General features: G+C 71.2%; 53 protein-coding genes and 1 pseudogene (1 of these 54 cut by a window edge). 29 read left to right on the plus strand and 25 right to left on the minus strand.

The features are described 5' to 3' along the window. Positions 1–33: 33 nt before the first annotated feature. Positions 34–948: a chorismate transformation FkbO/Hyg5 family protein gene (locus tag F0415_RS08155; RefSeq protein ID WP_149860720.1), complete on the minus strand. Its 915-nt coding sequence runs from the start codon at positions 946–948 to the stop codon at positions 34–36. Between the two features lie 66 nt (positions 949–1,014). Here F0415_RS08155 and hemF point away from each other — a divergent pair, with 66 nt between their 5' ends. Continuing rightward, positions 1,015–1,926: an oxygen-dependent coproporphyrinogen oxidase gene (gene hemF, locus F0415_RS08160; protein WP_149860721.1), complete on the plus strand. Its 912-nt coding sequence runs from the start codon at positions 1,015–1,017 to the stop codon at positions 1,924–1,926. A gap of 184 nt (positions 1,927–2,110) precedes the next feature. On the opposite strand, the gene F0415_RS08165 is transcribed toward hemF, so the two are convergent. After that, positions 2,111–2,347, minus strand: a complete 237-nt coding sequence (locus F0415_RS08165; protein WP_149860722.1) for a hypothetical protein — start codon at positions 2,345–2,347, stop codon at positions 2,111–2,113. A gap of 2 nt (positions 2,348–2,349) precedes the next feature. Beyond that, a complete protein-coding gene (locus F0415_RS08170) occupies positions 2,350–2,703 on the minus strand; it encodes a hypothetical protein (RefSeq protein WP_149860723.1) in 354 nt (117 codons plus the stop codon). Between the two features lie 258 nt (positions 2,704–2,961). On the opposite strand from F0415_RS08170, the pseudogene F0415_RS08175 reads away from it, so the two are divergent. Continuing rightward, positions 2,962–3,123, plus strand: a pseudogene (locus F0415_RS08175) (transposase); the annotation flags it as partial. 493 nt (positions 3,124–3,616) lie between these two features. Here the strand turns inward: F0415_RS08175 and polA are convergent. Continuing rightward, positions 3,617–6,358 (minus strand): DNA polymerase I, encoded by a 2,742-nt coding sequence (polA, locus tag F0415_RS08180; protein WP_149860724.1) that lies wholly within the window; start codon positions 6,356–6,358, stop codon positions 3,617–3,619. Between the two features lie 108 nt (positions 6,359–6,466). Between polA and F0415_RS08185 the strand changes: the two genes are divergently transcribed. Genes F0415_RS08185 through F0415_RS08200 form a run of 4 tightly spaced genes read left to right on the plus strand, consistent with a single transcriptional unit; the run spans position 6,467 to position 9,120 of the window. Further along, positions 6,467–6,790 carry a DUF2782 domain-containing protein gene (locus F0415_RS08185; protein WP_149860725.1) on the plus strand — a complete coding sequence of 108 codons (324 nt, stop codon included), beginning with the start codon at positions 6,467–6,469 and terminating at the stop codon, positions 6,788–6,790. Continuing rightward, on the plus strand, positions 6,781–7,308 hold the full coding sequence (locus F0415_RS08190; protein WP_210244173.1) for a TRAP transporter small permease subunit: 528 nt from the start codon (positions 6,781–6,783) through the stop codon (positions 7,306–7,308). The genes F0415_RS08185 and F0415_RS08190 overlap by 10 nt, the downstream gene beginning before the upstream one ends. Continuing rightward, positions 7,305–8,687 carry a TRAP transporter large permease gene (locus F0415_RS08195; RefSeq protein ID WP_149860726.1) on the plus strand — a complete coding sequence of 461 codons (1,383 nt, stop codon included), beginning with the start codon at positions 7,305–7,307 and terminating at the stop codon, positions 8,685–8,687. Before F0415_RS08190 ends, F0415_RS08195 begins: the two co-directional genes overlap by 4 nt. Next, the gene (locus F0415_RS08200) at positions 8,680–9,120 is read left to right on the plus strand and encodes a GNAT family N-acetyltransferase (RefSeq protein ID WP_149860727.1); all 441 of its coding nucleotides are present in this window, start codon (positions 8,680–8,682) and stop codon (positions 9,118–9,120) included. The genes F0415_RS08195 and F0415_RS08200 overlap by 8 nt, the downstream gene beginning before the upstream one ends. A gap of 55 nt (positions 9,121–9,175) precedes the next feature. On the opposite strand, the gene F0415_RS08205 is transcribed toward F0415_RS08200, so the two are convergent. The 6 genes from F0415_RS08205 to F0415_RS08230 all read right to left on the minus strand — a co-directional run bounded on the left by F0415_RS08205 (position 9,176) and on the right by F0415_RS08230 (position 15,367). Further along, the gene (locus F0415_RS08205; protein WP_149860728.1) at positions 9,176–10,273 is read right to left on the minus strand and encodes a TRAP transporter substrate-binding protein; all 1,098 of its coding nucleotides are present in this window, start codon (positions 10,271–10,273) and stop codon (positions 9,176–9,178) included. A 74-nt stretch (positions 10,274–10,347) separates the two neighbouring features. After that, the gene (gene uvrD, locus F0415_RS08210) at positions 10,348–12,528 is read right to left on the minus strand and encodes a DNA helicase II (RefSeq protein WP_149860729.1); all 2,181 of its coding nucleotides are present in this window, start codon (positions 12,526–12,528) and stop codon (positions 10,348–10,350) included. A gap of 28 nt (positions 12,529–12,556) precedes the next feature. Then, positions 12,557–13,195, minus strand: a complete 639-nt coding sequence (locus tag F0415_RS08215; protein WP_149860730.1) for a TIGR00645 family protein — start codon at positions 13,193–13,195, stop codon at positions 12,557–12,559. Positions 13,196–13,211: 16 nt separating this feature from the next. After that, positions 13,212–13,430: a DUF3185 domain-containing protein gene (locus F0415_RS08220; RefSeq protein WP_149860731.1), complete on the minus strand. Its 219-nt coding sequence runs from the start codon at positions 13,428–13,430 to the stop codon at positions 13,212–13,214. 94 nt (positions 13,431–13,524) lie between these two features. Then, positions 13,525–14,568: a saccharopine dehydrogenase family protein gene (locus F0415_RS08225; protein ID WP_149860732.1), complete on the minus strand. Its 1,044-nt coding sequence runs from the start codon at positions 14,566–14,568 to the stop codon at positions 13,525–13,527. Position 14,569: 1 nt separating this feature from the next. Next, a complete protein-coding gene (locus F0415_RS08230) occupies positions 14,570–15,367 on the minus strand; it encodes an SDR family NAD(P)-dependent oxidoreductase (RefSeq protein ID WP_149860733.1) in 798 nt (265 codons plus the stop codon). Between the two features lie 86 nt (positions 15,368–15,453). Here F0415_RS08230 and F0415_RS08235 point away from each other — a divergent pair, with 86 nt between their 5' ends. After that, positions 15,454–16,215: a glucose 1-dehydrogenase gene (locus F0415_RS08235; RefSeq protein WP_149860734.1), complete on the plus strand. Its 762-nt coding sequence runs from the start codon at positions 15,454–15,456 to the stop codon at positions 16,213–16,215. 13 nt (positions 16,216–16,228) lie between these two features. Then, a complete protein-coding gene (locus F0415_RS08240; protein WP_149860735.1) occupies positions 16,229–18,532 on the plus strand; it encodes a S9 family peptidase in 2,304 nt (767 codons plus the stop codon). A 94-nt stretch (positions 18,533–18,626) separates the two neighbouring features. Here the strand turns inward: F0415_RS08240 and xth are convergent, their stop codons facing one another. Next, positions 18,627–19,409 carry an exodeoxyribonuclease III gene (gene xth / locus F0415_RS08245; RefSeq protein ID WP_149860736.1) on the minus strand — a complete coding sequence of 261 codons (783 nt, stop codon included), beginning with the start codon at positions 19,407–19,409 and terminating at the stop codon, positions 18,627–18,629. Positions 19,410–19,525: 116 nt separating this feature from the next. On the opposite strand from xth, the gene F0415_RS08250 reads away from it, so the two are divergent. Then, positions 19,526–20,056 (plus strand): cytochrome b, encoded by a 531-nt coding sequence (locus tag F0415_RS08250; RefSeq protein ID WP_149860737.1) that lies wholly within the window; start codon positions 19,526–19,528, stop codon positions 20,054–20,056. A gap of 66 nt (positions 20,057–20,122) precedes the next feature. Here the strand turns inward: F0415_RS08250 and F0415_RS08255 are convergent, their stop codons facing one another. After that, a complete protein-coding gene (locus F0415_RS08255) occupies positions 20,123–22,165 on the minus strand; it encodes a M3 family metallopeptidase (protein WP_149860738.1) in 2,043 nt (680 codons plus the stop codon). Positions 22,166–22,254: 89 nt separating this feature from the next. Beyond that, positions 22,255–23,673, minus strand: a complete 1,419-nt coding sequence (locus F0415_RS08260; protein WP_149860739.1) for a coniferyl aldehyde dehydrogenase — start codon at positions 23,671–23,673, stop codon at positions 22,255–22,257. 185 nt (positions 23,674–23,858) lie between these two features. Between F0415_RS08260 and F0415_RS08265 the strand changes: the two genes are divergently transcribed. Both F0415_RS08265 and F0415_RS08270 read left to right on the plus strand, forming a co-directional pair. Next, the gene (locus tag F0415_RS08265; protein ID WP_149860740.1) at positions 23,859–24,386 is read left to right on the plus strand and encodes a gamma carbonic anhydrase family protein; all 528 of its coding nucleotides are present in this window, start codon (positions 23,859–23,861) and stop codon (positions 24,384–24,386) included. After that, on the plus strand, positions 24,383–24,766 hold the full coding sequence (locus tag F0415_RS08270; RefSeq protein WP_149860741.1) for a hypothetical protein: 384 nt from the start codon (positions 24,383–24,385) through the stop codon (positions 24,764–24,766). Before F0415_RS08265 ends, F0415_RS08270 begins: the two co-directional genes overlap by 4 nt. A 5-nt stretch (positions 24,767–24,771) precedes the next feature. Here the strand turns inward: F0415_RS08270 and aroE are convergent, their stop codons facing one another. Both aroE and hemB read right to left on the minus strand, forming a co-directional pair. After that, entirely contained in the window at positions 24,772–25,614 is an 843-nt protein-coding gene (aroE, locus tag F0415_RS08275) for a shikimate dehydrogenase (RefSeq protein ID WP_149860742.1), read from the minus strand. Between the two features lies 1 nt (position 25,615). Further along, positions 25,616–26,605 carry a porphobilinogen synthase gene (gene hemB / locus F0415_RS08280; RefSeq protein WP_149860743.1) on the minus strand — a complete coding sequence of 330 codons (990 nt, stop codon included), beginning with the start codon at positions 26,603–26,605 and terminating at the stop codon, positions 25,616–25,618. Between the two features lie 64 nt (positions 26,606–26,669). Between hemB and F0415_RS08285 the strand changes: the two genes are divergently transcribed. Genes F0415_RS08285 through F0415_RS08295 form a run of 3 tightly spaced genes read left to right on the plus strand, consistent with a single transcriptional unit; the run spans position 26,670 to position 31,690 of the window. Continuing rightward, entirely contained in the window at positions 26,670–27,503 is an 834-nt protein-coding gene (locus tag F0415_RS08285) for an ABC transporter permease (RefSeq protein ID WP_149860744.1), read from the plus strand. Next, the gene (locus tag F0415_RS08290) at positions 27,500–29,035 is read left to right on the plus strand and encodes an ATP-binding cassette domain-containing protein (RefSeq protein ID WP_149860745.1); all 1,536 of its coding nucleotides are present in this window, start codon (positions 27,500–27,502) and stop codon (positions 29,033–29,035) included. The genes F0415_RS08285 and F0415_RS08290 overlap by 4 nt, the downstream gene beginning before the upstream one ends. 42 nt (positions 29,036–29,077) lie before the next feature. Further along, positions 29,078–31,690: a bifunctional diguanylate cyclase/phosphodiesterase gene (locus F0415_RS08295; protein WP_149860746.1), complete on the plus strand. Its 2,613-nt coding sequence runs from the start codon at positions 29,078–29,080 to the stop codon at positions 31,688–31,690. Here F0415_RS08295 and F0415_RS08300 read toward each other — a convergent pair. Then, positions 31,669–32,661 carry an NAD-dependent epimerase/dehydratase family protein gene (locus F0415_RS08300; protein WP_149860747.1) on the minus strand — a complete coding sequence of 331 codons (993 nt, stop codon included), beginning with the start codon at positions 32,659–32,661 and terminating at the stop codon, positions 31,669–31,671. The two genes, F0415_RS08295 and F0415_RS08300, sit on opposite strands and share 22 nt — an antisense overlap. Positions 32,662–32,779: 118 nt before the next feature. Between F0415_RS08300 and F0415_RS08305 the strand changes: the two genes are divergently transcribed. From F0415_RS08305 to rpmG, 9 genes are all read left to right on the plus strand, one after another. Further along, a complete protein-coding gene (locus F0415_RS08305) occupies positions 32,780–33,232 on the plus strand; it encodes an SPFH domain-containing protein (protein ID WP_149860748.1) in 453 nt (150 codons plus the stop codon). A gap of 188 nt (positions 33,233–33,420) precedes the next feature. Next, on the plus strand, positions 33,421–34,068 hold the full coding sequence (rsmG, locus tag F0415_RS08310; protein ID WP_149860749.1) for a 16S rRNA (guanine(527)-N(7))-methyltransferase RsmG: 648 nt from the start codon (positions 33,421–33,423) through the stop codon (positions 34,066–34,068). 26 nt (positions 34,069–34,094) lie between these two features. Beyond that, entirely contained in the window at positions 34,095–34,880 is a 786-nt protein-coding gene (locus F0415_RS08315; RefSeq protein WP_149860750.1) for a ParA family protein, read from the plus strand. Then, positions 34,877–35,785, plus strand: a complete 909-nt coding sequence (locus F0415_RS08320) for a ParB/RepB/Spo0J family partition protein (protein WP_149860751.1) — start codon at positions 34,877–34,879, stop codon at positions 35,783–35,785. Before F0415_RS08315 ends, F0415_RS08320 begins: the two co-directional genes overlap by 4 nt. A gap of 1 nt (position 35,786) precedes the next feature. Beyond that, positions 35,787–36,767 carry an NAD-dependent epimerase/dehydratase family protein gene (locus F0415_RS08325; RefSeq protein WP_149860752.1) on the plus strand — a complete coding sequence of 327 codons (981 nt, stop codon included), beginning with the start codon at positions 35,787–35,789 and terminating at the stop codon, positions 36,765–36,767. A gap of 41 nt (positions 36,768–36,808) precedes the next feature. Further along, entirely contained in the window at positions 36,809–37,588 is a 780-nt protein-coding gene (locus F0415_RS08330; RefSeq protein WP_149860753.1) for a glycosyltransferase family 2 protein, read from the plus strand. 4 nt (positions 37,589–37,592) lie between these two features. Then, positions 37,593–37,934, plus strand: coding sequence for a lipid-A-disaccharide synthase N-terminal domain-containing protein (locus F0415_RS08335; RefSeq protein WP_149860754.1), 342 nt, complete (start codon positions 37,593–37,595; stop codon positions 37,932–37,934). A gap of 361 nt (positions 37,935–38,295) precedes the next feature. Next, positions 38,296–38,532, plus strand: coding sequence for a 50S ribosomal protein L28 (gene rpmB, locus F0415_RS08340; RefSeq protein ID WP_149860755.1), 237 nt, complete (start codon positions 38,296–38,298; stop codon positions 38,530–38,532). Between the two features lie 13 nt (positions 38,533–38,545). Next, entirely contained in the window at positions 38,546–38,710 is a 165-nt protein-coding gene (rpmG, locus tag F0415_RS08345) for a 50S ribosomal protein L33 (protein ID WP_149860756.1), read from the plus strand. A 58-nt stretch (positions 38,711–38,768) separates the two neighbouring features. On the opposite strand, the gene crcB is transcribed toward rpmG, so the two are convergent. The 4 genes from crcB to F0415_RS08365 are packed head-to-tail and all read right to left on the minus strand — an operon-like array spanning position 38,769 to position 41,496. Then, on the minus strand, positions 38,769–39,161 hold the full coding sequence (gene crcB, locus F0415_RS08350; RefSeq protein WP_149860757.1) for a fluoride efflux transporter CrcB: 393 nt from the start codon (positions 39,159–39,161) through the stop codon (positions 38,769–38,771). Positions 39,162–39,173: 12 nt separating this feature from the next. Beyond that, positions 39,174–40,496, minus strand: coding sequence for a sensor histidine kinase (locus F0415_RS08355; RefSeq protein WP_149860758.1), 1,323 nt, complete (start codon positions 40,494–40,496; stop codon positions 39,174–39,176). Continuing rightward, positions 40,493–41,155 carry a response regulator transcription factor gene (locus F0415_RS08360; protein ID WP_149860759.1) on the minus strand — a complete coding sequence of 221 codons (663 nt, stop codon included), beginning with the start codon at positions 41,153–41,155 and terminating at the stop codon, positions 40,493–40,495. The genes F0415_RS08355 and F0415_RS08360 overlap by 4 nt, the downstream gene beginning before the upstream one ends. After that, entirely contained in the window at positions 41,155–41,496 is a 342-nt protein-coding gene (locus F0415_RS08365; protein WP_149860760.1) for a PepSY domain-containing protein, read from the minus strand. Before F0415_RS08365 ends, F0415_RS08360 begins: the two co-directional genes overlap by 1 nt. 122 nt (positions 41,497–41,618) lie before the next feature. Between F0415_RS08365 and F0415_RS08370 the strand changes: the two genes are divergently transcribed. Continuing rightward, on the plus strand, positions 41,619–42,053 hold the full coding sequence (locus F0415_RS08370; protein ID WP_149860761.1) for a PepSY domain-containing protein: 435 nt from the start codon (positions 41,619–41,621) through the stop codon (positions 42,051–42,053). Between the two features lie 20 nt (positions 42,054–42,073). Further along, positions 42,074–42,964, plus strand: coding sequence for an SdiA-regulated domain-containing protein (locus F0415_RS08375; RefSeq protein ID WP_188310338.1), 891 nt, complete (start codon positions 42,074–42,076; stop codon positions 42,962–42,964). Between the two features lie 6 nt (positions 42,965–42,970). On the opposite strand, the gene F0415_RS08380 is transcribed toward F0415_RS08375, so the two are convergent. After that, on the minus strand, positions 42,971–43,483 hold the full coding sequence (locus tag F0415_RS08380) for a hypothetical protein (RefSeq protein WP_149860763.1): 513 nt from the start codon (positions 43,481–43,483) through the stop codon (positions 42,971–42,973). A gap of 208 nt (positions 43,484–43,691) precedes the next feature. Between F0415_RS08380 and F0415_RS08385 the strand changes: the two genes are divergently transcribed. Then, the gene (locus F0415_RS08385; protein WP_149860764.1) at positions 43,692–44,570 is read left to right on the plus strand and encodes a helix-turn-helix transcriptional regulator; all 879 of its coding nucleotides are present in this window, start codon (positions 43,692–43,694) and stop codon (positions 44,568–44,570) included. 116 nt (positions 44,571–44,686) lie between these two features. Then, positions 44,687–46,162 (plus strand): MocR-like pyridoxine biosynthesis transcription factor PdxR, encoded by a 1,476-nt coding sequence (gene pdxR, locus F0415_RS08390; protein ID WP_149860765.1) that lies wholly within the window; start codon positions 44,687–44,689, stop codon positions 46,160–46,162. 3 nt (positions 46,163–46,165) lie between these two features. Here the strand turns inward: pdxR and F0415_RS08395 are convergent, their stop codons facing one another. Both F0415_RS08395 and F0415_RS08400 read right to left on the minus strand, forming a co-directional pair. Further along, positions 46,166–46,765 carry an exonuclease domain-containing protein gene (locus F0415_RS08395; protein ID WP_149860766.1) on the minus strand — a complete coding sequence of 200 codons (600 nt, stop codon included), beginning with the start codon at positions 46,763–46,765 and terminating at the stop codon, positions 46,166–46,168. A gap of 2 nt (positions 46,766–46,767) precedes the next feature. Beyond that, positions 46,768–48,594: a DUF294 nucleotidyltransferase-like domain-containing protein gene (locus tag F0415_RS08400; protein WP_188310339.1), complete on the minus strand. Its 1,827-nt coding sequence runs from the start codon at positions 48,592–48,594 to the stop codon at positions 46,768–46,770. 193 nt (positions 48,595–48,787) lie between these two features. Here F0415_RS08400 and F0415_RS08405 point away from each other — a divergent pair, with 193 nt between their 5' ends. Both F0415_RS08405 and F0415_RS08410 read left to right on the plus strand, forming a co-directional pair. After that, positions 48,788–49,795 carry a hypothetical protein gene (locus F0415_RS08405; RefSeq protein WP_149860768.1) on the plus strand — a complete coding sequence of 336 codons (1,008 nt, stop codon included), beginning with the start codon at positions 48,788–48,790 and terminating at the stop codon, positions 49,793–49,795. 101 nt (positions 49,796–49,896) lie between these two features. Continuing rightward, entirely contained in the window at positions 49,897–53,364 is a 3,468-nt protein-coding gene (locus F0415_RS08410; protein WP_149860769.1) for a hybrid sensor histidine kinase/response regulator, read from the plus strand. A 486-nt stretch (positions 53,365–53,850) separates the two neighbouring features. Here the strand turns inward: F0415_RS08410 and F0415_RS08415 are convergent, their stop codons facing one another. Both F0415_RS08415 and F0415_RS08420 read right to left on the minus strand, forming a co-directional pair. Further along, entirely contained in the window at positions 53,851–54,330 is a 480-nt protein-coding gene (locus F0415_RS08415; protein ID WP_149860770.1) for an SRPBCC family protein, read from the minus strand. After that, positions 54,311–54,605: the 3' portion of an ArsR/SmtB family transcription factor gene (locus tag F0415_RS08420; RefSeq protein WP_149860771.1), read on the minus strand. Its footprint extends 89 nt past the window's final position; the window shows 295 of its 384 coding nt (coding positions 90–384); the start codon falls outside the window, past its right edge; it ends in the stop codon at positions 54,311–54,313. Before F0415_RS08420 ends, F0415_RS08415 begins: the two co-directional genes overlap by 20 nt.

Genomic DNA, 54,605 nt, shown 5'->3' on the forward strand with positions numbered 1-54,605 from the left:
TCGCTGCGGATCTGCGCGGATGAGCCCCTTCCTTCAGGACGCAGCGAACACACCCTCCAGTTCGACGTCGAGTTCGCGGCGGCAGACGTCGCCGCGCAGGTAGGCGATGCGGGCGGCGGGTATGCCGCTGGCGGCCATGACGGCCTGGGCGGTAGCCAGGTCGCGCGGGTGGCGAAGGTAGACGCGCAGGGCCTCGCAGTCCGGCAGGCCGAACCGGCGGCCGGTGTGACGCTCGCCCTCGGCCAGCAGGGCGGCCAGGTTTTCCAGGCTCTCGCGCAGCTGGGCGGCGAAGTCGCCGGCGTGCCGGGAAAGGTGGCCGACGATGCTGGCCGTGCCGGAGGCCAGAAGGCGCGGCTGCACGGTGTCGGCGTCCAGCACCGCTCCGCGGGAGAAGCCGGGCGGCACCGGGCCGTGCTCCCGCGGGTACCGCCAGGCCGGGGTCTGGCGCGGATTCTCCAGAGCGATGGCCGGGGCTTTCGAGCACAGCGCCAGCAGTTGCAAGCGGCCCGGCACGGCGTCGGCGCCGATGGCGGTGGCGGCCGGCGGCGGGTCGTTGAACATGCCGTCCACCGCCCGGGCCCGGCCGACGCAGAAGCGACGGTAACGTTCCCGGTCGCCCTCTCCCTCGTTGATGGCGGCGAAGTAGTTCCAGATTCGCAGCAGGTAGGGATGCGGCGACGGCCGCACCGCGGCCAGCAGACGGCGGTAGGCCGCATCCGCGGCCGCTTCGATGTCTCCGCCGGATTCCTGCTGTTCGATCGTCACCAGGCGATAGTGGTCGTCGTCGCCGACGTCCCAGGTCTCGGTTCCGGGCCCGGCCAGCAGCGGGCAGGCGACGTCCAGCAGCGAGTCCGCCCGGTCGCGGAAACGGAAGGCGATCAGCGGCGGCGCGCCGGCCTGCGGTTCGGTGAGCACGCGCAGGCGCGGCGGGAGGGGTGGCGGACTCATGGGCGCGCGGATTATAGCGGCCGGCCCGGCGGCTATCATGGCGACTGTTCCGCACCGGGGTCCGCCATGAGCGATTTCGCCGCCGTCCATGCCTTCCTGCGCGAGTTGCAAGACCGCCTCTGCGCCGCCCTCGAAAGCGCCGACGGCGACGGCCGCTTCCTGCAGGAGGATTGGACCCGGCCGGAGGGCGGCGGCGGCCGTACCCGGGTACTGAAGGAGGGCGCGGTGTTCGAGCAGGCCGGAGTGAACTTTTCCGATGTGGCCGGCGCCACCCTGCCCCCTTCGGCCACCGCCCACCGGCCAGAGCTGGCCGGCGCCCCCTGGCGGGCCGCAGGCGTGTCCCTGGTGATCCATCCGCGCAACCCTTACGTGCCGACCTCGCACGCCAACGTCCGCTTTTTCGAGGCCCGGCCGGAGGGCCGCCCGCCGCTGTGGTGGTTCGGCGGGGGCTTCGACCTGACGCCGTTTTATCCCTTCGACGAGGACGTGCTGCACTGGCACCGGGTGGCGCGCGATCTGTGCGCGCCGTTCGGACCGGACCGCTACCGCGAACACAAGGCCTGGTGCGACCGCTACTTCTTCCTCAAGCACCGCAACGAGGCGCGCGGCATCGGCGGCCTGTTCTACGACGACCTGCACGCCGACGGCTTCGAGCGCTGCTTCGCCTACACGCGGGCGGTCGGCCACGGTTTTCTCGACGCCTACCTGCCGATCGTCGAGCGGCGCAAGGCCCTGCCCTTCGGCGAGCGCGAGCGCGAGTTCCAGCTGTACCGGCGCGGCCGCTACGTCGAGTTCAACCTGGTCTGGGACCGCGGCACGCTGTTCGGCCTGCAGAGCGGCGGCCGCACCGAGTCCATCCTGATGAGCCTGCCGCCGCGCGTGCGTTTCGAATACGGCTGGCAGCCCGAGCCGGGCAGCGCCGAAGCCCGCCTGGCCGGCTACCTGCGTCCACGCGACTGGCTGGCCGAGCTCGGCTGAGCGGATTGCGCCAGCAGGCGGCCAAGGTTCTCTCCCATCCGAGTGGACCGGATCGGACTTGCCGCTGTTCGGGCCTGCGGTGGAACTGGTGCCGCCGCGCCTGCGGATGGCCTGCGGCTACTGCGACGACGCCCGCCATTTCCTGAAAATCCGCGCGGTATTTCCCTGACGCGGGTGAAGAACCTCAATTCAGCCGCATCGGCTCCGCAACACCGGCAAGCACGAGCACGCCCCAAATCAACAAAGCAAAGCCACAGAACAGATAGAGGCAGACGAAGAAATGAAAAGCGATCGGATTGTCTTTGCGTGTCGGCGTGTAAAGCCTTAGGCCACTCCTTCCTGCCCGAACTTCGCCCGTGACGTAGGCTCGGTAGGCGTAAACGAGCAGTCCCACGCCGAGGATGAACTTGAGGAAAGTCATCATCACGAAACCTTCTTCGGCGCGAGCTTGGAGCCGATGAACGCAGCGAGGAGCTGCGGAAGCGAGACGATCGCCATGAAGATCATGGCGAGCGGCAGCAAGCTCAGCGAGCTGCCGAACATTAGGGCGCCGATCGCTTGGCCGCCAGCCATGCTCGCCGCCCACCGCCAGGGCTTGGCAGGAAACAAATAGCCGAGAACGAAGGCCACGGCGCTCATGAAAGGAATGCCGGCTGAATAATAGATACCGTCGTCCCACGCTTCATTCTTTCCGGTCGCGACGGTGATGACCACGTAGACGATCAATCCGCACAGCGCTGAAGCTGCGTAGGGAAAGAAGCTGTTGCCCCGGTTCATCGGTCAGCCTCCCCGCATGGGGTGCAAGGTGTGAGCGTCATCGGTGGCAACGGGTTCAGGCCTGGGCCCTGAGGCTCAACCCCTTACACAAGGAGCTACCGGCGACCGGAAAGATGGTAGTCCTGCCGGCGATTCCTCGGAAGAGCCCGGATGCCGACCTGCTGCGCGAGACGAGATGATCGGTTTTTGCCGGCCGAAGACCTCCGCTTCCGGTAGCGGGGCGATCCAGGGAAGCTCAGAACGAATCGCCCTGACTGCGCGACGATGCTGCGCATCCACTGCCTGCAGCGGTGGTACACCTTGAGCGATCCGGCCATGGAAGGAGCCTTGTACGACACGCCGGTGATGCGCCGGTTCGCGCGGCTCGGCGGGCTTGCTGACGTTCCGGACGAGACGAAGACGCTGAACTTCCGGCGCTTGCCGGGTTCGATACGGGCCGTCTCGATGCCGGCATCTTGCAGCCAGTCGAGGACGGCGCGGCTAACGAACTCGGGGCCATCGTCCGACCGCAGGTGGCGCGCGGGTTCCTCGTGCAGGCTCACCGTCCGCGAGCCAGCCCCGGCCAGGAAAGGTTGGGAACTGCCAAATAAAAACCCCGCGGGCCAGGGGAAGCCCGCGGGGTCAGGGGTTGGAGACGCAGGTTGGGGAGAACCTGGCTCCGGTGGATCCACTCAGGGGAGGGAGTGATCCGGCGCCGGACATTGCATCCGACGCGCTTAGTAGACCCTCGCGGAGATGAGAAGTTCGTGAACGCGGCAGTTAAGGAATCATTCGATTCAGGACGTGTTCACCGTCGTGCAAGCCATTGGCACAGAAGGCGAAATCCGTCACGGAACTCGTGCCGATGGCGGCACGGTGTGTACCGGAATCGGCACCAATCCGACCGGCCTGGCGCCGCTCCCGCGTGTCGGCCTCAGTGCGCCTCGTCCCAGTTGGCGCCCACGCCCACGTCCACCACCAGCGGCACTCTGAGTTCGGCAGCCCCGGCCATGCGCCGGCGCACCTCCGCCAACAGCGTATCCACGAAATCGGCATCGGCCTCGAACACCAGCTCGTCGTGCACCTGCAGCAGCATGTCGGCCCGGTCGCCGTGCTGCTGCAACCAGGCATCCACCGACACCATCGCCCGCTTGATGATGTCGGCGGCGGTGCCCTGCATCGGCGCATTGATCGCCGCACGCTCGGCGCCGGCGCGCTGGGCGGCGTTGCGGGAATGGATTTCCTGCAGTTGCAGGCGCCGGCCGAACACCGTTTCGACGTAGCCGAGCTCACGGGCCTGCTGGCGCACGCGATCCATGTAATCGCGCACGCCCGGGTAGCGGGAGAAGTACAGGGCGATGTAGTCCTGGGCCTCGCCGCGGCCGATGCCCAGCTGCCGGGCCAGGCCCCAGGCGCCCATGCCGTACATCAGGCCGAAGTTGATCGCCTTGGCGGCGCGGCGCTGGTCGGCGCTTACCTCTTCCAGCGGCAGGCCGAAGACCTCGGCGGCGGTGGCACGATGAATGTCCTGGCCGCTCTCGAAGGCGCGCAGCAGGCCTTCGTCGCCGGACAGGTGGGCCATGATGCGCAGCTCGATCTGCGAGTAGTCGCAGGCCACCATCTTCCGGCCCGGCGGCGCGATGAAAGCGGTGCGGATGCGGCGGCCGTCCTCGGTGCGGATCGGGATGTTCTGCAGGTTCGGATCGTTGGAGCTGAGCCGGCCGGTGGCGGCGCCGGCCTGGTGGTAGCTGGTGTGCACGCGGCCGGTGTCCGGGTTGACCATCTCCGGCAGCTTGTCGGTATAGGTGTTGCGCAGCTTTGCCAGGCCCCGGTACTCCAGCACCAGGCGCGGCAGTTCGTGCTGGTCGGCAATGGCTTCCAGCGCCTCTTCGTTGGTGGAGGGCGCGCCTGTGGGCGTCTTCACCAGGGCCGGCAGCTTGAGTTCGTCGAACAACAGGGCGCCCAGCTGACGGGGCGAGTCCAGGTTGAAGGCGCGGCCGGCGATCTCGTGGGCCCGCTGCTGCGCGGCCAGCATGCGCCGGCCGAGATCCTCGCTCTGCCGGCGCAGCTCTTCGGCGTCCACCAGCACACCCTTGGCCTCCATGCGCGCCAGCACCGGCACCAGCGGCATCTCGATGTCGCGATACACCGACATCAGCCTCGGCTCGCCGGCCAGCTTTTCCGACAGCACCCGATGCAGGCGCAGGGTGATGTCGGCGTCCTCGGCGGCGTAGCGGGCGGCGTCCTCCAGCGACACCGCCGAGAACGGGATCTGTTTGGCGCCCTTGCCGGCGACCTGCTCGTACTTGACGGTCTGGTAGCCAAGGTACTTCTGCGCCAGCGTGTCCATGTCGTGGCGCTGGCCACCGGCATTCCAGACGAAGCTCTCGAGCATGGAGTCCTCGGCATACCCGCGCACCTGCACGCCGTGCCGGCGCAGCACGTGCAGGTCGTACTTGCCGTGCTGACCCAGCTTGGGCCGGTCCGGATCCTCCAGCACGGGTCGCAGCGCCTCCAGCACCCATTCCCGGTCCAGCTGCGCCGGCACGCCAGGATAGTCGTGACCGACCGGGACATAACAGGCTTCGCCGGGTTCCACCGCGAAACTCAGGCCGACCAGGCGGGCGCGCATCGGATCCAGGGAGTCGGTTTCGGTGTCCATGGCGATCAGCGGCGCATCGCGCAGGCGCTCGAGCCAGGCCTCCAGCGCCTTCCGGTCGGTGATGCACTCGTAAGCGCCCGGCGCGGCCAGACCTTCAGCCGGCGCTTCTGCTGTTTCGCCTGCCAGGGCGGACGGACCCGGCGGCGTTCGCCGACCGCTGCCCTCGCCATTGCCGGCTTCCAGGTCCCTGAGCGCGGCGTTGAAGCCGTAGCGCCGGTACAGCTCGCGCAGGGCCGCGACGTCGCGCGGCCGCGGCCTGAGATCCTCCGGTCCCTGCTCCAGTTCGACGTCGGTCTTGATGGTGACCAGCCGCTTGTTCAGCGGCAGCCGGTCGAGGGCGGCGCGCAGGTTCTCGCCGATCTTGCCCTTGATGTCGCCGGCGGCAGCCATCACCCCTTCCAGGCTGCCGTACTCGGCCAGCCACTTGGCGGCGGTCTTGGGCCCGCACTTGTCCACACCGGGCACGTTGTCCACGGTGTCGCCCATCAGCGCCAGCAGGTCCACCACCTGGTCGGGGCGGACGCCGAACTTCTCCTGCACGCCGGCTTCGTCCATCACGGTGCCGGTCATGGTGTTGACCAAAGTGATGCCGGGCCGGACCAGCTGGGCGAAATCCTTGTCGCCGGTGGAGATCAGCACCGGAATGCCCTTGCTCCTGGCCTGCAGGGCCAGGGTGCCGATGACGTCGTCGGCCTCCACGCCCGGCACCCGCAGCAGCGGGATGCCCAGGGCCTGGACGATGGCCAGCATCGGTTCGATCTGCGCGCGCAGATCGTCCGGCATCGGCGGCCGGTTGGCCTTGTAGGCCGGGTACATCTCGTCGCGGAAGGTCGGGCCGGAAGCGTCCACCACGAAGGCGGCATAGTCGGGCTGCTCCTTGAGCGTGGCCCGCAGCATGTTGACCACGCCGAACAGGGCGCCGGTCGGGCTGCCGTCCGGGCCGGTCAGCGGCGGCAGGGCGTGGAAGGCCCGGTAGAGGTAGGAAGAGCCGTCGATCAGGACGAGGCGGGACATGGCGGGCATCCGTGGCGTCGGACCGCCGATTCTACGCCGTGGCCGCGATCGCCCTTGAGCATGCCTTGGCCATTTGCCATGCTGACCGTCCCGCGCCGGAGAACCGTCATGGCCCCGCCCCTGTTGCCCCTGTTGCTGGCCCTTGCCGCCCAGGACGCTCGAGCGCCCGCGCGCGAGGAGGCGCCCATTCCCGACAAGGTGCAGGCGCCGCCCGAGACCGATGAGCCGCCGACGGTCAGCATCCGCACCGGCGAAAACGGCGACGTGGTGGAGGAGTACCGGATCGGTGGCCGGCTGTACATGGTCAAGATCACGCCCAGGCGCGGCCCGGCCTACTACCTGTACGACACCGACGGCAACGGCAAGCTCAACCGTGACGAACGCGGCCCGCGGGTCAGTCCGGTGTACTGGACGATCTACGAGTGGGACTGAGCCGGAGCGCGCTTCCGCTGCGCGTCATCGCCGCCATCAGCGAATGCGCCGGCCGCGCGGCGGCGGCGGCGGCCGCGCTGCTGGTCCTGCTGGTGTTCGGCTTGGTGCTGGCCCGCTACGGCTTCGGCCTGGGTTCGGTGGCTGCCCAGGAAGCCGTGCTCTGGCTGCACGCGGCGATCTTCCTGCTGGGCCTGGGCTTCGCCTACCGGCATGACCGGCATGTGCGGGTGGACGTGTTTTCCGCCCGCTGGAGTCCACGCGCCAGGGCGCGGGCGGAGCTGGCCGGCATCGTCCTGCTGCTGCTGCCCATGTGCGTGTTCGCGATCTGGATCAGCAGCGACTACGTGGCGGCCAGCTGGGCGGCGCGCGAGGGCTCGCGCGATCCGGGCGGGCTGCCGGCCTGGTATCTGCTCAAGGCCCTGATCCCGCTTTCCGCCGGCCTGCTGGCCCTGCAGGGCCTGGCCCGCGCCGCCGACGCCGCCCGTCGCGCATTTGCCGGAGAGAGTCCCGGCACATGAGCCTGGCCGACACGCAGCTGCTGATGCTGGTGTTGCTGTTGCTGGGCCTGTTCGCCGGCCTGGCCAGCGGCTTCCCGGTCGCCTTCGTGCTGGGCGGAACGGCCCTGCTGGCGGCCGGCGCCGGCACCGCGCTCGGGCTGTTCGATCCGAGCTTTCTGGAGGCCTTTCCAAACCGCGTGTTCGGGGTGATGACCAATGAAACCCTGGTCGCGGTGCCGCTGTTCGTGTTCATGGGCGTGATGCTGGAGCGTTCGCGCATCGCCGAGGAGTTGCTGGAAGCGGTGGCGGCCCTGTTCGGACGCCGGCGCGGCGGCCTGGTGGTGGCGGTGCTGCTGGTCGGCGCCCTGCTGGCGGCCTCCACCGGCATCGTCGGCGCCACCGTGGTGGCCATGGGGCTTATCTCCCTGCCGACCATGCTGCGGCACAGCTATTGCCCGCGCCTGGCCAGCGGCGCCATCTGCGCCTCCGGCACCCTGGGCCAGGTGATCCCGCCCTCGATCGTGCTGGTGCTGCTCGGCGACCAGCTGGGCAACGCCTACCAGCAGACGCAGCTGAAACAGGGCCTGTTCGCCCCCGAGACGGTGTCGGTGGGCGACCTGTTCGCCGGCGCCCTGGTGCCCGGCCTGGGCTTGGTGGGCCTGTACCTGCTGTACGCGCTGTGGGTGGCCTGGCGACAGCCGGAGCGGGCGCCGGCCCTGCGCGAGGCGATCCCGCGCACGCGCGGCCAGTTGCTGAAGGCCATCCTGCCGGCGCTCAGCCTGATCGTGCTGGTGCTGGGCTCGATCCTGGCCGGCCTGGCCACCGCCACCGAAGCGGCCGCCGTCGGCGCGGTTGGCGCCACCGCGTTCGCGGCCCTGTATCGGCGGCTGGACCGCAAACGCCTGGCGGAAGTCGCGCTGGAAACGGCGAAGGTGGCCGCGATGGTATTCGCCATCCTGATCGGCGCGGCGCTGTTCGCGCTGGTGTTCCGCGGCTACGGCGGCGACGAGCTGGTGCATGGGGCCCTGACCTCGCTGCCCGGCGGCCTGTTCGCGGCGGTGCTGGTGGTGATGCTGCTGATGTTCGTGCTCGGCTTCGTGCTCGATTTCATCGAGATCACCTTCGTGGTGGTTCCGATCGTCGCGCCGGTGCTGCTGGCCATGGGCGTGGATCCGGTCTGGCTGGGCGTGATGATGGCGATCAACCTGCAGACCTCGTTCCTGACACCGCCCTTCGGTTTTGCCCTGTTCTACCTGCGCGGAGTGGCGCCGCAGACGCTTGCCACCGCCAAGATCTACCGCGGCGTGCTCCCTTTCATCCTGCTGCAACTTCTCATGCTGGGCCTGGTGGCGGCCTTCCCCGGCCTGGCCACCGCCCTGCCGGAGTGGCTGTATGGATGAGCTGCGGATCAGCACCGACCCCGCCGACGTGGATCTGGACGTGGTGCACGGCTATCTCAGCCGGCACTCCTACTGGAGCCCGGGCATCCCGCGGCCGGTGGTGGCGCGGGCGCTGGCGAATTCGCTCTGCTTCAGCGCCCTGCGTGGCCGCCGCCAGGTCGGCTTCGCCCGGGTCGTGACCGACAAGGCCACCTTCGCCTGGCTGGCCGACGTGTTCGTGCTGCCCGAGGCGCGCGGACAAGGCGTGTCCAAGGTGCTGATGGCGGCGGTGCTGGCGCACGCGGAGCTGCAGTCGCTGCGCCGCTTCCTGCTGGCCACCGCCGATGCCCACGGTCTGTACGGGCGGTACGGCTTCACCAGCCTGGCCCGGCCGGAGCGCTACATGGAACGTTATCGGCCGGACGCCTACCTGGACCCCGGCGCCGGCGCCTGAGGCGACGGCCGGGCCGGCACCCGCGTCGGCGATGGGGCCGCCGGCGGGCGCCGGCTCAGTCGCGGGTGGCGTAGTAGGCCACTTCCGAGACCGCGTGCCAAGCCTTGGCCCGGGCCTCGAAGGCGCGCATGGAATCGAGCACGCGCCGGGCCATCGGGTCGGCTGCCGCGGCCTCCTCCAGCACCTCCTGCGAGGCGCGGCGCAGCGCCGCCATCACGTCGTCGGGCAGCTGCCGCAGCTCGACGCCGTGCTCGCGCACCAGCGCGTCCAGGGCCTGCTGGTTGCGGGCGGTGTACTCGGCCAGCATGGAGTCGTTCACCGCGCGGCAGCAGGCGTCCACGATGTCCTTCAGGTCCTGCGGCAGGGACTCCCAGGCAGCCTGGTTGATCATGCATTCCAGGGTCGGGCCGGGTTCCTGCCAGCCGGGGTAGTAGCAGTACTTGGCGGCGCGGTGCAGGCCGAAGGCCAGGTCGTTGTAGGGGCCTACCCACTCGGCCGCGTCGATCGCGCCGGATTGCAGCGAGCTGAAGATCTCGGCGCCCGGCAGGTTCACCGGCGTCGCGCCGACCCGGGCCATGACCTCACCGCCCAGGCCAGGGATGCGCATCTTCAGGCCCTTGAGATCGGCCAGACGGTGGATCGGCTTGCGGAACCAGCCGGCCATCTGCACGCCGGTATTGCCGGCCGGGAACGGCACCAGGCCAAAGGGTGCGTACAGCTCGCGCCACAGTTCGAGACCGCCGCCCTCGTACAGCCAGCCGTTCATTTCCTGGGCATTGAGACCGAAGGGGACGGCACAGAAGAACGGCGCGGCGGCCGCCTTGCCCTTCCAGTAGTAGCTGGCGGCGTGGCCCATCTCGGCGGTGCCGCGGCTGACCGCATCGAAGACCTCGAAAGCCGGCACAAGCTCGGCGGCGCCGTACACCTTCACGTTCAGCCGACCGCCGCTGGCGGCGGTGATCATCTCGGCCAGGCGGGCGGCGCCGGTGCCCAGGCCGGGGAAATTGGTCGGCCAGGAGGTCACCATCTTCCAGTGGCGGATCTCGCCGGAGACTGCCGGCCCGGCCCCGCCCTCCGGCCGCGGCGCGCAGGCCGCCAGGCCGGTGGCTACCGCGGCCAGGCCGGCACCGCGCAGCAATTCACGTCGTTTCATTCGGGCTCTCCCCCCGGAAAACAGGCGGCGAATATATCAGCCGCCTCCCGACCTGGCAGGATGACCCCTCAGGATCAGGCCGGCTCCAGCCTGGCATAGCCCAGGACCAGCCACTTGGCCCCGCCTTCCTCGAAGTTCACCTGCACCCGCGCATGGGCGCCGGCGCCTTCGGCGTCCATCACCACGCCAAGGCCGAAGGTCGGATGCCGCACCCGCTGGCCCAGGTGCAGGGCCGGGCCGGCGCCGCTGTCGAGCGCCGCGGCGCGGACCATGCCCAGCGAGGCCGGACGGCTGACCTGCACCCGCGGCCGCACTTCCCGCAGCAGGGCATGGGGAATCTCGCGCAGGAAGCGCGACGGCGCGCCCGGCATCTCCATGCCGTGCAGGCGGCGCGATTCGGCGTAACACAGCACCAGCCGCCTGCGGGCGCGGGTCAGACCGACGTAGGCCAGCCGCCGCTCCTCCTCCAGCCGCCCGCTTTCCTCCAGCGAACGGCTGCCGGGGAACAGGCCTTCTTCCATGCCGACCAGGAAGACAGTGGGGAATTCCAGGCCCTTGGCGCTGTGCAGGGTCATCAGCTGCACGCCGTCCTCGCCGGCCTCGGCCTGGCCCTCGCCGGCCTCCAGGGCGGCGTAGCCGAGGAAGGCGACCAGGTCGCTCATACCGGCCGTCTCCTCATCGTCCTGGGCGCGTTCGAAACGGCTGGCGACGGAGACCAGCTCGTCGAGGTTGTCCACCCGCGAGTCCAGCTCGCCGCGCGAGGCGCTGGCGTAGTGCTCGCGCAGGCCGGAGGCGGCGATCACGTGATCGAAGGCCTCATGCAGCTCCAGGTCCTGCGAATCGGCCTGCAGCCCATCCACCAGCGCGAGAAAGCCGCGCAGGGCATTGCGGGCCCGTCCGGCCAGGCGGCTGCCTTCCGCCAGCGCCGTCGCCGCCCGCCACAGCGACGTCCCGGCCTCGCGCGCCTGCCGGCGCACCTCGTCCAGGGTCTTGCCGCCGATGCCGCGGGCCGGAGTGTTCACCGCCCGCTCGAAAGCGGCGTCATCGTCGCGGTTGGCCAGCAGGCGCAGGTAGGCCAGCGCGTCCTTCACTTCCATGCGCTCGAAGAAGCGCAGGCCGCCGTAGACCCGGTAGGGCAGGCCGGCCTGGACCAGCTGCTCTTCGATCGCCCGCGACTGGGCGTTGGAGCGGTAGAGCACGGCATGATCGCCGGCATCGGCGCCTTCGGCGATGGCTTGGCGGATGCGCTCGACCACGAAGCGGGCCTCGTCCACCTCGTTGTAGGCGGCGTAGAGTTCGATCGGATCACCCTCTCCCGCTTCTGTCCACAGCTTCTTGCCGAGCCGGCCGGGATTGTGGGCGATGATGGCGTTGGCCGCGGCGAGGATGTTGCCGGTGCTGCGGTAGTTCTGCTCCAGCCGCAGGGTGCGCGCGCCGGGGTAGTCCTCGAGGAAGCGCTGCACGTTCTCGACCCTGGCGCCGCGCCAGCCGTAGATGGCCTGGTCGTCGTCGCCGACCACGAACACCTGGCCGCTGTCGCCGGCCAGCAGGCGCACGAAGGCATACTGGATGGCATTGGTGTCCTGGAACTCGTCCACCAGGATGCGGGTAAAGCGGTGCCGGTAGTGCGCCAGCAATTCCGGCCGCCCTAGCCACAGCTCGTGCGCGCGCAGCAGCAGCTCGGCGAAGTCCACCAGTCCGGCGCGGTCGCAACGGACCTGGTATTCGCCGTAGGCGCGCAACATGGCCTGGCCGAAGACATCGCCGCCGGCCGGCTGGATGTTCTGCGGCCGCCGCCCCTCGTCCTTCTGGGCATTGATCCACCAGGCGATCTGCCGCGGTGGGAAGCGGCCCTCGTCCAGACCCAGGTCGGCGGCCACGCGCCTGAGCAGACGCAGCTGGTCGTCGGCGTCCAGCACCTGGAAACTCTCGGGCAGCGCGGCTTCCTGCCAGTGCAGGCGCAACAGCCGATGCGCCAGGCCGTGGAAGGTACCGATCCACATGCCACGGCTGCCGTGCCGCAGCAGCGCCTCCACCCGCCCGCGCATCTCGGCGGCGGCCTTGTTGGTGAAGGTGACGGCGAGGATGCCGTGCGCCGGCACGCCCTCGACTTCGTTCAGCCAGCCGATGCGGTGCGTGAGCACGCGGGTCTTGCCGGAACCGGCGCCGGCCAGCACCAGCAGGTGGCCCGGCGGCGCCGACACGGCCTCGCGCTGGGCCGGGTTCAGACCGTCGAGCAGGTGGGAAACATCCATGCCGCCATTGTAGCGGCGCCACGGCGGCTCAGTGCTTCTTGGCCAGCGCCACCGACTGCGACATCAGCTTGTCGGTCCAGGCGATGCCGATCGCCGACACGATGAAGGCCATGTGGATGATGGTCTGCCACATCACGCCCGCTTCGGTCACCGTGGTGCAGCCCTTGGACTTGGCGGCGAGGTCGGTCATCGCCTGCATCGCCGCCAGGCCGGCCTCGGTACCGCACAACGGCATGCCGCCAAGGACACCGGCCTCGATGAAGGTCTTGAGCAGATGGATCGAGGAAATGCCGATGATGGCCATCGCCAGCTTCACCTTCAGCACCGAGGCGTTGACGTGACTGAGCCACTCCGGCTGGTCGGGATGGCCCTGCAGGTTCAGGCGCGAAACGAAGGTCTCGTAGCCGCCGACGATTACCATCACCAGCAGGTTGGAGATCATCACCACATCGATCAGGCCCAGCACCAGTAGCATGATGCCCTGCTCGGTCAGCGTGTTCGCGTCCATCACCAGGTGGGTCAGTTCCTTGAGGAACAGGAACACGTACACGCACTGGGCCACGATCAGGCCCAGGTACAGCGGCAGCTGCAACCAGCGGGAGGCGAAGATCAGGTTGGGCAGCGGGCCGAGCTTGGGCTTGCCGCCGGCGGGAACGGTCTGGGACATGCGGGATTCCGTGTGCCTATTTCTTCGAGGCCAGGCCCACCACCACGGCCACGGCGCCGGCGCCCAGCAGGGCCCAGCCGAGGTTCAGGGGGGCGGTCTTCGTTTCGGTCTTGTTGATTTCGATCGGGCCCAGGTCGGCCACCTTCTCGCTGGTCTGGAACTTGAAAAGGCCGGAGACGATCGCGCCGCCGGCCAGCAGCAGCAGGACGCCGATGACGAGCAGGGGCTTGCGCATGAGGAGTCTCCGTGGGTCCGGATGCGGGAGTGGCGAAGGCCGGGCCGGGCAAGGGTAGGGGCGTCGGCCGGGTCTTGCCAAGCGCCGGCGGCGGCTAGTCCAGGCGCACGCCCGGCAGTGACAGCACGTAGTCGGCGCCCATCAGCTGCGAAGGCGTGTAGTAGCCTCCCGCCGGCCGTTCGCCGCCGAGCAGGCGCTGGACGATGCCCAGCGACGCGGTCGCCGTCAGCTCGTAGCCGTTGGGCGTGCGCAGGCGGCAGCGGGCCTCGCGCCCGGACGGGTCGCGGGCCTCGCCCCAGACCGTGGCGCCGGCAGTGGCCCGGCGCTCCTGCGAAGGACCTCGCACCCGCCGGCGTACCCGCCCCTTCAGCCAGGCCTGGACCGGACCCAGGCCCAGCAGCGGCGCCAGCCAGCGTATCCGCCGCAGCCGGGCGGCGGTGGCCGGTGGCACCGCCATGTAGACCTCGACGTCGGGGATGCCGGTGCTGACGAAGGCGGTGAACACATCGCCCCAGGGAATGGTCATGGCGAAGCGCTGCTCTCCTTCGCGCTCGAAGCTGCGCGTCTTCCAGGCCAGCGGCACCTTGCACAGTTCGCCGCCGACGCGCACCCGGCCGCCCTTGCCCAGGCCCTCGATGCTGGTCAGCGCCGTGCCGCGGCTGGGACCGCCGCCGGCCTCGAAGGCCAGCACCAGGGAACTGGCCGTCGGCAGCTCGCGCTTGAGCCGGGCGGCGACGCAGTCGGTGGGCACCACGTCGAAGCCGGTGCCGGGCAGCACCACGATGCCGGCCTCGCGGGCGCGCAGGTGCTGGGCATGGCAGTGGGCGAAGACGTCTATCTCGCCGGTGATGTCCAGGTAATGCGCGCCGGTGGCCAGACAGCCTTCGAGCATGGGCGCCGCGGTGGCGGAGAACGGCCCGGCACAGTGCAACACCAGGCCGACGCCGTCCAGGGCGCTGCGAACCAGGGCCGGGTCGTCCAGCGGAAAGGCGCGCACCGGCAGGCCGTGTTCACGGCCCAGTTCCGCCAGCGCCTCGGCGTTGCGTCCCGCCAGCACCGGCCGCAGACCGCGCGCCACCGCCTCGCGCAGGATCAGCCGGCCGGTGTATCCGTTGGCGCCGTATAGCATCCATTGCATGTCAGGACTCCTGTCGCAGGGCCTTGGCCGTCTTGCACAGCCGCCGATGGTAGTACTCGGGGAACCAGCGCTTCAGCCGCCAGCGCAGAGGCTCCTTGCGGGTCGGGAACACCAGGAAATCGCCACGCTCGATCGCGGCGAAGGCGCGGTCGGCCACCTGCTCCAGGCTGTCGCCGGCCTTGCGCATCATCGCCTCGGCGACCGGCCTGAGGCGGGCGGCGCCGCGCCAGCTCTCCAGCAGGTTGCTGCGGAAGAAGGCCGGACACAGCACGCTGACGCGCACGCCGCTGCCTTCCAGCTCGGCGCGCAGCTGTTCGCTCAGCGCCACCACCGCCGCCTTGGACACGCCGTAGCTCATCAGCCCGGGGGCGCCGGCCAGACCGGCGAAACTGGCGGTGTTGACCACCTGCCCTGCGCCGGCGGCGATCATCGCCGGCAGGAACAGCCGGCAGCCGCGCACCACGCCCATCAGGTTGATCTGCAGCACCTCCTGCCATTCCTGCGGCGTGCTCTCGACCAGGGTGCCGCCGGTGGCGATGCCGGCGTTGTTCATCAGCACGTCGAGGCCGCCCCATTCCCCGGCGATGCGCTCGTGCACCTGCTCCATGGAGTCGTCGCTGCCGACGTTGGCGACGATGGCGAGATGGCCGTCGCCGGGCAGGGCGGCGCGGGTGAGCTCGACCCGGGTGGCATCCAGGTCCACGCAGGCCACACGGGCGCCGGTGCCGGCATAGCGGTGCGCCAGCGCCTGGCCCAGGCCGCTGCCCGCTCCGGTGATCAGTACCCGCCGCCTGCCCATCGCCTGCCGCCCTCCAGGTCCGGCCGCCACGGGCCGCGTGCTAGGCTCCCGAGGATAACAAGCGGTCCATCATCGGAGCCAAAGCGGTGAACGACTCCCTGTTCGACCTGGCCGGGCGCACTGCCCTGGTCAGCGGCGCCAGCCGCGGCATCGGCGAGGCCGTCGCCCGCCTGCTGGCGGCGCATGGCGCCCATGTCATCTGCACCAGCCGCAAGGTCGAGGCCTGTGAGGCGGTGGCGGCGGCCATCCGCGCCGACGGCGGCTCGGCCGAGGCCGCCGCCATGCACGCCGGCGATCCGGCCGCGATCGAGGCCGTGTTCGCAGGCCTGGATGCCGCCGGCCGGCAGGTGGATATCCTGGTCAACAATGCCGCTGCCAATCCCTACTTCGGCCCGGCCCTGGACATGCCGCTGGAGGCCTACGAAAAGACCGTCGAGGTGAACCTGCGCGGCTATTTCTGGACCACGGTGCAGGCGGCGCGCCGCATGCGCGGGCGTGGTGGCGCGGTGGTGAACGTCGCCTCGGTGAACGCCGAACGGCCTGCGCCGGGGCAGCTCGTGTATTCGATGAGCAAGGCCGGCATCGTCAACATGACCGCTGGCTTCGCCAGGGAACTGGCACCGCACGGCATCCGCGTCAACGCGGTGCTGCCTGGTCTGACCGACACCAGGTTCGCCTCGGCCCTGACCACGAACCCGAAGATCATGGACATGATGATGAAGCTGATCCCGCTGGCGCGCGTGGCCCAGCCCGGCGAGATCGCCCCTGCCGTGCTGTTCCTGGCTTCGCCCGCCGCCAGCTATCTCACCGGCGCCTGCCTGCCGGTGGATGGCGGCTACCTCGCCTGAGAGTTCCGCAACGATGCGTACCCTGCTCCTGCTCGCCGCCATGACCCTGACCGCGCCTGCCCATGCCGAACGGCTGACCCTGGAAGCCATCACCGGTCCCGACCCCTTGAGCGGCCCCAGCCTGATGAAACCGGCGATCGCGCCGGACGGCAGCCGCGTCACCTTCCTGCGCGGCAAGGACAACGACCGCTTCCAGCTGGACCTGTGGGAATACGACATCGCCAGCGGCGAGGCGCGGCTGCTGGTGGATTCGGCCGAAGTGCTGCCCGGCGCGGAGCAGCTCTCGGACGAGGAGAAAGCGCGGCGCGAGCGCCAACGTATCGCCGCCTTCCGCGGCATCGTCGAGTACCAGTGGGCGCCGGACGGCAAGGCACTGCTGTTCCCGCTGGGCGGCGAGCTCTACCTGTACCGGCTGGAGGCGCCGGCCGGCGAGCGCGTGCGCAAGCTGACCCGCGGCGAGGACGGTTTCGCCACCGATCCGAAGCTGTCGCCCGGCGGGCGTTTCGTCGGCTTCGTGCGGGCACGCGATCTGTGGCTGGTGGACCTGACCGACGGCAGCGAGATCCGCCTGACCCACGACGGCGGCGAGAGCATCGGCAATGGCGTGGCCGAGTTCGTCGCCGACGAGGAAATGGGCCGGCACACCGGCTACTGGTTCGCCCCGGACGACTCGGCCGTGGCCTTCGCCCGCATCGACGAATCGCCGGTGCCGCTGCGCCGCCGCTACGAGATGGGCGCCGAAGACGTGACGGTGGTGGAACAGCGCTACCCGGCCGCCGGCGAGCCGAACGTACTGGTGAGTCTGCACGTGGCCGACCTGCGCCGGCTGGGCCGGCCGGTGCCGACCCGCGAGCACGTGATCGAAGGCAAGACCGGCGAACGGCGGCTGCGGCTGCAGGAATACATGGGTCCGGCGCCGGTGACCGAGGTTTTCCTGGGCGCCGACACCGACATCTACCTGGCGCGGGTGCAATGGCGCGACGCCCGCCGGCTCACCTTCCAGCGGCAATCGCGCGACCAACAGCGGCTGGACCTGGTCGAGGCTGACCTGGACAGCGGCAAGCAGCGCATCCTGCTGACCGAGACCAGCGAGACCTGGGTGCCGCTGCACGACGGCCTGCGCTTCCTGGCCGACGGCAGCTTCCTCTGGCTGTCCGAACGCAGCGGCTACCAGCACCTGTACCTGCACGACGCCGACGGCCGGCCGCTGCGCGCACTGAGCTCGGGCCAGTGGGTGGTGGACGAGCTGCTGGCGGTGGACGAGGCGGAGGGCCTGGCCTATGTGGCCGGCACCCTGGATTCGCCGCGTGAGAAGCATGTCTACGCCCTGCCCCTGGCCGGCGGCGAGCCGCGCCGCCTGACACAGGCGCCAGGCGTGCACGAGGCCCGCTTCAGCGGCAACGCTGCCGTGTTCGTGGACCTGTGGTCGAACACGCGGACGCCGCCGCAGACCGAACTGCTGCGCGCCGACGGCACGAAGCTGGCCACGCTGGTCCGCAACGACCTGGCCGATCCGAAGCATCCCTACGCGCCCTACCGCGCCGCGCACCGGCCGACCGAGTTCGGCACCCTGCGCGCCGCCGACGGCAGCCAGCTGCACTACAGCCTGATAAAGCCGGCCGGCTTCGATCCGGCGAACAAGTATCCGGTGGTGGTGTACGTGTATGGCGGGCCGGCGGCGCAGACCGTGCTGGACGCCTGGCCTGGCCGGGCCGATGCGCTGTTCAACCAGTACCTGGCCCAGCGCGGCTATGTGGTGTTCTCGCTGGACAACCGTGGCACCCCGCGGCGTGGCAAGGCCTTCGGCGGCGCCCTGTACCGGCGCCAGGGCACGGTGGAGGTGGAAGACCAGTTCGCCGGCGTGGACTTCCTGCGCCGGCAACCCTGGGTGGACGCTTCGCGCATCGCCGTGCACGGCTGGTCCAACGGCGGCTACATGAGCCTGATGCTGTTGGCCAAGGGAGGCGATCGCTACGCCTGCGGCATGGCCGGTGCGCCGGTCACCGACTGGGCCCTGTACGACACCCATTACACCGAGCGCTACATGGGCCACCCGGCGGACAATGCCGAGGGCTACCGCCAGGCCTCGGTGTTCAGCCACCTGGACGGCCTGCGCGCGCCGCTGCTGCTTGTGCACGGCATGGCCGACGACAATGTGCTGTTCAACAACTCGACCAAACTGATGGCCGCCCTGCAGAAGCGCGGCACACCCTTCGAACTGATGACCTACCCCGGCGCCCGGCACGGCCTGACCGGCACCGACGCCCTGCACCGCTACCGCCTGGCCGAGCGCTTTCTCGCCCGCTGCCTGTTCTGACCCTTTGATCTGACCCTTTGATCTGACCCTTTGATCTGACCCTTTGATCTGACCCTTTGATCTGACCCTTTGATCTGACCCTTTGATCTGACCCCTATGCGGAAAGGGTGACCAGGGCGGGGGCGTGATCGGAGGGGCGGTCCCAGGTGCGGGGTTCGCGGTCGATGTCGGCGGCCACGCAGTGCGGGCGCAGCGCTTCACTGACCAGGCAGAGGTCGATGCGCAGGCCGAGGTTGCGGCGGAAGGCCGCCGCCCGGTAATCCCACCAGCTGTAGACGCCGCCGTCCTGGTGATGCAGGCGGAAACTGTCGTGCAGGCCCAGGGCCAGCAGGCGCCGCAGCGCCTCGCGTTCGGGCGTGGAGCAGAGAATCTTCTCGTGCCAGGCGGCCGGGTCGTGCACGTCGCGGTCGTCCGGCGCGATGTTGAAGTCGCCCAGCACCACCATGCGCGGATGACGCTGCAGGTCGGCTTCCAGCCAGTCGCGCACCGCCGCCAGCCAGCGCAGCTTGTATTCGTATTTCTCGGTGCCGACGTCCTGGCCGTTGACCACATAGAGGTTGACGACGCGCAGGTCGCCGACGGTGGCGGCGATCACCCGCTTCTGCTCGTCCGCGAAACCGGGAATGCCGACCTGCACTTCCACCGGCGACTCGCGGGCGAGGATGGCAACGCCGTTGTAGGTCTTCTGGCCGGCGAAGACGCTGCGGTAGCCCAGGGCCGCCAGGGCGTCGTCGGGAAACCGGCTATCCTCGAGCTTGGTCTCCTGCAGGCCGACGATGTCGGGCGCTCGAAGCTTCAGCCACTCCTCCAGGTGCGGCAGGCGCACGTTGAGGGAGTTGACGTTCCAGCTGGCGATGAGGTGGTTGGCCTTGTCCATTCGCGAATGCTAACCGCAAGCGCCTGCGCCCGCGCCCCCGGCCGCCCCTTGAGCGGCGTCAAGACCGCCGGCTTCCAGGAGCGCAGCATGGATACCAGCACCGGAACCCCGACGACATGAGCCGAGCCCGCTACTCCCCCGCCCGCCGCCGCCTGCACTGGCTGATCTTCATCGCCATGATGCTGGTCTTCGTCCTGATCGAATTCCGCGGCATCTTCGAGCGCGGCACCGCCGAACGCGCGGCGATGGTGCAGGGCCATTTCTGGCTCGGCCTGGCCATCTTCGCCCTGATGCTGCCGCGCCTGCTGCTGGCCTTCCGGCAGCCGGCGCCGCCGGTACAGCCGCCGCTGCCGCACTGGCAGGCCACCCCGGCCAAGCTCGTCCACCTTGCGCTCTACGTCCTGCTGCTGGTGCAGCCCCTGCTCGGCCTGGCCACGGCCTGGGTGGACGGCAAGCAGCTGCTGATCCCCTTCACCCGGGCCGCCATCCCCGCCCTGCTGGCCCCCGACGAGGCGCTGGCGCACCAGCTCGAGGACATCCACAAGCTGATCGGAACCATCTTCTACTGGCTGATCGGCCTGCACGTGGCCGCCGCCCTGTACCACCACTTCATCCGCCGCGACGACACCCTGCGGCGGATGACCTGAGCCTCCCGGCCCGGGGCCAGCCCCTTCGACGCGGATGAACCCGGCACCTTCATCCACGCCAGAGCCCTAGGCCGCCAACCCGTAACTCCGCAGCAAGGCCTCGGGCTCGGGTTCGCGTCCGCGGAAGGCGACGAAGCTTTCCAGCGCCGGCCGCGAGCCGCCGACAGCGAGGATCTCGCGCCGGTAACGCTCGCCGGTGGCGCGGTCGAAGATGCCGGCCTCCTCGAAGGCCGCGAAGGCGTCGGCGCTCAGCACCTCGGCCCAAAGGTAGCTGTAGTAGCCGGCCGCGTAGCCGCCGGCGAAGATGTGGGTGAAAGCGTGCGGGAACCGGTGCCAGGCCGGCGGCCGCACCACCGCCACCTCGTCGCGCACCTCTTCCAGCAGTTCCAGGGTGCGCGGGCCGCGGGCCGGGTCGTATTCCAGGTGCAGGCGGAAGTCGTAGAGGGCGAACTCCAGCTGCCGCACCAGAAACAGTCCGGCATGGAAGTGCCGTGCCGCCAGCATCTTCGCGTACAGATCATCGGGCAGCCGTTCGCCGGTCTGCCAGTGCTTCGCGAACAGGTCCAGGGCCTCGCGTTTCCAGGCGAAGTTCTCCATGAACTGGCTGGGCAGCTCGACCGCGTCCCACTCCACGCCGCTGATGCCGCCGACGCTGGGCCAGTCCACCTCGGTCAGCAGGTGGTGCAGGCCGTGGCCGAACTCGTGGAACAGGGTCACCACGTCGTCATGCGTGAGCAGGCTGGGCTTGCCCTCCGCCGGCGGCGGGAAGTTGCAGGTCAGATAGGCCACCGGCCGGTACTCGGCCTCGCCGTCGCGCAGGCGCGAGCGGCAGACGTCCATCCAGGCGCCGCCGCGCTTGCCGGTACGGGCGTAGTGGTCCAGGTAGACGCCGGCGCGCACGGTGCCGTCGGCGTCCAGCACGTCGAAGTAATGCACATCCGGATGCCAGGTATCCACCCCGCTGCGCTCGACCAGGCGCACGCCGAACACGCGCTCGGCGACGGTGAACAGGCCGCGCATCACCTCCGGCAGGGGAAACCACGGCTTGAGCTGCTCCTCGCTGAAGTCGAAACGGCGCTGGCGCAGCTTCTCCGAGGCCCAGGACACATCCCAGGGCTGCAGATCGTCCAGGCCCAGCTCGGCTCGGGCGAACTCGCGCAGCTCGGCCAGCTCACGCTCGGCCACCGGCCTGGCCTTCGCAACCAGCTCGCGCAGGAAACCGAGCACGCGCTCGGGCGTGCCGGCCATCTTGTCGGCCAGCGACAAATGCGCCTTGCTGGGGAAACCCAGCAACCGCGCCGCCTCGTGCCGCAGCGCCAGAATGCGGGCGATGCGCTCGCCGTTGTCGAACTGCCCCGCGTGCGGGCCCTGGTCGGAAGCGCGGGTGTTGTAGGCCCGGTAGACTTCCTCGCGCAGGGCGCGCGTGTCGGCATACGTCAGCAGCGCCTGCACCACCGGGCCCTTGAGGGTGGCCAGCCAGCCGTCCCGGCCCTTGTCCCTGGCCTGGCCACGCAGCATCCTGCGGGCCGACTCCGGCAGGCCGGCCAGTTCGGCCTCCTCCAGCGGCCGGGTCCAGGCATCGGTGGCGTCGAGCACGGCCTCCTCGAAACCGGTTTCCAGCTTGCTCAGCTCGGCCTGGATGGCCTTGAAGCGCGAGCGCGCCGGCTCCTGCAGGGCGACGCCGCTGAGCCGGAAGCCGCGCAGGCTGTCCTCCACCAGGGTACGACGGGCGCGGTCCAGATTCTCGAAATCCGGTGATTCGCGCAGGGCCTTCACCGCCTCGTACAGGCCGCGGTGCTGGCCCAGTTCGGTGGCGTGTTCGGTCAGCTTTTCGATGGCGGCGGCGTAGGCCTCGCGCAGCTCGGGCGAATCCTTGACGCCGTGCAGGTGCGACACCGGCGAGAACACCCGGCCCAAGCGCTCCTCCCAGTGCTCCAGCGGGGCCAGCAGGCGGGAGAAGTCGCGGGCTTGCGGGTCGGCCACCAGGCGTTCGACGTCGGCGCGATAGTCGGCCAGCACCCGGTCCAGGGCCGGATTCACGTGCTGGGGGCGGATGGCGGAAAAGGCGGGCAGTTCGCCCTGGTCGAGCAAGGGGTTGGTCAGGTCCATGGTGTTCAGATGGCGGCGCGCGGCCGTCGCTTCAACGGGAAGGGAGGGGCGTCCGGGTTCACGGCGGCCGGCGGGCTGCTGCGGCCCGCTCAGCGCGCCAGCAGCCGCAGCAGGGCGTCGGCGACGCGGCCGTAGGGCGGGTCGAACAGGCCGACGGCGTTCAGGCGCGGCTGATGCATCACCGGCTGCAGGTGGCTGAAGGCCAGGAAGCCGGCTTCGCCATGGTAGCGGCCCATGCCGCTGGCGCCGACGCCGCCGACCGGCAGTTCGTCCTGGCCGAACTGCACCAGGGTGTCGTTGACGCAGACGCTGCCGGCCACCACCGCTTCCAGGCTGCGCCGCAGCCGACGCCGGTCGCGGTCGAAGGGGTAGAAGGCCAGCGGCCGGTCGCGTTCGAGGATGTAGGCGATGGCCTCATCGTGGCTGTCGTAGCTCTTCAGCGGCAGCAGCGGACCGAAGATCTCCTCGCGCATCACCCGCAGCTCGTCGGGCGGGTCCAGCAGCAGGGTCGGCGGAATCAGCTCGATGCCGGGCGGCGGCGGCTCCTGGTCGGGCCGGTGCTGCATCACCGTGACGCCGCGCTCGCGCGCCTCGTCCAGCATGTCGCGCAGGCGCGCCGCCTGGCGGGCATTGACGATGGCGGTGTAATCGGGGTTGGTGGCGAGGCTGGGGTAGAGCCGGCGCAACTCGGCCAGCAGCAGCCGGGCCAGCTCGTCCCGCTGTGCCCGCGGCACCAGCACGTAGTCGGGCGCCACGCAGGTCTGGCCGGCATTGAAGCACTTGCCCACGGCAATGCGGGCGGCGGCGTGGCGCAGGTCGTAACCCGGCGCGATCAGGGCCGGCGACTTGCCGCCCAGCTCCAGGGTCACCGGCGTCAGGTTGGGCGCGGCCGCCGCCATCACCTTGCGGCCGACCGCGGTCGAGCCGGTGAACAGCAGGTGATCGAAGGGCAGCCGACTGAAGGCGGCGCCGAGCTCGGCATCGCCCTGCACCAGGACCACACGGTCGGGCGGGAAGCTCTCGCTGACCACCTTGGCCAGCACTGCGGCCGTGCGCGGGGCGAATTCCGAGGGTTTGGCCATGACGTGGTTGCCGGCGGCGATGGCATCGGCCAGCGGAATCAGCAGCAACTGGATCGGGTAGTTCCAGGGCGCCATGATGCCGACCACGCCCAAGGGCTGCGGCAGCAGTTCGGCCCGGGCCGGCAGGAAGGCGGCGTTCACCGGCGCCCGGCGCGGCCGCATCCAGCGGCGCAGGTGCTTGCGCAGGTGGCGGATCTCGCCCAGGGTGGTCATCAGGTCGGCCGACTGGGTGACATGGCGGGAACGCCGGCCGAAATCGCCCGAAACCGCCCGCACCAGCTCGTCGGCATGGCGCTTCACGGCCTCGGCCAGGCGGGCCAGGTCGTCCATGCGCTGGGCGTAATCCGGCCGCTTGCGCCGATGCGCCTGGCGCAGGCGCTCCAGCATCCGGCCGAGGTCCAGGTCGAGGGGGGTGGGCGTGTCCATGCCGGCATCTTAAGCCCTGAGCGCCGCACCGGCTGGAGGCCTGCGGGCCCGCGCGGCCGCGGGGCCCATGAGGCCGCGGGGCCAGTGCGGCCGGGGCCGGACGGCGCCGCCTCATCCCGCACGCCCTTGCCGGCCGGTCCACGCCCGGCCGCCGGCCGCGCCGGGCCGGCCGCTACAATGCCGGCATGAACCTGCGTCCCTACAAGGGCATCCTGCCCACCCTCGGCGCCCGGGCCTACGTGGACCCCGCCGCCACCGTCATCGGCGACGTGCATATCGGCGAGGACAGCTCGATCTGGCCCGGCTGCGTCATCCGTGGCGACGTCAACCACATCCGCATCGGCGCCCGCACCAACATCCAGGACGGCAGCATCGTCCACGTCACCCACGAAGGCCCCTACACGCGGCCTGGCGGTTGGCCGACGATCATCGGCGACGACGTCACCATCGGCCACGGCGCCATCGTCCACGCCTGCACCATCGGCAACGCGGCGCTGATCGGCATGGGCGCGACAGTGCTGGACGGCGCGGTGGTCGAGGACCACGGCTTCGTCGGCGCCGGCGCGGTGGTGGCGCCGGGCAAGACGGTGCGCGGCCGCGAGCTCTGGCTGGGCAATCCGGCCAGACCGGTGCGCACGCTCTCCGACCGCGAGGTCGAGCAGCTCTACTACTCGGCCAGACACTACGTGCGCCTGAAGGACGATTACCTGTGAGCGCCCGCCGCCTGCTCCTGCTGTGCTGCCTGCTCCTGGCCCCGGCCCTGGCCGCGGCCGACGACGTCGCCTGGTCGAACAAGTGGCGGCTGCAGTTCAGCGGCGCCGCCGAATCGGCCGGCGAAATCGTCCTGGAAGTGCGCGACCGCGCCGGCGCCCGCTTCGAGGTGACGGTACCGATCGAGGGCAACGACGGTGAAAACCGGGTCGCGTCCAAGGTCCGGCGCGCACTCGACCGCGCGCTGCCGTCCGGCTGGCGGGTCGAACGCGACGACGGCGAGGACGTGCTGGTGAAGCGGCGCTGGTACCACCCGCGCTTCACCCTCCGGATCGTGCGCAGCAGCGTGAAGGACCTGCGGATCGGCCCGGACCGCGAGTAGGCGCCTCAATCGGCCGTCTGCAGCGCGTCGGCGCGGCTGGACAGCGCTTCGTAGACCTCGTCGGTGTCCGGCCGCTTGCCGTGCCAGAGGGCGAAGGCTTCGGCCGCCTGCTCGACCAGCATGCCCAGGCCATCGAAACGGTGCTGGATGCCGGCGGCGCCGGCCCAGGCCAGGAAGGATACCGCCGCCTCGCCGTAGTTCAGGTCCACCGCCAGGGCCCGGTTGCCGGCCAATGAGAAGGGCAGGTCCAGGCCGCCGCCGCCGCGACCGGCCGAGGTGGCGTTGACCAGCATGTCGAAACCGCCCAGCTGAGCCAGGTCGCTCCAGTAGCGGGTGTGCACCCGGCCCGGCTCGCCCAGGGCGTCGGCCAGGGTATCGGCCTTCTCCGGCGTACGGTTGACGATCCACAGCTCGCCGACGCCGGCATCCAGCAGGGCCGGCGCCACACCGCGGGCGGCGCCGCCGGCGCCCAGCAGCAACACCCGGCGGCCGCGCAGGTCCAGACGGCGGCGTTCGGCCAGGTCGTGCACCAGGCCGATGCCGTCGGTGTTGTCGCCCTGCCAGGCATCGCCGTGCCGCAGCAAAGTGTTCACCGCGCCAGCCCGGCGGGCGCGGGCGCTGACTTCGGCGCACAGGTCCAGGGCCAGTTCCTTCAACGGCAGCGTGACACTGGCGCCACGACCGCCGGTGGCGGCGAAGCGCGCCAGCACCTGCCCGAACTGGTCGGGCGGCGCGTCCATGGCGACGAATTCCAGCGCCATGCCGAACTGCGCGGCGAAGGCGGCATGGATGCGCGGCGACAGCGAGTGCGCCACGGGGTGGCCGAACACGGCATAGCGGTGCGACATGTCATCCCTCCTTGAGCCAGCGCGCGACATCCAGCGCGAAATAGGTGAGCACGCCGTCGCAGCCGGCGCGCTTGAAGCCCAGCAGCGCCTCCAGCACGCAGGCGCGCTCGTCCAGCCAGCCGTGCTGCGCGGCCGCCTTCAGCATCGCGTACTCGCCGCTGACCTGGTAGGCATAGGTGGGCACGCCGAAGCGCTCCTTCACCCGCCGCACCACGTCCAGGTAGGGCATGCCCGGCTTGACCATCACCATGTCGGCGCCCTCCTCCAGGTCGAGCGCGACCTCGCGCAGGGCCTCGTCGCCGTTGCCGGGATCCATCTGGTAGGTGAACTTGTTGCCCTTGCCCAGGGCGCCGGCGCTGCCGACGGCGTCGCGGAACGGGCCGTAGAAGCTGGAGGCGTACTTGGCGCTGTAGGCCAGAATGCGGGTGTTGACGTGGCCGGCCTGCTCCAGCGCCTCGCGGATGCGGCCGATGCGGCCGTCCATCATGTCGCTTGGCGCCACCACGTCGGCGCCGGCCTCGGCATGCGAGAGGGCCTGCCGAACCAGGGCGTCGAGCGTTTGGTCGTTGACGACGTAGCCGCTCTCGTCGAGCAGGCCGTCCTGGCCGTGGCTGGTGTAGGGATCGAGGGCGACGTCGGTGATCACGCCGAGCTGCGGAAACTCGCGCTTGAGCGCGCGGATCGCCCGCTGCGCCAGGCCGTCCGGATCCCAGGCGGCGGCCGCGTCCAGCGACTTGGCCTCCGGCGCCGTCACCGGGAACAGCACCAGGGCCGGGATGCCCAGTTCCACCGCCTGGCCGGCCACCTTCAGCAGCTCGTCGATGGACAGCCGCTCCACGCCCGGCATCGAGGGCACGGCCTCGCGACCGGCGGGTTCGTGCACGAACACCGGCAGGATCAGGTCATCCACCGTCAGGGTGTGCTCACGCATCAGCCGGCGCGAGAAATCGTCGCGGCGCATGCGGCGAAGGCGGGTGTGGGGGAAAGGCATCCGATGCTCCGTATTTTCCTGACGCCGCTCATGATACGCCTGCGCCGACGGCTAAGATGCCGGCATGTCGACCAACCGTTCCCTGCCCGGACAGGTGCGCGCCTGCCTGGCCCTGCTCGCCTTGCTGGCCCTGCTGTGCTGGCTGGCGCCGCCGCTGCTGGACCTGCCGGATCCGCACCGGCCGCACTGGGATACCCCATCGGCAGCGCCCTCGTTGCAATCGGGCCACTGGTTCGGCACCGACGCCATCGGTCGCGACGTACTGGCGCGCACCCTGGCCGGCGGCCGCGTATCGCTGACGGTGGGCGCGCTGGCAACGGTGATGGCGCTGTTGCTGGGCCTGGCCTGGGGCGCGGTGGCCGGTTACGCCGGCGGCGCGCTCGAGCGGGCCATGGTGCGCGTGCTGGACGTGCTCTCGGCCCTGCCCTTCCTGCTGATCGTGATCCTGCTGCTGGCCCTGTTCGGCCGCTCGGCCTGGCTGCTGCTGGCGGCCATCGGCGCCTACGTCTGGATCGACCTGGCCCGGGTGGTCCGGGCCGAGGCCGCCCGGTTGCGCGAGGCGCCCTTCGTGCTGGCCGCGCGCGCCGCCGGCGCCCGCTTCGACCAGGTACTGCGCTGGCACCTGCTGCCGCAGCTGCTGCCGCTGGCCCTGGTCTATCTGGGCCTGATCCTGCCCCAGGCCATCCTGGTGGAAAGTTTCCTGGGCTTTCTCGGCCTGGGCCTGGACGAGCCGGCGGCGAGCTGGGGCACCCTGCTGGCGGAGGGCAGCCAGGAGCTGGACACCGCGCCCTGGACCCTGCTGTTCCCCGCCGCCTTCCTGGTCGCGACATTGGCCGCCTTCCAGTTCCTGGGCGACGGCCTGCGCGATTGGCTGGACGTGCGCGGCGCGCCGGCATGAGCGCGCCACGCGCCTTCCGCCTGCGCGGGCTGGAGGTTTTTGCCGGCCGGCGGCGCCTGCTCGGTCCGCTGGACCTCGACCTGGAAGCCGGTCGCTGCCTGGGCCTGGTGGGCGAAAGCGGCAGCGGCAAGAGCTTGAGCGTGCTGGCCATGCTCGGCCTGCTGCCGGCCGGCCTGCACATGCGCGGCGTTCTGGCGCTGGCCGAGGGCGCCGGCCCGGAGCGACGCCTGGCACTGGGCTCGCCGGAACACCTGGCTCTGCGCGGCCGCGCCATCGCCTGGATCCCGCAGGACCCGCTGGCCAGCCTGCACCCGCTGCGCCGGGTCGGCGACCAGCTAGCCGAGGCCCTGCGCCTGCACCGCGGCCTGCACCGGGCCGAAAGCCGGGCCGTCGCGGTCGGCCTGCTCGATCGGCTGGAACTTCCGCAACCGGCGGCCCTGGCGCGGCGCTGGCCGCACCAGCTCAGCGGCGGCCAGCGCCAGCGCGTCCTGGTCGCCCTGGCCCTGGCGGGGCATCCAGCCTTGCTGCTGGCCGACGAACCGACCTCGGCCCTGGACCCGCGCCTGGCCGGCGAGGCCCTGGCCTTGCTGAATCGCCTCCGCGAGGAGCAGGGCCTGGCCCTGCTGCTGGTCAGCCACGACCTGCCCCTGGTGGCCCGGCACGCGCAGCGCCTGGCCGTGCTCGAGCGTGGCGAATGCGTCGAGCAGGGCGATGCCGCCGCCGTGTTCGCGAACCCGGCCCACCACTACACCCGCGGCCTGCTGGCCGCCTCGCGCCTGCCCTCTCCGCCGGAACCGGCGCCAGGCCCGCACCTGCTGCGGCTGGAGACGGTCTCGGTGCGTTACCGGCGTGCGCCCGCCCCGGCCGTCGCCGGCATCAGCCTGGACCTGCACCGCGGCGAATGCCTGGCCCTGCTGGGGGAAAGCGGCAGCGGCAAGTCCAGCCTGGGCCGCGCCCTGCTGCGGCTGTTGCGGCGCGGCGTCGGCGGCCGCGTGCTGCTGGACGGCGAGGATCTGCTGGCGGCCGATCGCCGGCGGCTGCGGGCCCTGCGCCGGCGCATCGGCGTGGTCTTCCAGGATCCGGCGGCCTCGCTGGATCCGCGCATGCGGGTGCACGAACTCATTTCCGAGCCCTTGCGCATCCACGGCCTGGCCGATGCGGCGAAGCGAAGGGCACGGGCGGAGGACCTGCTCGCCGCCGTCGGCCTGGACCCGGCGCTGGCCGAGCGGTTCCCGCACCGGCTCAGCGGCGGCCAGCGCCAGCGCGTGGCGATCGCCCGCGCCCTGGCCACCGATCCGGACCTGCTGGTCTGCGACGAGGCCGTCTCGGCCCTGGATGCGCAGCACCGGGCGGGCGTGCTGGCGCTGCTGGGCCGGCTCAAGCGCGAGCGCGGCCTGGCCCTGTTGTTCATCACCCACGATCTGGAGGCCGCGTACGCCCTGGCCGAGCGAACCGCGGTGCTGCGTGCAGGCAGGATGGTGGCCCTGGGCGCAACCGCCGAGGTCCTGGCCGGCATCGCCCGGGTCGGCTGATACACTCGGGCGACCCCGAGGGGAGGGGAGGTAGCCGCACCGATGCCATCGTCATCGCTCACGTCCGGCCAGGCCATGCCCGACGCGCGGCCGCGCGAACGCGGGCTGGCCGAGCTGGAAGCCGAGATCCAGCGCCTGCGCGTGGACGTGGAGCGGCTTGGCCGGGCCGAGCGCCTGCAGCGCGCCCTGTTCGCGATCTCCGACCTGGCCAGTTCCGGCCAGGACACCGCCGCGGTGCTGCGCGGCCTGCACGAGATCGTCGGCCGGCTGATGTATGCCGAGAACTTCTACATCGTGCGCTACTCGCCCGACAGCGACACGATGCGCTTCATCTACTTCGCCGACAGCCAGGATCCGGTGGAGCCGGACCCGGAGGAGGAAATCCCGGCCGAACGGATGGCCAACAGCCTGACCCTGGCCCTGATCCGCCACGGCAAGCCGGTCATGGGCCCCTCCGACCAGGTGCGCGCCCGCCTGAACGTGCCCAGGGACGAAAGCCTGGGTCCGGACAGCGTGGACTGGCTTGGCGTACCGATGGTGGATGAGGGCGTGGTGCGCGGCGCCGTGGTAGTGCAGAGCTACGACCCGGCCTGGCGCTACAGCGAGGACGATTGCGCCCTGCTCGGCTACGTGGCCCAGCACATCCTGACCGCCCTGGCCCGGCGCGACGCCCACGAGGAGCTGGAGCGCCGCGTGGACGAGCGCACCCGCGAGCTGCGCGAGCAGATCGCCGAACGCGAACGCAGCGAACGCCTGCAGGCAGCGCTGTTCCGGATCGCCGAGCAGGCCAGCCGCAGCGAAAGCGTGGACGCCTTCTACGCCGAGGTGCACGGCATCGTCAGCGGCCTGCTGGACGCGCGCAACTTCTTCATCGCCCTGCTCACCGCCGACGGCCAGGAACTGGACTTCCCCTATTCGGTGGACGAGCGCGACGAAAAGCGCCCGCGCCGCCGCCTGGCCAAGGGCCTGACCGAGTACGTGCTGTCCACCGGCGCGCCGCTGCTGGCCACCGACGAGGACATCCGCCGGCTGGTCGCCCAAGGCCGGGTGCAGAGCTCGGGCGCGCCCTCGGTGTGCTGGCTGGGCGTGCCGCTGCAGGTCGGCGCCAAGGTGGTCGGGGTGATCGCAGTGCAGAGTTACACGCCCGACTACTACTACAGCCAGCGTGATCAGGAACTGCTGAGCTTCGTCTCCTTCCACATCGCCCAGGCCCTGGAGCGGCGGCAGGCGCACGAGTCACTGCGCGAAGCCTATGCCGAGCTGGAACAGCGGGTGGCCGCCCGCACCAGCGAACTGGCCGACGCCAACCGCGAGCTGCGCGACCAGATCTCGGTGCGCGAACGCATGGAGCTCAAGCTCAAGCACGAGGCCATGCACGACACCCTGACCGGCCTGCCCAACCGCAGCCACCTGCTGGGCCGCATGGGCATGGCCCTGGCCCGCTACCGGGGCGATCCGCAGCAGCTGTTCGCCGTGCTGTTCCTGGACCTGGACCGGTTCAAGGTGGTGAACGACTCGGTCGGCCACCTGGTCGGCGACGAGCTGCTCAAGGAAGCCGCCCGGCGCATCGGCCGCTGCGTGCGTGATCCGGACATGGTGGCGCGTCTGGGCGGCGACGAGTTCGCCATCGTGCTCGACCGCATCCACAGCGCCGAGGACGCGGTGGCGGTGGCCGAACGGGTCATCCAGGCCCTGGCCGAACCGATGCGCATCGCCGGCAAGGAGCTGTACACCTCGGCCAGCATCGGCATCGCCATCGTGGACGGCCGCTACCGTAGCCCGGAAGAACTGCTGCGCGACGCCGACGTGGCCATGTACCGGGCCAAGGGCGCCGGCCGCCAGCGTTACGCCCTGTTCGACGAACAGCTGCACAAGGCGGCGCTGCGGCTGCTGGAAATGGAAGGCGACCTGCGCCGGGCCCTGCTGCGCCAGGAGTTCGTGCCGCACTACCAGCCCATCCTCGACCTGGCCGACGGCCACCTGGTCGGCTTCGAGGCGCTGATGCGCTGGCACCATCCGGAACGCGGCCTGGCCATGCCCGGCGAGTTCATCGGCGTCGCCGAGGAAACCGGCAGCCTCGAGCACATGGACTGGCAGGTCTACGAGCGGGTCTGCCGCGACATCCCGCGCCTGACCCGTGGCCAGGCCTACACCACGCTCAACGTATCGCCCCGGCACCTGCGCGCGCCCGACTTCGACCAGCGCCTGCTCGAACTGATGTCGCGACATGAGGTGAAGCCGGCCAACGTCCGGCTCGAAGTCACCGAAGGCGCCCTGCTCGACCAGCCGGAGCTGGTGCAGGCCTGCCTGGGCCGCCTGCGCCAGGCCGGCGTGCTGACCCTGCTGGACGATTTCGGCACCGGCTATTCCTCGCTCAGCTACCTGCAGCGCTTCCCGCTGCACGGCCTGAAGATCGACCGCAGCTTCGTCACCGGCCTGCGCAGCGGCGAAAGCGGCGGTTCCAGCGCCATCGTCCGGGCGATCCGGCTGCTGGCCGATTCGCTGGGCCTGGAAGTGATCGCCGAAGGCATCGAAACCGAGGAACAACGGCACCAGCTGCGCCTGCTCGGCCTGCAGCAGGGCCAGGGCTACCTGTTTTCCAAACCGGTCTCGGCCGAGGACGTGCTGGCGCGCTATTTCGACGCCGCGTCCTGAGGCGAGACCAGGCCTTCGGCGCGCAGCCAGGCGATGGTGTCGGCCAGCAACTGCGGCAAGGGCGTGCTGCGATACCCCAGCATGCGCTCCGCCTTCGACGAATCCACCCGCAGCTGGTGGCAGGTGAACGCGGCAGCGGCCGGGGTGATCTCCGGCACCTCGCCGGTGAAGCGGGAAACGATGTCCAGCACGCGCGCCCAGGCCTTCAGGACCAAGGCCGGCGTGGCGCGTTTCGGCGTGCGCCGGCCAAGCTGGCGGCCTATCTCGGCGATCAGCGCGAGGAAGCTGGCGTGCTCGCCGCCCAGCAGGAAGACTTCGCCATCCATGCCTTCGCGCCAGGCGCGCACCTGCACCCGGGCGATCTCCCGCACGTCGGCGAAGGCACCCGCGCCCGGCGGCGCGCCCGGCAGCCTGTTCTGGTCCACCAGTCGGATCAGCCGCGACCAGTTTTGGCGGTCGCCGGGGCCGAGGATGTGCGAGGGCTGGAACACCACCCAGCGCAGGCCGGATTCGCGCACGCGCCGCTCGGCCTCGTACTTGCTGCGCTCGTAGTTGATCCAGGAATCGCCGCCGCGCTGCGGCACGTCCTCGCGCAGCGTCTCGTGCACCAGGTGCGAGTAGGCCGAGACACTGGAAGTGTGCAGGAAGGCGGACACGCCGGCCTCGCGCGCCGCCGCCAGCAGGCGCACGGTGCCACCGACGTTGGTGTCGGTCTGGGCGGCATTGCCGGGCGCCCAGGTGTTGGTGTCGGCGGCCGTGTGGAAGACCGCCTGGCAGCCGGCCACCGCCCGCCGCAACGAACCGGCATCGCCCAGGCTGCCGCGCACCGGCACGGCGCCCAGGCGGGCCAGCACGGCATCGCCCTCGGGCGAACGCGACAGGCCGCGCACCTGCTGGCCGGCGGCGATCAGCTCGCGGACCAGGTGCTGGCCGAGAAAACCGGTCGCGCCGGTGACGAGGACGGTGGGCATGGCGGAAGGGGCTTTCGGTTCCGGAGTCAAGCTTCACGTGTCCGTATTGTGAAACCGGTCACGTTTCCAAGACTATACTTCAGCAACACTTCTCAACCCCCGGTTCCGAAAGCGGAAAATGAGCCCCCTCCTGCCCCGCCCACTGCCCCTGGCCGGCCTGGCCTGGCTCACCGGCTTCCGCCGGGTTCCGGAAAACACCGTAGTGACCAAACACCGCTTCGGCCGCTTCGTCGCGGCCCTGGGGCCGGGCTGGCACTGGACCGTGCCGGGGCTGGACCAGCTGGGCAGCCCGGTCTGCCTGATCGGCCATCACCTGGACGTGCCCGCCGACAGCGGTGCCCATGCCGAGCTCTACTACCAGATCCTCGATCCGGCCCAGGCCGGCGAGGCCCTGGACCGGGTGGACGCCCTGGTGCTCGACCAGGCCCGCGACGCCCTGGCCTCGCTCCAGTCGCTGGCCGACGCCACCCGCCCCCTGGCCGAGGCCCTGAAGGCCGAGCTCAACCGCCGGGTCGGCAAGCTGGGCCTGCGGGTCATCCGCTGCTCGGTCCAGGGCCTGCAGGGCGCCTGAACCGGCCTCGCCGGCCATCGCCGCAGTCGCCGACGCCCCGGGCGGAAGTCCTACAGCCCGGCAAGGCGTTCGCCGGGAGCCCGGCCGCTCCGGCTCGACCAAGGCCTGGCCCGACCCGCAGCCCGGCCCGGCGGCGGAGCGGCCCTCCGGCCCGGTCCAGCCGCAGGCAAAGCCCGCATAATCCACGCATGATCCCGTCCTCGCCCCTGCTTCCGGAACTGGAAGCCGGCCTGATCGCCCTCGGCCTGCCGCCCCGGCCTCTGGCCCAGCGGCTGCTGGACTATCTGGCCCTGCTCTCGCGCTGGAACCGCACTTACAACCTCACCGCCGTGCGCGACGAGCGCGAAATGCTGTCCCGGCACCTGCTCGACTCGCTGGCCATGTGGCGCTTCCTGCGCCCGGGCCGGCTGGCCGACCTGGGCACCGGCCCGGGCCTGCCCGGCATCCCGCTGGCCCTGGCCCGGCCCGAGCTCGAGGTCAGCCTGGTCGAAAGCAACGGCAAGAAGGCCCGCTTCCTGCGCGAGGCCGTCCGCCGCCTGGGCCTGGTCAATGCCCGGGTGCTGGAAGCGCGGGCGGAGGCGGTGGAGGAACCCGGCGCCTACCCGCAGATCACCGCCCGCGCCCTGGACAGCCTGGCCGGGATCCTGACCGTCGGCGGCCACCTGCTGGCGCCCGAAGGCCGGCTGCTGGCGATGAAGGGCCAGCGCCCCGATGCCGAGATCGCCGCCCTGCCGCCGGACTGGCGGGTCGAGGCGATCGAACCGCTGACCGTCCCCGGCCTGCCGGGCGAGCGGCATCTGGTGATCGTGGGCCGGCGGCCGCCGCAACCGGCATAATCCCCCGTCCGACGCGAGGAGAGAGCATGGGCCGCATCATCGCCATCGCCAACCAGAAGGGCGGAGTCGGCAAGACCACCACCGCCGTCAACCTGGCCGCCGCGCTGGCCGCGGTACCGCGCCGGGTCTTGTTGGTGGACATGGATCCGCAGGGCAACGCGACCATGGCATCGGGCGTGGACAAGCGCGAGATCGGGCGCTCCAGCTGCGAAGTGCTTCTGCGCGAATGCCCGGCCGAGGCGGCGATCATGAAGTCGCCGGAGGGCTACGACCTGCTGCCGGCCAACATCGACCTGACCGCCGCCGAGATCCGCCTGATGGACGAGGCCGGCCGCGAACAGCGGCTGAAGGAGGCCTTGGCCCCGCTGCGCGAGCACTACGACTACCTGATCGTGGACTGCCCGCCCTCGCTCTCGCTATTGACCCTCAATGCCCTGGCCGCCGCCGACGGCGTGATCGTGCCGATGCAGTGCGAATACTTCGCCCTCGAGGGCCTGAGCGCCCTGGTGGACACCATCGAGGCGCTGAAGGCGCGGCTGAACCCGGCGCTGGAGATCGAAGGCATCGTCCGCACCATGTTCGACGTGCGCAACAACCTGGCCAATGCCGTGTCCGGCGAGCTGACCCGGCACTTCGGCGACAAGGTGTTTCGCTCGATCATCCCGCGCAACGTGCGCCTGGCCGAAGCGCCCAGCCACGGCCAGAGCATCCTCGGCTATGACCGCGCCAGCCGCGGCGGCATCGCCTACCTGGGCCTGGCCGGCGAGATCGTGCGGCGCGAAAAGAAAAAAGTGCTTGAGGAGACCGCATGAGCAGCAAGAAGCGCGGCCTGGGCCGCGGCCTGGAAGCCCTGCTGGGCACCGGCAACAGGGGCGCCGCTCCCGCCGCCGAACCCGCCGGCGCCGGCGACGGGCTGCACACGCTGCCGATCGACCGCCTGCAGCCCGGCCGTTACCAGCCGCGCACCGGCATGGACCCGGAAAAGCTGGCCGAGCTGGCCGAGTCCATCAAGGCCCAGGGCCTGATCCAGCCCATCGTCGTGCGCGAGATCGGCCGCGACGGCGACGGCAGCCGCTACGAGATCATCGCCGGCGAACGCCGCTGGCGCGCCGCCGGCCAGGCTGGCCTGACCGAGGTGCCGGTGGTGCTGCGCGAGGTGGACGACCGCGCGGTCATCGCCATGGCCCTGATCGAGAACATCCAGCGCGAGGATCTCAACCCGCTGGAGGAGGCCCAGGCGCTGGCACGCCTGATAGACGAGTTCCACCTGACCCACCAGCAGGCCGCCGAGGCCGTGGGCCGCTCGCGCGCGGCGGTGTCCAACCTGCTGCGCCTGCTGGAACTGCCCGACGGCATCCGCGAGTTGCTGGAAAGCAAGCAACTGGAGATGGGCCATGCCCGCGCACTGCTGACCCTGGCGCCGCAGGCGGCCCTGGCGCTGGCCCGCGAGGCCGCCGCCGAGGGCTGGAGCGTGCGCGAGGTCGAGCGGCGCGCCCAGCAGCTGGCCAAGGGCCGGATTCCGGCGCGCAAGCCGGGCACGATGGCCGCGCGCAAGGTGGACGCCGACATCGCCGCGCTCGAGCGCGAACTGTCGGAGACGCTCAGCGCCAAGGTCGCCGTGCAGCACGGCCGCGGCGGTCGCGGCAAGCTGGTGATCAGCTACCACGGCCTGGAGGCGCTGGAAGGCATCCTCGAGCGCCTGCGCGGCGAACGTTGAGATGACGGTGCTGGTCACCGGCGCCGCCGGTTTCATCGGCGCCTATACCTGCCGGGCCCTGGCCGCGCGCGGCGAGCGCGTGCTCGGCCTGGACGATTTCAACGACTACTACGACCCGGCGATCAAGCGCGACCGGGTGGCGGTGCTGTGTCCGCAGGTACCGATCGCCGAGCTCGACCTGGCCGACCACGATGCCCTGGCGGCGTTGTTCGAGCGCGAACGACCGACCCGGGTGGTGCACCTGGCGGCCCAGGCCGGCGTGCGCTACTCGCTGCAGAATCCGCGCGCCTACGCCCGCTCCAACCTGCTCGGCTTCACCCACGTGCTGGAGCTGTGCCGACGGCACGGCGTGGAGCACCTGGTCTACGCCTCCTCGTCCTCGGTGTACGGCGGCCGCGCCATCCCGCCCTTCCGCGAGGACCAGCGCATCGACCGGCCGCTGAGCTTCTACGCCGCCACCAAGGTGGCCAACGAGGCCATGGCCTGGAGCTATGCCCACCTGTACGGGCTGGCCTGCACCGGCCTGCGCTTCTTCACCGTCTACGGGGCCTGGGGTCGGCCGGACATGGCGCCGGTGCTGTTCGCCCGGGCGGTGCTGGCCGGGCGCGAGATCGCCGTCTACAACCACGGCCGGATGCGCCGCGACTTCACCCATGTCGGCGACATCGTCGCCGGCGTACTGGGCGCCCTGGACCATCCGCCGAGCGCCGGGGATGGCGACGGCGCGCCGCACCGGCTGTTCAACCTGGGCAACCACACGCCGGTGGAGCTGGAACGCTTCATCGCCGTGATCGAACAGGCCGCGGGCCGCCCGGCCCGCAAGCGCTACGAACCCATGCAGCCGGGAGACATGCCCGAGACCATGGCGGACACGTCGGCGGCGGCGGCGGCCTTCGGCTTCGCTCCGCGCACCGGCATCGAACGCGGCCTGCCCGAGGTGGTGGACTGGTGCCGCGACTACTTCGGCCCGGACCGCTACTGAGCCCACACGGCCGGAGTAAGGCCGGCACAGAATTCCTTAATATGCGCGGCGCGACAATCGCGCCTTCGCAACCTCTCCGAAAGGCTTCGCACGCCGTGTACCCGCCCGAACTCTCGGTTGTCGTTCCCGCCTTCAACGAACAGGGCAACATCGGTGCCCTGGTGGACGAGATAGCCGCTGCGCTGCGCGGTCGGCTCGCCTTCGAGATCATCGTGGTGGACGACCACAGCAGCGACGGCAGCGTTGACGAGCTGCGCGCCGCCAAGACCCGCACACCGGAGCTGCGGGTACTGCAGCACCTGCGCCAGAGCGGCCAGAGCGCGGCCATCCGCACCGGGGTCAAGGCCGCGCGCGCAACCTGGGTGGCCACCCTGGACGGGGACGGCCAGAACGATCCGGCCGATCTGCCGCGGCTGCTGGCCACCCGCGACGCCGGCCCGCCCGAGGTGAAGCTCTATGCCGGCTGGCGCGTCAATCGCCAGGACAGCATCGGCAAGCGCTGGGCCTCTCGCCTCGCCAACGGCATCCGCGCCCGGCTGCTGCGTGACGCCACCCCGGATACCGGCTGCGGTATCAAACTGTTCGAGCGGGCCGCGTACCTGGACCTGCCCTGGTTCGACCACATGCACCGCTACCTGCCGGCGCTGATGCAGCGGGCCGGCTGGAAGACCGTCAGCGTGCCGGTGAACCATCGCCCGCGAGCCGCCGGCCGCTCCAAGTACAACAACCTGGGCCGGGCCCTGGTAGGCATTCGCGACCTGATGGGCGTGGCCTGGCTGATCAAACGCAACCGCCTGACCAGCGTGCGCGAACTGGAGTGAGGGCATGAATCAGGAAATCCTCTGGCTGGCCTGGACCGGCCTGCACATCACACCCTGGAAGCTGATCGGCTACACCGGCGCACTGATGTTCGGCGGCCGCTGGCTGGTGCAGTTCATCGCCAGCCGCCGGGCTCGCAAACCGGTGATCCCGCGGATGTTCTGGTACATGAGCCTGCTGGGCAGCGTCATGACCCTGAGCTATTTCATGTTCTCGGCCAAGCAGGACTCGGTGGGCGTGCTGCAGAACCTGTTCCCCACCTTCACGGCTGCCTACAGCCTGTGGCTGGACATCCGCCACCACGGCTGGCGGCCGAGCGCCGGCGCTTCCGACGCCGGCGGCGGCTGACCCGGCCCGGCGCGGACCGGCACGAGCTGGCCAGGCGCCAGCCGAGACGCTCGCCTGGCACTGTGGCGCGGGCATAATGCCTTGATTCGGTGACGTTTTGCTCTACCCTGGCGCGGCCCGCGCGCCTCCGCGCCCGCCTGCGCCCGAGCCCGTCCCTGCTTGTAAGTGCCGGACCTGAAAGGCATAATGCGCGGCTCGCTCCGCATCCGCCCCATCGGCCCTGGCCCGGGAATGCGATCCCCAGGCCCTGGCGGAGCGTCGCTACACCTCCCGCATCGCAGCGTCCGCGGCCCCGGCCGGCGGGCGCGGGGCCGAAGCCATCCGGGCCATGGGTGGCCAGTCCTTACCCAGGAGTCGCAACATGAGCCGAGTTTGCCAAGTCACCGGCAAGGCCGTGCGGACCGGTAACAACGTCTCGCACGCCAACAACAAGACCCGCCGCCGTTTTCTTCCCAACCTGCATGAGCGCCGCTTCTGGGTGGCCTCGGAGAACCGTTGGGTGAAGCTGCGCGTTTCCACCGCCGCCCTTCGCACCATCGACAAGAGGGGCATCGACGCCGTCCTGGCCGAGCTGCGTGCCCGCGGCGAGAAGATCTGAGGAGGACTGAACCATGGCATCCAAGCGCGACAAGATCCGCCTGATCTCCTCGGCCGGCACCGGCCACTTCTACACCACCGACAAGAACAAGAAGACCACGCCGAACAAGATGGAGATCAAGAAGTACGATCCCGTCGTTCGCAAGCACGTGATCTACAAGGAAGGCAAGATCAAGTAAGCCTCCCGGCGAACACGATCTTCGGAAAACCCGCCCGCGTGGCGGGTTTTCTTTTGCCTCAGCCCTGGCCGGCGCCGGCGCCGAGCAGGCGCATGCCCGCCCACAGCGCCGCCACGCCCAGCAGCACGCTGCCGCCGGCGTACAGGCCGGCCAGCAGGAGCTCGCCCCGGCGCAGCAGCGCCACCGCGTCCAGGCCGAAGGCGGAGAAGGTGGTGAAGCCGCCGAGCAGGCCGGTGAACAGGAACAGCCGCGTCTCCGGCCCCAGCACGTGCTGGCGTTCGACCAGGCCGGCCAGCAGGCCGGCGACGAAGCAGCCCAGCACGTTCACCGCGAAGGTGCTCCAGGGAAAGCGCTGCTGCAGGCTCAGATGCAGCACCAGCCCGCCCAGGGCGTAGCGGGCGATCGCGCCCAGGCCACCGCCCACGCCCACCAGCATCAGTGCTTTCAGCATCGTCCCGCTCCCTCATCCAGCCGGCAGTTCCAGCCGCGCGCGCAGGCCGGCGGGACTGCTGTCCAGCCGCAACCGGCCGCCGTAACCCTCGGCGATTTCCTGGACGATGGCAAGGCCGAGGCCGGAACCGGGCGTGCGCTGGTCCAGGCGGACGCCGCGGCCGAGGTCGGCGGGGCTGGCCTCGGCGGGCAGGCCGGGGCCGTCGTCGGCTACCTCGATCCACAGGCGCTCACCCTCCCGTCCCGCGCCCACCCTCACCTGCGCCCGCGCCCACTTGCCGGCGTTGTCCAGCAGGTTGCCCAGCATCTCCTCCAGGTCCTCACGGCCGCCGGCGAACACCAGGCCGCCCGGCACATCGCCTTCGAAGCGGAGATTTCGGTCGCCATGCACCTTCGCCATCAGCGCCAGCAGGCGCTCGACCACCGGCGCCACCCCGGTGCGCGCGCGCTGGTCGACGGTGACGCTGCGGCCGAGGTGGCGGTCCACCGAGGCACGCATCTGCGCCACCTGTTCGCGCACCACCTCGGGCAGGCGCGGGCCGGGGCGCTCGGCTTCCAGCGAGAGCACGGTCAGCGGCGTCTTCAGCGCATGCGCCAGGTCCTGGGCGGCGGTGCGGGCGCGGCGGACCGTGCGGTCGTGGTGTTCAAGCAGCTCGTTGAGATGGCCGGCCAGCGGCGCGACTTCGGAAGGCAGGCCGCCCGTCGCCAGGCGATCGATCTCGCCGCGGCGCACCCGCGTCACCTCCTCGGCCAGGCGCGACAGCGGCCGCAGGCCCAGCATCACCAGCAACACCAGCACCAGCAGCAGGCCGCCGGCGACGATGGCCACGGTGACGGCGGCCACGCGGCGGAAACGCGTGGCATCGGCGCTCAGCTGGGTGCGGTCGGCGGCGACCAGGAACACCGCCGGCTGCTCCAGGCGCGGGAAGCGCACCGCCTGCAGGCGCGCGCGCAGCGGTTCGCCGCGCGGGCCGGTGAGGTCCAGGCTGCGGGCCGGGCCGGCGCGCTCCGGCAATGGCGCCGCCAACTCGCCATCCCAGAGCGAGCGCGAGCGGAAGCGTCGATCGCCCACCGTCACCCACCAGTAGTGGCCGGAGAAGGGCTGGGCATAGTGCTGGTCCTCGGGCTCGCTGCGCAGCTCGAAGCGGCCGGCCTCGTCCACTTCGGCGCTGGCCAGCAGGCTTTCCAGCTCCTGCTGCAACTGCCGGTCGAAGGCGCGCTCGCTGGCCTCGGCGAAGGCCTCGCCCAGCCACAGCGCCGCCACCAGCGCCGCCAGCGCCACGCCCAGCAGGCCTCCCAGCAGCAGGCGCAGGCGCAGCGAGTGCCGGTCGATCACGGCAGCGCTTCCAGGCGGAAGCCCTTGCCGCGCTCGGTGACGATGCGGGCGGCGCCGATCTTGCGGCGGATCCGCCCGATCAGCACGTCCAGGGCGTTGGAATCGGGGTCGTAACCCTGTTCGTAGACGTGCTCGCCCAGTTCGGCGCGGCTGACCACCGCACCCTGGCGGTGCATCAGGTAGGCGAGGATGCGCTGCTCCTGCGCGGTCAGCGCCAGCGGCTCGCCGGCGAGGGTGAAGCGGTTGGCGTTGTCGTCCAGCACCAGCGCGCCGCACTCGATCAGCGGATGCACGTGGCCGGTGCTGCGGCGGATCAGCGCGCGCAGGCGCAGCACCAGTTCCTCGATCGGGAAGGGCTTGACCAGGTAGTCGTCGGCGCCGGCGTCGAAGCCGGCCAGCTTGTCGTGCCAGCGGCCGCGGGCGGTCAGCACCAGCACCGGCATGCGCCGGCCATTGCCGCGCCAGGTGTCCAGCACCGACAGACCGTCCATGCCGGGCAGGCCCAGGTCCAGCACCACCGCGTCGTAGTCCTCGGTCTGGCCGCGGAACTCGGCATCGCGACCATCGGCGGCGCGATCCACCGCGAAACCGGCCTCGCCCAGCGCCTCGGCCAGGCGGCTGGCCAGTTCGGCATCGTCCTCGGCCAGCAGCACGCGCATCAGTCGTCCTCGACTTCGATCTCCAGCAACTCACCGGTGCGGGCGTCGTACTCGAACTCCAGGATCACGCCGTCGGCGCCCAGGATCTCGATCTCATATTCGTGGTTCTCCAGCTCGACCTCCAGCACCTCGCCGGGATGCCGGCTGAGGGCGTCGTCGATCAGGCCGGCCAGCGGCACGTACTCGCCGCGGGCGACGGCCTCGCGCACGCGATCGTGGTCGCGCGGCGACAGCTGGGCACCGTGCCCGGCCGCCGGCGCCGACGGCCCGGCCGGCGCCGGGTCGGGCGCGCAGCCCGGCAGCAGCAGGGCGATCAGCAGCAGGGGCAGGCCATTGCGCATCGGCCAAGCATGCCGCAAGCCCTTAACGGGTTCATTAACAACCGCGTCACGGTGGGGTTAGCGCGGCTGCGGATAGTGCGTGCCACAGCGCCATTCCGGCGCCACCCGCGAAGGAGTCGATCATGCGTTCCCCCACCCTTGCTGCCCTGGCCCTGGCCATCCTGCTCGCCGGCACCGCCGGCGCTGCCGAGACCGGCTTCGGCCCGGAGCAGGCCACCCAGGCCCTCAAGACCGCCGGCTACGGCGAGATCCGCGAACTGGAATACGAGGACGGCCTGTGGGAGGCCGAAGTCCGACGCGCCGACGGCCGCTGGGACGATGTCGCCGTCGATCCCGCCACCGGCGAGGTCTTCGACCGCCTGTCCCAGCGCCCGCTGATCGGCGTCGACGAGGTCGTCGCCGCCGTGGAGCGCGCCGGCTACCGCCGCGTGCACGACCTGGACCGCGACGGCGCGCTCTGGGAGGCCGAGGCCTATGACGCCGACGGCCGGCGCTTCGAGCTGCGCATCAGCGGCTACGACGGCCGCATCCTCTCCGCCCAGCCCGACAACGACTGATGCGCGCGTCCGCATCCCCGATGCTCGCCGCCGCCCTGCTGGCCCTGGCCGGCTGCGGCGGCGAGCCCGCTCCGCTGCCGGAGGGCGCGGTCGCCGTGCAGGACCGCAAGCTCGACGAAATGAGCGGACTGGCGGCCTCGCGCGCCCAGCCCGGCGTGCTGTGGGCGATCAACGACAGTGGCAACGCCGGCCGCCTGTTCCGCCTGGGCGAGGACGGCAGCGCCCTGGGCCGGGTCGACGTGGACGGCGCCTGGCTGCGCGACAGCGAATCGCTGGCCTACTGGAACGAGGACGGCCGGCACTGGCTGCTGATCGGCGACGTCGGCGACAACCGCGGCTGGCGCGGCAGCGTGGTCGTGCATGCGGTACCGGAGCCGGCGCCCGGCCAGGAGGACGTGGACATCGCCTGGTCCCTGCGCTTCCGCTATCCCGACGGTGCCCGCGACGCCGAGGCGATCACCGTGGATGCCCAGGCCGGCGACCTGCTGGTGCTGAGCAAGCGCGACCGCCCCGCCCGGCTCTACCGCGTGCCGCTGTCGGCCCGTCACGGCGATGGGATCGTGCAGGCCGAACACCTGGCCTCGCTGCCGGAAGAAGCGATCGCCGGCGCGGTCACCAGCCTGGACCTGAGCGAAGATGGCCGCGACCTGCTGGTGCTCAGCTACGGCAGCCTCTACCGCTGGCATCGCCTGCCCGGCGAGACCTGGCCGGAGGTGCTGGCGCGCGCGCCCGAAGCGCTGCCGCGGCCGGCCATGCGCAAGGCGGAGGCACTGACCCTCACCGGCACGCCCGGCGAAGTGCTGATCGGCGCCGAGCAATGGCCGGCGCCGCTGTGGTCCACCCGCTTCGCACCGGCGGGCAAGGAGGAACTGGCGGCGGCCGGAGACGCGGGCCTGGGTGGCGCGGACTGAGCCGCCTCAGAGGGCGCCGGCCCCGGACCAGGTCCGGGCCAGCGCCCGGCGCGCCGCCAGCATCAGCGGCACGCCGATCAGCAGCATGTGCGCCGCCAGGTCGGGCAGGACCTCGAGCAGCGACGTGGGCGTCTTCAGCGGCGCCCGCGACAGCGGCACCACCACATAGGTCATCACCAGGAAGACCAGCACCCCATACAGCAACCCGCCGACGACGGCGCGGCGCGGCGTGGCTATCCGCCGGCCGCCGAGCACGGCGGCGCCGAAGGCGATGCCCAGCATGATCAGGTAGTGCGCGCTGGCGCCGAGCGCCGCCGAGGCCAATCCGCCCTCGAAGGCGGCCCGGCCCTGCAGGCCACTGGCGATCACCTGCAGCACCCGCTCCGGCGTCACCTCCCATTGCAGCCAGGCGCGGGTGAAGGCGTAGGCCAGGTCCAGGCTGCCGGCGATCAGGGTGCCGATCAGCAGCCAGGACCAGGCGGGGCGTTTGCGGAAGCTCAGGGGCATCGGGGCGGGCATGGCGGGAATCGGTAAGCGACTGTAGCCGGACCATGACGGCGCCGATGTGCCGGCCCGGCCTCCGTCGTCCGCCGGGGGTGCCGGAAGTAATGCCCACGATCATGAACGGGCCAATTGGTCCACCAAACACGCTCCGGATTTGGTCGGTCGGCCCGGCCCGCCACTTTTCTAGCCTCGGCCATGGGAAAGCCACCAAGGAAACGTCCCCATGGAACCGCATATCCACTCTGACATCCGCCACGGCCACATCGGCCTGGGACGCAGCCTGGACCTGGCCCACGAGGCGCCGGGCCAGGGCTGGCTGCTTTCGCTGGCCGAGCGCGGCGCCACCGTGCATGTTCCGGCCGGCTGGAGCTCGGTCTGGGTGCTGCTGCGCGGCGAGGCGCAGGCCGGTACCCCTTACGTGGACATCGAACTGGCGCGCGGCCAGATGCTGACCTGGAGCGACGGCCCGCTGCGCCTGTCCATCCGCCGTGATGGCTGGCTGCTGGGCTTTGCCGCACCCTCGGGACTGTGGCGACCGAGCCCCGCCCTGCGCTGGGCCCGGCCGCGCATGCTGCACTCGCGCCGGCGCGAGGAGCTCCGCGAGCTGCGCCGGCTGCTGGTGCGCCTGGGCCGCGAATGCCGGGCCGGCGGCGCCAGCGCCCTGCTGGTGCAGTCGCTGCAGGACGCGGTCTTCGACAGCCAGACCGACCTGGCGCCCTGGCTGGAGCGCTGCAACGGCCAGAACACCGCCCGCAAGGAATACACCCTGCAGCGCCTGCTGCGGGCCCGCAATGTGCTCGAGCACAGCCACGGCGTCACCGACGGCGTGGCCCACCTGGCCGGCATCGCCCGCTACTCGGTGACCCACTTCAAGCGCAGCTACCACGACGTGTTCGGCATTTCCCCGGGCGAGCACGCCATGCAGCTGCGGGTGGCGCACACCTGGAAGCTGGTGACCTCCACCAGCCTGCCCATCGCCGATGTCTGCGAGGCGGTCGGTTTCGAGAGCAAGAGTGCTTTCTGCCGCACCTTCCGCCGCAGCTTCGGGATCACGACGTCGGAAGCGCGTGCGAGGGGCCGGGAGATGCTGGCCAGCGCCTGAGCGGCGACCGGAATGGATCGGGCGTGTGCCGTCCGGTCCATTCCGGCGCCGCGGCGGCCCTGCGGCCGTAGAATCGGCCACAAGCGCAAGCGGCGCGAAGGGGGAGGAGGCGAGCGATGGACCTTTTCCTGGACGGCAACGGCCCGGTATCCCGGCAGCTGTTCAACGCCATCCGCGCGGCCATCGCCGAAGGCCGGCTGCATCCCGGCGACAGGCTGCCGCCCAGTCGTGACCTCGCCGCCGCGCACGGCGTTTCGCGCGGCACCGTGGTGGCAGCCTATGAGCTGCTGCGCGTGCATGGCCTGGTGGAGTCGCGCACCGGCTCGGGCACCTATGTCGCCCGCTCGCCCGAGAACCGCGCGCCGGCGCCGGAAGCGCCGCCGCGCGACCCGCAGACCAGCTACGCCCGCCGCGCCCGCCTGGCGCACGACCACTCGCGCATCCCCGGCCGACCGGTGGCGGGCGCGCGCATCGATTTCCAGTACGGCATGGCCTCGCCGCCCTCGCTGCTGCGCGCGCGCTGGAAGCGGCTGCTGGCACGCGCCCGGCCCTTCGACCACTGGGGTTATCCGCCGCCGGCCGGCTCGATGCGGCTGCGCAAGGCCATCGCCCAGCACATCGCCCGCACCCGCGGCGTGGTCTGCTCGCCCGAGGACGTGCTGGTGGTGAACGGTGTGCAGCAGGCCACCGCCCTGGTCTGCCGCGTGCTGCTGGAACCGGGCGACGTGGCGGCGGTGGAGGATCCCGGCTACTTCAGCCTGCGCCGCACCCTGCAGATGCATGGCGCGCAGATGCGCGGCATCCCCGTCGATGGCGAGGGCATGCAGGTGGACAAGCTGGAAGGCAGCCAGGCCAAGCTGGTCTGCGTGACGCCTTCGCACCAGTTCCCCACCGGCGTGGTGCTGTCGGAGCAGCGACGGCAGGCCCTGGTCGACTTCGCCAACCGCACCAGCGCCTGGATCCTCGAGGACGACTACGACGGCGAGTTCCGCCAGGACGGCCCCGCCCTGCCCTCGCTCAAGGCCATGGACCGCGATGGCCGGGTGATCTACGCCGGCAGCTTCTCCAAGACCCTGTTCGCCGCCCTGCGCCTGGGCTACATGGTGGTGCCGCCCGGCCTGCGCCTGGACTTCTTCAACAGCAAGTGGGCGATGGACTTCGGCTGCTCCATGCTCGAGCAGACGCTGGTGGCCGAGCTGATGGAGTCCGGCGACTACGACCGGCACCTGGTGCAGCTGTCACGCCGCCTGCGCGAGAAGCGGCAGCTGCTGCTGTCCATCCTCAACGAAACGCTGGGCGCCAGCGTCGAGATCCATCCGGCCCGTACCGGCATGCACCTGCTGGTCTGGGTCAACGGCCTGAGCAATGACGACGCCGGGAAGATCATCGCCAGCGCCGCCGCCGATGGCCTGGGCCTGCACCCGGTGGCGCCCTGCTACTTTTCGCCGCCGCCGCGGGCCGGCTTCCTGATGGGCTTCGGCGCCCTGAGCGCGCGCGAGCTGGCCATCGGCGCCCGCCGCTTCGCCGACCTGGTCACCCGGCACCTGCCGGCCGGCGCGCCACGGCGCGGGCTGATACGGCTGGTGCGCTGAGCCTCAGCGCGCGCGCAGCGCCAGCCAGGCCAGCGCCACCGTGACCGCATCGCCCAGGGCGGTGTGCCGGGCCAGCACCGGCACGCCGAGATCGGCGGCGATGCCCTCCAGCGAAAGGTCCAGCACGCCCTCGGGGCGTGCCAGCCGCGCCTGTGGCCGGTAGGCGCGGGCCAGGTCCACGCTCGGGTTGGGCAGCGGAAATCCGGTGACCAGCCGCACTGCCGGATCGAGCATGGCCAGGTCGAAGCCGATGTTCAGGCCGAGCAGCCGGCGCGGGCCCAGCCAGCGCAGGAAGTGCGGCAGCACCTCGCGCAGCGGCGGCGCGCCGGCCACCTCGGCCGGCGTCAGCCGGTGATGCCGGATCGAGGCGATGTCGAAACCGCGCTGCGGATGCACCAGGGTTTCGAAACGCTGCGACAGCAGCACGCGATCGTCGCGCACCGGCACCGCCGCCAGGCTGAGCACGGCGTCGTGGCGCGGATCCAGGCCGGTGGTTTCCAGGTCCAGCGACACCCACTCGTTTTCCGGCGGTGGAGCGAACAAGGCCGCCCACGGCCCCTCGCCATGCCGCCTGCCCAGCCACCAGCGCCGCAACGGACCCATGCTCAGCCGCGCAGGTGGAAGACGTCGGCCACGTGCGCCTTGAACTCGTTGGCCACGCGCAGAGCGTCGCGCAGCAGCTCGCGATCCAGGTGGCGCAGGCCGGCGACGTCGATGCCGTTGGACGGCAGCCGACCCGCCTCCAGGTCGGCCAGTTGCTGGCCCAGGCGCAGGCGCACCAGCACCGCCAGCGCCTGCGGCAGGTCCCGGCCCAGCGCCGCAGGCAGGGCGCCGGCCGCGACCAGGGCGGCGCAGCGGTCGAAGCTGTTGCGGTGGCGGATGCCGTGCTTCAAGGCCAGCGTGCGCAGTCCGTGCACGATGGGGAAGATGCCACCGCGTTTGAGGTCGGCGCGGCCGTCGCGCTCGCGCACGTGGCCGAAAAACGTCAGCGGATTGCCTTTCGCCAGCGTCGCCTCGGCCAGGTAGCGCAGCAGCACCTCGTCGCGGCCCAGGGCCAGCAGCGCCGCCGGCAGCGGCGCGAACAGGTCCGCATTGCCGGCCACCGGCCGCGCGTCGAGCAGAATGGCCAGGTCCAGGGCACTGCGGCCGTCGGCGACCCGCGCCCACTGCTGCACGCGCTCGTGCCAGCCGCGCAGCTCCAGGCGCCAGTGCGGATTGCTGACCATCACCTTGCCCGGGCAGGGCGGATAGCCGATGTCGGCCAAGGCCGCGGAGAAGGCCTCCATCGCCGCCGGCAGCCCGTCCCAGTCGAAACCGTCGGCCAGCACCAGGGCATTGTCCTGGTCGGTCTTGAGGATCTGCTCGCGCCGGCCCTCGCTGCCCAGCACCAGCAGGCACATGCGCGACTGCTGTTCCGGCGGCACCAGCAGGGCGAACACGCGCGCCAGCACGCGGGTGTTGAGGGCGCTGACCATCTCCATCAGATAGCTGGTCTTGGCGCCCTGGGCGTGCAGCTGGCGCACCAGGTCGGTCATCCCGCGCGCGGCCTCGGCCACTTCGGCCAGATTCGCGGCCCGCGCCAGCCGCAGGCTGATCAGGTGCGAGCTGCTGGCGTAGTGCGCCAGCACCTCGGCCATGCCCAGGCTGCCGACGTAGTCCTCGCCGCGACGCACCAGCACCCGTTCGACATGGTGTTCGGTCATGCTGACCAGGGCCTGGAACAGCACCTCGTCGGCGCGCACCGACAGCAGGGGCCGGCTGGCCAGCGGGCCGATCGGCGCGCCCAGGTCCAGGCCGCGCGCGGTCAGCGCGTCCAGCAGGTCGGTACGGGTGACGATGCCCGGGCCTTCGCCGCTGCCGGGCGCGGCGCGCACCAGCAGGCAGTCCACGCGGTGCGCACGCAAGGCGGCGGCGGCCTCGGCGATGCTGGCCTCGTGTGCCAGCACATGCAGCGGCGCCAGCTGGGCATCGCCCACCCGCGTCAGCATCAGCCGGTTGAGTTCGCCGGGCTGCTCGCGCTCGGCCAGCAGCTTGCGCTTCACGCTCAGGGCCTGGTGGAACCAGGCGGCGAAGCGGCCGTTCTCCTCCAGCAACTGCTCGAACACCGGCGCCGGCAACAGGAAGCACACGGTGTCCTGCTCGGCGCGATAGCTGTGCCGGGCGCGGCCGGCGATCACCGCGAAGGCACCGAACAGGTCGCCCGGACCGTAGTCGGCGAACAGCCGCGCCTGCTCGCCCTCGCCGTCGAAGGCGCGCACCAGGCCCTTGAGGATCACCTGCACCGCGTCGGCAGGCTGACCCGCATGGATGATGCGGGTGCCGGCCGGATGGAAGGCCAGATCCGCTGCCGCGGCCAGCCGTTCGCGCTGCGCCGGCTCGAGCAGGTCGAAGGGCGGCGCGTCCAGGTCCAGCCCGGGAGGCATGGTGGCCATGGGCGCAGCCTGCCATGGGCCGCCGCCGGCGTCAGTTCGACCTTGGTCCGGCGCCCTCACGCCTGGTGGCGGCAGTTTGACGCCGATGAGCGGCGGCTCCGTCGCAACGGCGCCGGCGCGCGACGGCTTTGGCCTAGCCTGCATCCCGTTGCCGACAGCTGCATGCCGCCCTCATGCCCAAGGACCACAACCAATGCCCCTGACACGCCCGCTCATGATCGCTTGCCTGGCCTTGGGCCTGGCCGCCGGCCACAGCCATGCCGATGTGCCCCTGCCCGCCCGTTTCGAGGCCGACCAGGTGTGGCTGGTCCCGCGCCTGGACGGGCGCGAGTTGCGCCTGTTCACCGATACCGGCGGCGGCTGGAACGCCATCGGCCGCGAGATCGCCGAAGCCGCCGGCTGGCCGATCGAGGTCGTGGACACCGGCCAGGGCGAACTGGCCGTGGTGCCCTTCCCCGCCTTCGACGAGGGCCACGGCATCCCGGCGCCGCCGGCGCATTTCATGCAAGGCCGGCTGGCGCTGGCGGAACCGGCGCGGTTGTTCGGCGGCGACGGCTTCCTGGGCGGGCGCTGGTTCGCCGACGGCATCTGGGATTTCGACTACCCCGCCGGCACCCTGACCCGCCGCGACGCCGCCGTGCCGCCGGCGGGCAGCCACGCCGTGCCGCTGGGCTTCCAGGTGGACGCGGCCGGCCGACGCACCACCCACTTCCCGTCCATGGACATCGTCGTGGACGGCGAGACCCTGCCGGTGCTGCTGGATACCGGCGCCACCGCCCACCTGACCGAAAACTCGGCGCCGCTGTTCGGACGCGAGCCGGACGACATGATGGGCGTGTCCTTCATCGAGCAGGAAGTGTTCGAGCGCTGGGTGCGGCGGCATCCGGACTGGCGGGTGATCGAGGCCGGCGACCGCAAGGGCCCGCAGCTGCGCCGCATGATCGAGGTGCCGGCCGTCACCATCGCCGGCTACACCGTCGGCCCGGTCTGGTTCTCGGAGCAGCCGGCGGGCGCCTTCCAGCAGTACATGGCCACGATGATGGACCGGCCGACCTGGGGCGCCATCGGTGGCTCGGCGCTGAAGCACTTCCGGGTGCTGGTGGACTATCCGGGCGCCACCGCCCACTTCCTGCCGGCGGACGCCGCTGGCGACGCCACCGGGCGGCACACGGACGCCGGCGACGGCAAGGCCGGTGGCTGAGCCCCCGACCAGGCCCCGGCTGCGACTTTGGTCGTAGGCCGCGGCCCGGCCGCATGGCGGCGCTATAGTCGCCCTTCGCCGGGGAAAGGCGGGGAGGGGGCGTGATTCCGGGCTGGATCCTGCTGCTGGTGTCGGTGGGCTATGTCGGCCTGCTGTTCGCGGTGGCCTGGTGGGGCGACCATCGGCCGCTCTATCCCAGCCGCCAGTGGCTGCGGCCGCTGGTGTATTCGCTGGCGCTGGCGGTGTATTGCTCGTCCTGGACCTTCTACGGCGCGGTCGGCACCGCGGCCAAGTCGGGCCTGGGCTTCCTGCCGATCTACCTGGGCCCGATCCTGCTGTTCGTGTTCGGCTGGCGCATCCTCGAGCGCCTGGTGCTGGTGGCGCGCGAGCAGAGCACGGTCTCCATCGCCGACTTCCTGGCCGCCCGCTACGGCCGCGCCCAGAACATCGCCGCCACCGTGACCCTGGTGGCGGTGATCGCCGCCATTCCCTACATCGCCCTGCAGTTCAAGGCGGTGGCCATGAGCATAGACGTGCTTTCGGGCGCGGCGCCGGGCACCGGCGGCGAACGCGGCGTGCTGGCCGACCCGGCCCTGTACGCGGCCCTGCTGCTGGCGCTGTTCGCCATCCTGTTCGGCACCCGGCAGATCGACGCCACCGAACACCACCACGGCATGATTCTGGCGGTGGCGCTGGAATCGCTGGTCAAGCTGCTGGCCTTCGTCGCCGTCGGCGCCTTCGCCCTTGGCCACCTGCCTGGTGCCGAAGGTGTGGTGGAGCGCTTCCGCGAGGCGGCGTGGCAGATCATCGAGCCCGGCATTCCGGCCGGCTTCGTTTCGCAGACCCTGCTGGCCTTCTGCGCCATCGTCTGCCTGCCGCGACAGTTCCACGTGGCGGTGGTCGAATGCGGCGAAGTGGCCGACGTGCGCCGGGCGCGCTGGCTGTTCACCGGCTACCTGGTGGTGATCTGCCTGTTCGTGCTGCCGATCACCTCGGCCGGCCAGGCCCTACTGGCCGGCAGCGGCGCCGCGCCCGACACCTACGTGCTGGCCCTGCCCATGGCCCTGGACAACACCGCGCTGGCGCTGGCGGTATACGTGGGCGGCTTCTCGGCCGCCACCGGCATGGTGATCGTGGCCTCGGTGGCGCTGGCGACGATGGTCAGCAACGACCTGGTGATGCCGGCGCTGTGGCGCGGACGCCTGGCCCAGGACCTGCACAGCCCACACCTGGGCACGCGGGTACTGTGGGTGCGCCGCTTTGCCATCCTCGCCATCGCCCTGCTGGCCTATGCCTACTACCGTGGTGCCGCCGGCAGCGGCGAAAGCCTGGCCGCCTTCGGCCTGCTGGCCTTCGCGGCGGTGGCGCAGTTCGCGCCGGCCCTGATCGGCGGCCTGTACTGGCGCGGCGCCAGCCGGCGCGGGGTGATGGCCGGGCTGATCGCCGGCTTCACGCTGTGGGCCTACACCCTGCTGCTGCCTGCCCTGGGCCGGGCCGGCTGGTTCGACACCGGCTGGCTGGCGCACGGCCCGCTGGGCCTGGCCTGGCTGCGGCCGGAGGCGCTGTTCGGCCTGGTCGGCTGGGACGCCATCACCCACGGCAGCTTCTGGTCGCTGCTGGCGAACACCGGTGCCCTGCTGGTGGTGTCGGCGCGCTATCGGCCCAGCCTGGACGAGCGCATCCGCGCCACGCCCTTCCTGGACCCGTACGCGCAGCGGCCGCTGGCGGCGCCGGGCGGCTGGCAGGGCAATCTCAGCGTCGGCGACCTGCAGCAGCTGGCGGCGCGCGTACTGGGCGAACGTCATGCCCGTCGTGCCTTCGCCGAGTACGCCGCCAGCCAGCAGCGGGAACTGGCGCTGCAGGCGCCGGCCGACCGCGCCCTGATCCAGTTCACCGAGCGCCTGCTGGCCGGCGCCATCGGCGCCGCCTCGGCGCGCCTGACCCTGACCACCGCCCTGCGCGGCTCGGGCATGGAGCTGGGCGAGGTGATGAGCCTGCTGGACGAGGCCAGCCACGAGCTGCGCTTCAACCGCGAGATCCTCTCGGCCACGCTGGAGAACCTGTCGCAGGCGGTGAGCGTGGTGGATCGCGACCTGCGCCTGGTGGCCTGGAACCGCCGCTACCAGGAAATGTTCGGCTTCCCCGCCGGCATGCTGTACGTAGGCCGGCCGGTGGCCGACCTGATCCGCTACAACGCCGAGCGCGGCGAGCTGGGCCCGGGCGACGTCGAGCAGCAGGTGGCCAAGCGGGTGGAGTACCTGCGCCAGGGCTCGCCGCATGTGTTCGAGCGCATCCGCCCGAACGGCCAGGTGATCGAGATGCGCGGCCAGCCACTGCCGGGCGGCGGCTACGTCACCACCTACAGCGATGTCACCGCCTACAAGCAGGCCGAGCAGGCCCTGCGCGAAGTGAACGAGACCCTGGAGCAGCGCGTCGCCGAGCGCACCCGCGAGGCCGAGCAGGCCAACCTGTCCAAGACCCGCTTCCTGGCGGCGATCAGTCACGACGTGCTGCAGCCGATCAACGCCGCCCGGCTGTTCACCTCGGCCCTGCGCGAGGCCGCCGGCGACCCGGCCGAGCAGCAGCGCCTGGCCGAACGCGTGGACGCTTCGCTGCGCGACGCCGAGGAACTGCTGGACGGCCTGCTGGACATCTCCCGCCTGGACGCCGGCGCCCTGAAGCCGGAGCTGGGCGTGTTCCGCCTGGACGAGCTGCTGGCCAGCGTGGCGGCGCAGTACGCGCCGCTGGCCGCCGCCCGCGGGCTGCGCTTCCGCGTCCACGGCGGCAAGGTTTCGGTGCGCAGCGACCGGCGCCTGCTGCGCCGCGCCCTGCAGAACTTCGTCGCCAATGCCCTGCGCTACACCAAGGAAGGCCGGGTGATCCTGGGCGTGCGCCGGCGCGGCAACCAGGTGGAGATCGAGGTCTGGGACAGCGGCCCGGGCATCCCGCCACACCATCTGGCGCAGATCTTCGAGGAGTTCCGCCGCTTCGATCAGCCCTCGCCCTGGGGCGAGCGCGGCCTGGGCCTGGGCCTTAGCATCTGCCAGCGCGTCTCGCGCATGCTCGACCACCCGATCAGCGTGCGCAGCTGGCCCGGCCGCGGCAGCGTGTTCGGCATGCGCGTGCCGCTGGCCGATACCACCCTGCCGGCCAAGCCGCCGCGGGCCCCGGCCCAGGGTGGCGAGCTGAGCGGCCTGAAGGTGCTGTGCCTGGACAACGACCGCGAGATCCTCGAGGGCATGGAGGCCCTGCTGGGCCGCTGGGGCGTGCAGGTGCGCGTGGCCGAAACCGTGGCCGCCGCCCGCGCCCTGGCCGAGCGCGAGCGCCCGGACGTGCTGCTGGCCGACTTCCACCTGCACGACGAGATGGACGGCCTGGGCGCCCTGGCCGGCCTGCGCGAGCTCTGCGGCGAGCAGACCCCTGCCCTGCTGGTGACCGCCGACGGCAGCGACACCGTCAAGCGCGCCGCCCGCGACCTTGGCATCCCCGTGCTGACCAAGCCGGTGAAGCCGGCGAGCTTGCGGGCATTTTTGGCGGCGCAGAGGAGGCGGGCCGGCGTCGCCGGCTGAGGCACCTTACTTCTTCATTGGCGCGACCTCGGCGCAGGCGTCCCAAACCGGAAGTGGAAGCCGCACCCCGCCAGACAGCTTCGACGGGTAGTGGACAACTGGGTGCGGAAGCGGGAGAAGCGCGAGAAGGATCCGAAGGATCGCAACGATGAGTGAGCACGACCTCACGCTGAAGTTCCGCCTGCCGGATGCCAGCGCCATCCCGGGCAGCACAGCGGCGCTCTTCCGCCCGGCGCCCGTCGTTTTCGCGAACCCGCGTTGACTGCTTTCGACCAAGGCAGGCATCAGGTCTGTCGCCCCGGCTTCTTGATTCCGGCGGAAAGCGGGCAGGACGTCCTGGAAGGCCGGAACGGAGCTGGTCGGGCACGTTCTCGCGAAGGGCGCGGCTGAACCGCTCGAAGCAGGTGTTCCGGTTCGGCTGGCCGGGCGGGATGCACCGGATCGGCGTGTCTTGCTCCCGGCCCGCCCGGTGAGGGCCTCGACCACTCAGCCGCCGCGCAGGTGCGCCGCCAGCTTGTCGAGTGTCTGGTAGCCGTACTCCACCGCGCCGAAGCCGATGACTTCGCGGCGGCGGGCCTTGCTCGGGTGCAGTTGCCGCAGGGTCAGCACCGTCTTGCCGTCGTCCTGGCTGTCGAAGGTGATGGTGACGTGGAAGCGGTTGGGGTCGTCGTCGCGGTCGGTGCCGTGGTCGAACACCAGCCTCTCGGGCCGGCGGATCTCGAGAAAATCGATGCGGTTCGGGTAGACGGTGCCGTCGGGCCCGCGCATGTCGAAGCGCCAGCGGCCGCCGGGGCGCAGATCCATCTCGTGGGTGGCGCAGCTGAAACCTTTCGGGCCGAACCAGGCCATCAGCTGCCCGGGCTGCGTCCAGGCGTCGAAGACCAGCTCGCGCGGCGCGTCCAGGACACGCGAGATGACGATCTCGCGCTCGATCAGGCGTTCCAGCTCAGGATTTCGGCTTGCCATGGCGTGGGCTCCTCGTTCGGGTCGTTGGCCGGGCCTCGCGCGCCTGCAGCTGGAGCAGATGCGCCTCCAGCCGATCCAGGCGCCGCTCCCAGGCGTTGCGGGTGTGCTCCACCCAGGCGGAAATCTCCGCCAGGCCCTCCACCCGCAGGGAGCAGGGCCGGCGCTGGGCGTCGCGGCCGCGGGCGATCAGGCCTGCGCCTTCGAGCACCTTCAGGTGTCGGGAGATCGCCGGCACGCTGATGTCGAAGGGCGCCGCCAGCTCCAGCACGGTGGCG

The sequence above is a fragment of the Arenimonas fontis genome (genome assembly GCF_008386465.1).
GTDB lineage: Bacteria > Pseudomonadota > Gammaproteobacteria > Xanthomonadales > Xanthomonadaceae > Arenimonas > Arenimonas fontis.

What these genes read in the sequence shown, in the direction of transcription:
- F0415_RS08155 (WP_149860720.1), bottom strand. Translation starts at nt 948, where the DNA reads ATGAGTCCGCCACCCCTCCCGCCGCGCCTGCGCGTGCTCACCGAACCG.
- hemF (WP_149860721.1), top strand. Translation starts at nt 1,015, where the DNA reads ATGAGCGATTTCGCCGCCGTCCATGCCTTCCTGCGCGAGTTGCAAGAC.
- F0415_RS08165 (WP_149860722.1), bottom strand. Translation starts at nt 2,347, where the DNA reads ATGACTTTCCTCAAGTTCATCCTCGGCGTGGGACTGCTCGTTTACGCC.
- F0415_RS08170 (WP_149860723.1), bottom strand. Translation starts at nt 2,703, where the DNA reads ATGAACCGGGGCAACAGCTTCTTTCCCTACGCAGCTTCAGCGCTGTGC.
- polA (WP_149860724.1), bottom strand. Translation starts at nt 6,358, where the DNA reads ATGTCCCGCCTCGTCCTGATCGACGGCTCTTCCTACCTCTACCGGGCC.
- F0415_RS08185 (WP_149860725.1), top strand. Translation starts at nt 6,467, where the DNA reads ATGGCCCCGCCCCTGTTGCCCCTGTTGCTGGCCCTTGCCGCCCAGGAC.
- F0415_RS08195 (WP_149860726.1), top strand. Translation starts at nt 7,305, where the DNA reads ATGAGCCTGGCCGACACGCAGCTGCTGATGCTGGTGTTGCTGTTGCTG.
- F0415_RS08200 (WP_149860727.1), top strand. Translation starts at nt 8,680, where the DNA reads ATGGATGAGCTGCGGATCAGCACCGACCCCGCCGACGTGGATCTGGAC.
- F0415_RS08205 (WP_149860728.1), bottom strand. Translation starts at nt 10,273, where the DNA reads ATGAAACGACGTGAATTGCTGCGCGGTGCCGGCCTGGCCGCGGTAGCC.
- uvrD (WP_149860729.1), bottom strand. Translation starts at nt 12,528, where the DNA reads ATGGATGTTTCCCACCTGCTCGACGGTCTGAACCCGGCCCAGCGCGAG.
- F0415_RS08215 (WP_149860730.1), bottom strand. Translation starts at nt 13,195, where the DNA reads ATGTCCCAGACCGTTCCCGCCGGCGGCAAGCCCAAGCTCGGCCCGCTG.
- F0415_RS08220 (WP_149860731.1), bottom strand. Translation starts at nt 13,430, where the DNA reads ATGCGCAAGCCCCTGCTCGTCATCGGCGTCCTGCTGCTGCTGGCCGGC.
- F0415_RS08225 (WP_149860732.1), bottom strand. Translation starts at nt 14,568, where the DNA reads ATGCAATGGATGCTATACGGCGCCAACGGATACACCGGCCGGCTGATC.
- F0415_RS08230 (WP_149860733.1), bottom strand. Translation starts at nt 15,367, where the DNA reads ATGGGCAGGCGGCGGGTACTGATCACCGGAGCGGGCAGCGGCCTGGGC.
- F0415_RS08240 (WP_149860735.1), top strand. Translation starts at nt 16,229, where the DNA reads ATGCGTACCCTGCTCCTGCTCGCCGCCATGACCCTGACCGCGCCTGCC.
- xth (WP_149860736.1), bottom strand. Translation starts at nt 19,409, where the DNA reads ATGGACAAGGCCAACCACCTCATCGCCAGCTGGAACGTCAACTCCCTC.
- F0415_RS08250 (WP_149860737.1), top strand. Translation starts at nt 19,526, where the DNA reads ATGAGCCGAGCCCGCTACTCCCCCGCCCGCCGCCGCCTGCACTGGCTG.
- F0415_RS08255 (WP_149860738.1), bottom strand. Translation starts at nt 22,165, where the DNA reads ATGGACCTGACCAACCCCTTGCTCGACCAGGGCGAACTGCCCGCCTTT.
- F0415_RS08260 (WP_149860739.1), bottom strand. Translation starts at nt 23,673, where the DNA reads ATGGACACGCCCACCCCCCTCGACCTGGACCTCGGCCGGATGCTGGAG.
- F0415_RS08265 (WP_149860740.1), top strand. Translation starts at nt 23,859, where the DNA reads ATGAACCTGCGTCCCTACAAGGGCATCCTGCCCACCCTCGGCGCCCGG.
- aroE (WP_149860742.1), bottom strand. Translation starts at nt 25,614, where the DNA reads ATGTCGCACCGCTATGCCGTGTTCGGCCACCCCGTGGCGCACTCGCTG.
- hemB (WP_149860743.1), bottom strand. Translation starts at nt 26,605, where the DNA reads ATGCCTTTCCCCCACACCCGCCTTCGCCGCATGCGCCGCGACGATTTC.
- F0415_RS08285 (WP_149860744.1), top strand. Translation starts at nt 26,670, where the DNA reads ATGTCGACCAACCGTTCCCTGCCCGGACAGGTGCGCGCCTGCCTGGCC.
- F0415_RS08290 (WP_149860745.1), top strand. Translation starts at nt 27,500, where the DNA reads ATGAGCGCGCCACGCGCCTTCCGCCTGCGCGGGCTGGAGGTTTTTGCC.
- F0415_RS08295 (WP_149860746.1), top strand. Translation starts at nt 29,078, where the DNA reads ATGCCATCGTCATCGCTCACGTCCGGCCAGGCCATGCCCGACGCGCGG.
- F0415_RS08300 (WP_149860747.1), bottom strand. Translation starts at nt 32,661, where the DNA reads ATGCCCACCGTCCTCGTCACCGGCGCGACCGGTTTTCTCGGCCAGCAC.
- F0415_RS08305 (WP_149860748.1), top strand. Translation starts at nt 32,780, where the DNA reads ATGAGCCCCCTCCTGCCCCGCCCACTGCCCCTGGCCGGCCTGGCCTGG.
- rsmG (WP_149860749.1), top strand. Translation starts at nt 33,421, where the DNA reads ATGATCCCGTCCTCGCCCCTGCTTCCGGAACTGGAAGCCGGCCTGATC.
- F0415_RS08315 (WP_149860750.1), top strand. Translation starts at nt 34,095, where the DNA reads ATGGGCCGCATCATCGCCATCGCCAACCAGAAGGGCGGAGTCGGCAAG.
- F0415_RS08320 (WP_149860751.1), top strand. Translation starts at nt 34,877, where the DNA reads ATGAGCAGCAAGAAGCGCGGCCTGGGCCGCGGCCTGGAAGCCCTGCTG.
- F0415_RS08325 (WP_149860752.1), top strand. Translation starts at nt 35,787, where the DNA reads ATGACGGTGCTGGTCACCGGCGCCGCCGGTTTCATCGGCGCCTATACC.
- F0415_RS08330 (WP_149860753.1), top strand. Translation starts at nt 36,809, where the DNA reads ATGCGCGGCGCGACAATCGCGCCTTCGCAACCTCTCCGAAAGGCTTCG.
- F0415_RS08335 (WP_149860754.1), top strand. Translation starts at nt 37,593, where the DNA reads ATGAATCAGGAAATCCTCTGGCTGGCCTGGACCGGCCTGCACATCACA.
- rpmB (WP_149860755.1), top strand. Translation starts at nt 38,296, where the DNA reads ATGAGCCGAGTTTGCCAAGTCACCGGCAAGGCCGTGCGGACCGGTAAC.
- rpmG (WP_149860756.1), top strand. Translation starts at nt 38,546, where the DNA reads ATGGCATCCAAGCGCGACAAGATCCGCCTGATCTCCTCGGCCGGCACC.
- crcB (WP_149860757.1), bottom strand. Translation starts at nt 39,161, where the DNA reads ATGCTGAAAGCACTGATGCTGGTGGGCGTGGGCGGTGGCCTGGGCGCG.
- F0415_RS08360 (WP_149860759.1), bottom strand. Translation starts at nt 41,155, where the DNA reads ATGCGCGTGCTGCTGGCCGAGGACGATGCCGAACTGGCCAGCCGCCTG.
- F0415_RS08365 (WP_149860760.1), bottom strand. Translation starts at nt 41,496, where the DNA reads ATGCGCAATGGCCTGCCCCTGCTGCTGATCGCCCTGCTGCTGCCGGGC.
- F0415_RS08370 (WP_149860761.1), top strand. Translation starts at nt 41,619, where the DNA reads ATGCGTTCCCCCACCCTTGCTGCCCTGGCCCTGGCCATCCTGCTCGCC.
- F0415_RS08375 (WP_188310338.1), top strand. Translation starts at nt 42,074, where the DNA reads ATGCTCGCCGCCGCCCTGCTGGCCCTGGCCGGCTGCGGCGGCGAGCCC.
- F0415_RS08380 (WP_149860763.1), bottom strand. Translation starts at nt 43,483, where the DNA reads ATGCCCGCCCCGATGCCCCTGAGCTTCCGCAAACGCCCCGCCTGGTCC.
- F0415_RS08385 (WP_149860764.1), top strand. Translation starts at nt 43,692, where the DNA reads ATGGAACCGCATATCCACTCTGACATCCGCCACGGCCACATCGGCCTG.
- pdxR (WP_149860765.1), top strand. Translation starts at nt 44,687, where the DNA reads ATGGACCTTTTCCTGGACGGCAACGGCCCGGTATCCCGGCAGCTGTTC.
- F0415_RS08395 (WP_149860766.1), bottom strand. Translation starts at nt 46,765, where the DNA reads ATGGGTCCGTTGCGGCGCTGGTGGCTGGGCAGGCGGCATGGCGAGGGG.
- F0415_RS08400 (WP_188310339.1), bottom strand. Translation starts at nt 48,594, where the DNA reads ATGGCCACCATGCCTCCCGGGCTGGACCTGGACGCGCCGCCCTTCGAC.
- F0415_RS08405 (WP_149860768.1), top strand. Translation starts at nt 48,788, where the DNA reads ATGCCCCTGACACGCCCGCTCATGATCGCTTGCCTGGCCTTGGGCCTG.
- F0415_RS08415 (WP_149860770.1), bottom strand. Translation starts at nt 54,330, where the DNA reads ATGGCAAGCCGAAATCCTGAGCTGGAACGCCTGATCGAGCGCGAGATC.